Source organism: Pseudomonas sp. GW822-FHT07A10, from assembly GCF_058798795.1.
This window is the reverse complement of the sequence record NZ_JBXAKV010000004.1, coordinates 172025-228652: the sequence shown is the minus strand read 5'-3', so window position 1 is coordinate 228652 and position 56628 is coordinate 172025. Positions and strand designations below refer to the sequence as shown.

Below are 56628 nucleotides of genomic sequence, written 5' to 3'. Positions count from 1 at the left end.
GTGTTTGTTCAGGCGCTCAGTACTCGGCACGCCTCAGCCGGCAAGGTCACCGACACCGGATTGCCAATGCTTAACCCAACGTCCTGACACGGCGTGCTCAACGCGGTAAACGACACCCCGGAACACTCGACAGTGGTTTCGATGGTCGCGCCGATATCTCGCACAAACGTCACCTTACCCAGCAAGCGATTCCCCGCCGTGGCCTGCGGTTGCGACAGTTGCAGGTCTTCGGGGCGAATCAGCATTTTCACCTTCTCCCCCACCACAATGCTGCTGCAGATCGGCACTTGCAGCGCATCGCCGCCGGGCAAGCTGACCTTGCCGTTACCCAGCGCCGTGGCCGGGAAAATATTCCCCGAACCGATGAAGTCCGCGACGAATTCATTGGCCGGGTGCCGATAAATCTCAATCGGCGTGCCCACCTGCTGCACCCGATGTTCACCCAGCACCACCACGATATCGGCCATGGTCATGGCTTCGCGCTGGTCGTGGGTGACCATGATGGTGGTGATGTTCAAACGCTGTTGCAGCTGACGGATTTCCACCTGCATCGACTCGCGCAGCTTGGCGTCCAGCGCCGACAGCGGTTCGTCGAGCAGGAGGATTTTCGGGTGGTTGGCAATTGCCCGGGCAATCGCCACCCGCTGACGCTGACCACCGGAGAGTTTTGCCACCGGGCGATCAATCATTTCCTGCAGTTGAATCAGCTCAAGTAACTCCACCACCCGCGCCTGCTGATCAGCCTTGCTGACCCCACGCAGTTTCAGCGGATAGGCAATGTTCTCCCCCACCGTCATGTGCGGAAACAGTGCCAGCGATTGAAACACCATGCCGAAATTGCGCTGATGCGCAGGGGTATGGCCGATGTCTTCACCGTCCAGGCGAATCTCGCCGCCGGTCAGGGTTTCGAGCCCGGCGATCATCCGCAGCAGAGTGGTTTTACCGCAGCCCGACGGGCCGAGGAAACACACCAGTTTGCCCTCGGGCAAATGCAGGTTTACATCCTTTACCGCGCAGGCCGAGCCGTAATGTTTCTCGACGTTTTCCAGAATCAGACCAGTCATTTGAATCACCTCAAGAAATCAGAACGAAACGCCGCCTTCGCCAACCAACTTTTCCAGCGCCCAAATGAGCACGAAGTCGATCAGCACGATCAGCACGGCAAACGAAAAAACGGTAGGGTCGAGCGAAGACACGGTGCGGCTGTACATCCAGATCGGCACGGTCATGACGTCGATGGTGTAGAGGAAATAGGTCACGGTGAACTCGTTGAACGAGACGATGAACGCCAGCAGCATGCCCGCCAGAATCCCCGACTTCATCAACGGCACCACCACATCGACAATCGCCCGCAGCGGTGAAGCGCCGAGCATTTGCGCGGCCTCTTCGACTTCGCTGCCGATGGAGAGCATCGCTGCCGTGCAGTTTTTCACCACGAACGGCAGCGCCAGAATCACATGGGCAATCACCAGCCGCGAGGTGGTGATCTGGAATGGCAGGCTGTCGAACACCAGCAGCAAGGCCAGGCCCAACACCACCATCGGGAACACCAGTGGCAGCGACATCAATTGCAGCGCCACGGCCTTGCCACGGAACTCGCAACGGGTCAGCGCGTAAGCGGCCGGCACCGCGATGATCGTGGCGAAGATCATGGTCAGGCAGGCCACCAGCAAACTGGTGCTCATGGCTTTGCCCAGGCTCAGCACATCACTGGCGTCCGGCGAGACGAAGGTGTGCCAGGCGGCCTTGTACCATTGCAGGCTGTAGCTGCTGGGCGGAAAGTCGAGGTTCGACGCGCCGCTGAACGACATGACGATCATGGTCAGGATCGGCAATACCGCCAGCAGCAGAATGAAGCCCGAGAGGATGCCGGCGAACTTGCCGGTATCGCCCGGCAACAGCGACTGACGCTTCTTGATCAAGGTGCTCATTGGGAAGCCTCCAGCATGCGCCGACGACGGCCAGTGATGTATTCGGACAAGGTCATGATTGCCAGGGTGGTAACGATCAGTACCACGCCGGCAGCGGACGCGGCAGGCCAGTTCATCAGCGGGGCGATCTGGTCATGGACCATTACCGCCAGCATCGGCACGCGCCGACCGCCGAGCAACAAAGGCACCACGAAACTGCTGGCGTTGTAGGCGAACACCAGCGTCGCGCCGGTGATGATCCCCGGAAAACTCATCGGCAACACCACTTGGCGAAACACCTGCAGGCGACTGGCGCCCAGGGTGGCAGCGGCTTCTTCGTAAGTGCGGGCGACACCGCGCATGGCGCTGGCAATCGGCAGCACGGCCAACGGAAACGCGGTTTGCACCAGGCCCATCAATACGCCGTTCTGGTTGTACAGCAGCATGATCGGCCGCTTGATCAGGCCCAGGCCCATCAGCGCCTGATTGAGCATCCCGCCCGGGCCGAGAATCACCAGCCAGCCGTAGCTTTGCAGCAACAGGTTGACCAGCAATGGCAACAGCACCGCCGCGAGGAAAATCCGCCGCACGAACGGTGAGGTCAGCCGCGACATGGTGTAGGCCACCGGGATCGCCAGCAGCACCGCGATCACCGCGCTGATCAGCGCCAGGCGCAGAGTCAGCAGCAAGGATTTGAGGTAGTACGGTTCCAGCAATTGCGCGTAACTGGCCAGGCTGAAGCCGGACCACTCCGCACCTTTGGTGCCCACGCTCATGCGCAGCACCAGGAGGCTGGCGGCAATCAGCACGCCGAGAAACAGCATCGACGGCGAGAGGAAAAACCACGCGCGCACTGTCGGTGAGACACCCCGATTAGCGCGCGTGGGTGCGACGCTTACCGGATGGGTCAGAGGTTGGTGTTCCATAGCAAGGGTCTCGTCAATGGAAAGCAGCTGGCAAACACAGCCCTCAAAACCGCCGTGAATCCTGTGGGAGCGGGCTTTTGTGGCGAGGGGGCTTGCCGACGTTCGACTGCGAAGCAGTCGTAAACCATCTCATGCGGTACACCTGATGCACCGCGATGACAGGATTCAGGGCCGCTTCGCGCCCCAACGGGGGCAAGCCCCCTCGCCACAAAAGCCCGCTCCCACATTTGATTTGCGGTGCTCTCAGGGCTTGTGTTCGCCACTCGATCAGGAAGAAAAGATTTCCGTGTAACGACGAATCCATTGGTCATGCACGGTGGCCAGGAAGGCGTTGTCGTGCATGATCGCCTTCTCGGCAATCTGCTCCGGCGTAAGGATGTACGGGCTCTTGCGGGCTTCGGCGGAGATGATCGCCTTGGCGTTGACCGGACCGTTGTAGATGTCTTCGGCCATCTTGCCCTGCACCAGCGGGTCCAGAGAGTGGTTGATGAAGGCGTAGGCCAGGTCGGTATCGCCCGGACGGTTTTTCGGCATCACCGAGAGCATCAGGTCGGTGTAGAAACCTTCCTTCATGCCGAACGTGGCGCCCAGACCGTAGGCCGGGTCGCGGATCTGTTTCGGGAAAAACGCCGGCGCGTACAAGCCGCCCATGTCCAGGGACCCGGTGCGGAACAGCTCGGCGATCTGGTTCGGGTTTTCACCCAGGGTCACCACGCGGCTCTTGAGTTCGGCGAGTTTCTTGAAGCCTGGCTCGATGTTGTGTTCGTCACCACCGGCCAGTTTGGCGGCGATGATGATCAGGTCCATAGCCTCGGTCCAGTTCGGCGGCGGCAGGAAAATGTTCGGCGCCAGGTCTGCGTCCCACATTGCGGCGTAGCTGTCGGGGGCTTCTTTCTGGGTACGGGTGCTGTAGACCAGGCTGTTGCACCACAACAGGTAACCGATACCGTGGCCATTGGCGCCGGTGCGATATTTCTCCGGCACGTCCACCAGGTTGGGGATGCGGTTGAGGTCGGGTTTTTCCAGCAGGTTGGCGGCGGCCAGGCCTTCGGCGCCGACGCCGGCCAGGGTGATGATGTCGTACTGTGGACGATCACCGCCGGCCTTGAGTTTGGCGACCATTTCCGAAGTACTGCCGGTACGGTCAGCGATGACCTTGCAGCCGTACTTGTCTTCGAAGGTCGCCGCAATATTGCGCAGTGCTGCCAGGCCAGTGTCATCGGACCAGGTCAGCAGGCGCAGGGTCTTGCCCGTAAAGCGCGTGTCGCTGGCATTGGCCCGGATGAACGGCATGCTCATGGCTGCCGCGGCTACCGACGCCACACCCACGGTTTTGATGAATTGACGTCTGTTCAGATCATGCTTGCCCATGAAGGACTCCCTTTGTTTTTTTAAGTATGAGGTTGGTCGCAACCGTTGCATCCGCGCGGCCAGATCGGCTTGAAGTCCCCGGTTTCAAAGGACTTGAGCTTGACCTGCGGGTTCATCCTGAGGTCGTGCAAAACACCTGACTATCGATAAATACTCATTGAAGCCATGACGTAAGTGCATGCCTCCTTTCGAGGCATGCGCTCACCGTTTTCGTGCTGTCAGACGGCCCGAATCACGTGTTTGATTTCCTGGAAAGCCTGCAAACCCCACGGCCCCAATTCGCGGCCGATGCTGCTCTGTTTGTAGCCACCCCAGGCGGTCTGCGGGAAGATCACTTGCGGCGCGTTGATCCACACAAGCCCCGCCTGCAAAGCGTTGGCGACCCGATCGGCGGCCTCGCTGTCGCGCGTGACCACACTGGCTACCAGACCGAACGGGCTGTCGTTGGCCAAGGCAATCGCCTCGGCTTCAGAGCTGAAACTGCGCACGCAAATCACTGGGCCGAAAATCTCTTCGCACCACAACGCACTCTCGAGGGGCGCGTCGACGAAAACGGTTGGCTGCAAAAAATAACCGCGCGACAGGTCTGCCGGACGATTGCCGCCGCAGATCAGCTTCGCGCCAGCGCTCAAACCGCGATCGATGTGGCCCAGCACCCGCTGGTATTGCGCCTGGTTGACCAGTGCGCCCATCTCCACGTTCGGGTCGAACGGGTCGGCCACGCGGATGGCTTCGGCACGGGCCTTCAATCGCGCAACAAATTCATCCGCCAACTCATCGGCGACGAGCACGCGACTGGTCGCGGAACACATCTGCCCGGCGTTGAAGAAACCGCCGCCACAGGCCACTTCCACAGCCAGTTCGATATCGGCATCGGCGAGCACCAGCAGCGAGGATTTACCGCCCAGTTCCAGGCTCACGCCTTTCACGGTTTCCGCCGCCCGCTGCATCACCTGCACGCCCACCGCGTTGCTGCCGGTGAAGGAAATCTTGGCGATGCGCGGGTCAGCCGACAGCGGTGCGCCGACCGCAAGGCCGGTGCCGCAGACCAGGTTGAACACACCGTTTGGCACACCGGCTTCGGCAATGATCGTCGCCAGTTCCAGCTCCGGCAGCGGCGTCACTTCAGACGGTTTGAGCACCACGCAGCAACCGGCGGCCAGGGCCGGGGCGAGTTTCCAGGCGGTGGTGACCATCGGGAAATTCCACGGCACGATCAGCCCCACCACACCGCACGGTTCGCGGCGCAAACGGGCGCTGAAATCGTCGCTCGGCAATGCCACGGCGCTGTCTTGTTTCGCGTCCAGGCCTTCAGCCAGACCGGCGTAATACTCGAAGGTGGCGATCACGTCGTCGACGTCGATGGCCGCTTCGAACAGCGGTTTGCCGTTGTTGCTCGACTGCAACTTCATCAACTGTTCCCGCCCGGCCTGCACGCCCGCGGCGATTCTGCGCAGGATCGCCCCGCGCTCGGCACCGGTGGTTTTCGACCATTGCTTGAAAGCGTTGGCCGCAGCGGTGACGGCCTGATCGACAGCGCGTGCATCGCCGCCGTTAACGGTGGTTAGCAGGGCTTCGGTCGCCGGGTTGATCACACGCAGATGTTCGTTGCCAGCGGACCATTGGCCGTCGATGAACAGGCCATCAAGAGTGGTAGGAAAACTCATTGCGACACCGCCTTCATCCACTGGGTCTGGTCGACTTCAATCAGGGTCGGGCCCTGACGATCGGTGGCCAGGCGCAACGCATCACGCAATCCGTCAACACTGCTGACCGCTTCGGCCGCACAGCCCAGCGCTTTGGCCACACCGATGAAATCGGGGGTGTAGATGTCCACGCCCACCGGCTCGATGGCGCGGTTGACCATGTATTTCTTGATCTCTTCGTAGCCCTGGTTATTCCACAGCAACACGATCACCGGCGTACGCGCTTCCACCGCACTGGCCAGTTCCGGCAGGGTGAATTGCAGGCCGCCGTCGCCGATCAGGCACACCACCGGCGGACGCGTGCCGCCTTCAACGCTGCCACCGAGCCAGGCGCCAATCGCCGCCGGCAAGGCGTAACCGAGGGTGCCGTAACCGGTGGACGAGTTGAACCAGCGACGCGGACGCTCCGGGTTGAAGGTCAGGTTGCCGGTGTACACCGGTTGAGTCGAATCGCCGACGAACACAGCGTTCGGCAATTCGTACAGCACGGTCTCCAGGAAGCGGGTCTGGGCCAGAGTCGGGGCGTCCCAGGTCGCGGCGAGCTCTTCTCGCAAGCGAGCGGCGCGCACCTGGCCCCAGTCGTTGCGTCGCTCGGCCAGCGACTTGTGGGACAGCGCGCTCAGCAGGGCCTGGGCGGCATTGCGCGAGTCGGCCACCAACGCCACCTTCGGCGGGTAATTACGCACGGTCTGGTCTGGGTCAATGTCCACGCGCAGCAGCACGCCCGGGATTTCGAAGCCGCCGGCAAAGGTGACGTCGTAATCGGTTTCGGCCAGTTCGGTGCCGATGGCCAGCACCACGTCGGCCTCGGCCACCAGCGCGCGGGTGGCCACCAGGCTTTGGGTCGAACCGATCAGCAGCGGATGGCTGGATTCGAGCATGCCTTTGGCATTGATGGTCAAGGCCACTGGCGCATCCAGCAGCTCGGCCAGTTCAGTCAGCTCGGCCGCCGCATCGATGGCGCCGCCACCCGCGAGAATCAATGGGCGTTTGGCACCGGCCAGCAGGTCGGTCATGCGGCTGATCGCGCTGGGCGAGGCACCGGCACGATCGATGTTCACCGGCACGCTGGCGAGCAGATCATCGGCCTCTTCGACCAGTACGTCCAACGGGATTTCGATGTGCACCGGACGCGGGCGACCGGCCTGGAACAGCGCGAAGGCCCGCGCCAACACGCCCGGCAATTCCGCCGCCGACATCAAGGTATGGGAGAACGCCGCCACGCCGCCGACCAGTGCGCTCTGGTTCGGCAGCTCATGCAGCTTGCCGCGCCCACCGCCCAATTGGCTGCGTGTTTGCACGCTAGAGATCACCAGCATCGGGATCGAGTCGGCGTAAGCCTGGCCCATGGCGGTGGTGATGTTGGTCATGCCGGGGCCGGTGATGATGAAGCACACGCCCGGTTTGCCGCTGGTGCGGGCATAACCGTCGGCCATGAAACCGGCGCCCTGTTCGTGACGTGGAGTGACGTGGTTGATGCTCGAACGGGCCAGCCCGCGATACAGCTCCACGGTATGCACCCCGGGAATGCCGAACACCTGCTCGACCCCGTAATCTTCGAGTAACTTGACCAATACTTCGCCGCACGTCGCCATGTGTTTGCCCTTTTTGTTCGTTTGAGACGCCGGGCCTGCGCAGTGTTTATGATGGATTGGCAGGCCCGGGAATGGCCTCATTGGAACGGGCGACACGTAGCCGCAACAATGGATAAAAAGTCATACTAGCCATGTCCTCACGTCATACCTTGGATCCCAATGAAACGACTGCCTCCCCTGCCGGCGCTGCACACTTTTCTGATCACCGCGCAGTGCTGCAACTTCACCCGGGCCGCCGAACAGCTGCACATCACCCAAGGCGCGGTGAGCCGGCAGATCGCCGGGCTGGAAGATCATCTGGGTTATGAGCTGTTCATTCGCCAGGCGCGGGGCTTGAGCCTGACCGCCGAAGGACGTGAGTGGTTGCCACGGGTGCAGCAGATTTTCGGCCTGATCGACGAGGCCGTGGAGCAGATCGGCGAGAAGCGCGAAACCTTGCAACTCAAGGCGCCGACCTGCGTGATGCGCTGGCTGTTGCCGCGCCTGTTGCAGTGGCAAAAGGAACGTCCGGATGTGCCGGTGGAGTTGACCACCACGGTGAAACACGGCGTGGACTTTCATCGCGAGCAGTTCGATGCGGCGGTGATGTACGGCGCGCCGCCGGACAGCTCGCTGACCTCCCATCATTTGTTCGATGAGCAACTGACGCCGGTTTGCTCCCGTCCTCTGCTGGAAGGTCCCGTGCCACTTTTAACCCCCGATGATCTGGAGCACCATCTGTTGCTGCATCCGACTCGCGATGAAAGGGACTGGAAAGCCTGGCTCAAAACTGCCGACGTTCACTTAAGCAATGTCGGCAAGGGGCAGCATTTCGAAACCCTGGATCTGGCCATGTCGATGGCTTCTCAGGGCACAGGTGTAGCGATCGGAGATTGGTCGTTGATTGGCGATGACTTGCGCGCCGGGCGGTTGGTGATGCCGTTTGCACTGAAAGTACGTACAGGATTGGCCTACTACCTTGTCCACCCTCAACGACCGGCCCCGAGCGCTCCGCTGGCTGAGCTGCTCGATTGGCTGCAAGCTCAGGCGCGTGCTACGTCATAGGCGAGCAGCCACTCAACGCCAGGCAATTGCACCCAGGTAATTCAGCATGGCCGTATAGCGCCCGGCCATTGCCTGAATCGACAGCACATCACGAATCAATTGCGGCTCGTTCGTTTGTAAAAAGTGCTCGTACGCCGTCAATAGTTTTTGTGCTTCTTGCACCCAGTTTCGAGTGACCTGATCGAGCGATGCAATGGCTTCAAGTTTCTGCAGGCGACTGCCCGCATCCTGGATCTGGGCCTCGGTATCTGTCAGCGCCTTTTGCACCTCATCCAGTCGGGTTCGAACACCGTCTCGAGCCTGTGTCAGGTTGGAGTAGCGGCGTCCATTCTCAATCCCTTCCAGATTGCCTTTGAGGCGTGCGAGCACCAGTTCAAGGAATTCACGATCCGGCTTTTTGGTGGTCACCAGTTTGATTGCCGACTCGATTTCCCGTGCACTAGGGATCAGGCTATCAAAAATATCCAGCCAACCCGGGGCCTGGAAATGCTCAATCTGAGCATCAATGGTGCGCTTTTCCTCCTGAAGCTTTGCCTGATCTTCCCTGTACCCGGCACCTGCCTGCTCCATGCGTATGCGTCGATCCGTTTCGATCCGGACCAGATCGATACCATCTTCGGCAAAACGGATGGCCTCCAGATTGCCCAATCCCTGATGTAAATACTGGGTGGCAGTCTGTATCGGCCCCCGCGTACTCTCAACACGACGCGCGCAGTATTTCACCAGCTCAATGAGCTTCTCTTCACGCAGGCTGGCCGTTGCGGAGGGATGACTCTGAATCTCTTCAAGGCGCGCCAGCACACTGGCGAACCCTACGTTGCCCAGCGATGCAACGGCCCTTTTTATATGGTCGCCTATGTGCTGATCATCGGTATTGAGCTGAGCACGCAGGCGCAAAGTCTTGTCCATTACCGCCGGCAAAAAGGCAAACGTATTATCGGCCACCAAGGCATTGAAGTGGCTTTGGCTCGCCTTCATCACCTGCCGGTCGGGTGTCGCGTAATCAGGAGCGCCGTTAACAGCATTGTTCATCATGAACATTTCATCCTTGAAAATATTAAAAATAGAATTTAACCAACCACTTCATTGAAAACCTTTGACAGGGCTCTGGCATGCCCTTGAATAACATCCCAAGGCTCGACCACCGTCTGCAAGTCCAAAACCAATATATTTAAATCAAATGCATTATCGACTTGAGCCAAACGGATAGCAGACTCCTGAACATTGACCCACAGGATCGCCCATACATCCTCCAGATTCTTCGCGCCTTTCTCTGCATCCACCATCAGCGACTTTATATTACTCAATTGCCCAGCCAGACCGCTCAACAACGTCGAAAGAGTTGCCCCTTCCATTCCTTTCAGCAATTCGGCCCGACGCTCGTTCAAGGTATTTTTCAGACCTCTGACAGTTTCCGCCTTCGATCCGAATATACCGCCGGTAACAGCAACACCGATAGGGCCGAACACCAACCCCGTAAAGGCATACCCGACCAGGCTATCGTACTCCGCGACTTTCTCTGCAATCTGTTGATCCAAGTCTTTAATCTGATCTCTTAGATTTTTAAGCCGCTTGGGCTCTTCGATACCAGCCTTTTCAATATTGCCCAGTTTGGCATCGACTATTGGTATGAGATCTGCTGAAATCTTGCGGGAAAATTCGACGGCCAACGCTTTGACGGCCGTTATGCGGGTATAAAAAACTTCAATATCACTTTTCATTCTCCCGAGATACCTGACCAGACTTTGTACCTTCTCTGTGTCGGAGTTCCCCATCGGGATAGCCATCAATACCGCACGTTCCGCGTCCGATAAGGTATCGATCGTGCCGCTTAAATCCTTGTACCCGCTGAATTTCTCCAGATGACCGATCACCAGCCGTCCGGTGTTGATGAACCCCTTGGCAAAAAGATCCAGCCGTGTCCCCAGGTCTTTGGTATCGCGCTCCAGCGTTGCCCAGGAAAGCGCATGCTGATGAATTTTCTGATGCAAATTCTGAATATCACGAGGCTCCAGTCCATCCACATTGATCTGGGTATAACCGAGCAGTTTTTCTACGGCGCTCAGGTCAACCGGTTGGAGAAGGCTCTGGCTGACATACTTTCTGATGGCAACGATATTTTCCTTTTTAACAATAAAGGTTCCATCCTGGTAATGAGGTGCATCGTAACCCGCCATAACACCAAAATATTGAACAGGTACATATTTTGCCGCTTCCGTGACCGTATCCACGCCTTGTAGTTCTGCAACCGCTTCTAGCGCAACGCGCGTTAATTTAGTTTCAGTATCTTCTGCCGCATCCGCGCCTTGTAGTTCTACAAACGACTTCAGCGCAGCACGCCTTATCTCACTTCCCTGATCGTGCCCCATAGTGCCATCCCTAACAGCTTCAGCTGACTGAGTTATATATCAATAAATTACAGGATTTACATTTCCCACCACGCATCGTGGCAGAACCCACGGTAACCTTCTAAATTCTCCTCATCAACTCTCCACATAAGGGCGCAGACTGTAGGAAATCAAACCCACGACACTGCCGATTTTTAACCTTACGAAAAAACCACAATACGCAAACACCCCACTAACTAACCCAAACTAGAAAAGTTACCGAAAGACACATTTTCAACACGCATAAAAAAGCACAAGTCACCGAAATAACTTGTGCTTCTTGTTTCGCGATATATCAGTAGCCGACGGTGAATCGCTGTCGCGCGTGGGACATACTTTCAACTTCATCCATCATCGCAATTGCATAATCGGCAAAGCTAATCCAGCTTCGCCCTTGTGCACTGACCAGTAAGTCGTTTTTGCCTAGCCGAAACTTGCCCGTACGCTCACCTTCGACAAACTCCGCCGACGGCGACAGGAAGGTCCAGTCCAGTTCCTTTTCCTGATGCAAGGTATTGAGGAACTCGGCACCGGCGCTGGCCTCAGCCTTGTACTCCGGCGGAAAGCCTTCACTGTCGATCACTCGAGTACCGTCCGGCAGCAACAGCGAACCGGCACCGCCCACCACCAGCAGACGTTTGACACCGGCCTTCTTCACCGGCTCGATAACCGCGCTGGCGGGGATGGTAGAGAAATGCGCCGCGCTGATCACCACGTCATGGCCGGCTACTGCCGCTTGCAAAGCCACGGCATCGAGCACGTCGACGTTTTTGCTGACGACACCGGCACGCTGGCCGATTTTCGAGGTGTCGCGGGCGATGGCGGTGACGCTGTGACCGCGACGCAGGGCTTCTTCCAACAGTTGGCTACCGGCACGACCGGTGGCACCGATGATTGCGATTTTGCTCATGACGTTCTCCAGTTGGCTTGGGTGAATCTGTATTGATGTGTATGGCACGGGGCGACGAAAATCCTGTGGTGCGAGGCTTGCCCGCGAAGAAGGCGCCGCGGTTTTTTCAGGGATTACGCGTCATCGTTCTTCGCGGGCAAGCCTCGCTCCTACAGGTTCTGCGTCGCCCCCCTCGCCACTGTTCAGCGGATTACCACTTCATCTCGCCCTTGGCGACTTTGGCACTCAGCTCCAACGAGCTTTCTTCGCCCAGGGTCGGGTAGCGTTTTTTCATCGCGCCGATCAGTTCGGCTGAATCTTTCGCCTTGGCGGTTTCTTCGTCGAAAGCCTTGATGTAATCAGCGGTGAACTGCACAGCCGCCAGAGAGCGAGCGCTCTCACCGAGGTAGTGACCCGGCACGATGGTGTTCGGCTTCAAGGCTTCGATCGTGTGCAACGTCGTCAGCCAATCGGCATGAGACTGCGGGGTCTGGGTATCAGCCATCCACACATGAATGTTCTCGGCGACAACCACGCCACCGACCACTGCCTTGATCGACGGTATCCACACAAAGCTGCGATCCGGTTGCTTGCCATCCAGGCCGAGCACCTGCAGTTTCTGCCCTTCCAGCATCAGGCTATCGCCCTTGAGCACGTGCGGCACGATGGTTTTGTTCGGCACGTCGGCGCCCATTTTCGGACCCCAGAACGCCAGTTTGCCGTCGACGGTTTTCTTGATGTGATCAACGGTCGGTTGCGAGGCCAGCACTTTGGCTTTCGGGAACGCCTGGGTGATGGTGTCGAGGCCGAAGTAGTAATCCGGGTCACCGTGGCTGATGTAGATGGTGGTCAGTTGCTTGCCGCTGGCGCGGATTTTTTCCACCACTTGTTCGGCCTGGGATTTGCCGAATTGTGCGTCCACCAGAATCGCTTCCTTCTCGCCACTGACCAGTACCGAGGTCACCGGGAAGATTGCGTTGGTGCCCGGGTTGTAGACGTCCAAGGTCAGGGTCGACGCCGCAGCGGCATGGGCCGCGAAGCCCAGTGCCGCGGTTGTCAGAAGAATGCGTTTGATTGAAGTGAAGCCGATCATCTGTTGCTCCGTTGTCCGAATGCCGTGCTTGGCGATGGGACAGAGCTTAGTTGCCTGGTTCGATACAAAAAATGCGATGCTTGAACATAGTTTGTTTCTGAAAGCGGGCAAATCATGGATCGTCTACAAGCAATGCGGGTGTTCGTTACGGTGGTGGACCTGGGCAGCCAATCGGCCGCCGCCGATCACCTGGACCTGTCGCGGCCGGTGGTTTCACGGTATCTGGCGGAGCTGGAAGATTGGGTCGGCGCACGCCTGATGCACCGCACCACGCGCAAATTGAGCCTGACCGCCACCGGCAGCGAAATCCTGCCCCGGTGCCGGCAGATGCTCGATTTATCCAGCGACATGCAAGCCGCCGTCAGCGAGCCGGACGACGCACCGCGCGGCCTGCTGCGGATCAGCGTCAGCACCTCGTTCGGCCAGGCGCAACTGGCGGATGCCATGGCCGCCTACGTCAAACGTTACCCCGGCGTAAGCATCGATCTGCAAATGCTCGACCGCACGGTGAACCTGGTGGATGAGCGCATCGACCTGGCCATCCGCACCAGCAACGACCTGGACCCGAATCTGATCGCCCGGCGCCTGACGGTGTGCCGCTCGGTGATCTGCGCCTCCCCCGCTTACCTGCGCGAGCACCCGGCGCCGCAGCGGGTCGAAGACCTGAGCCTGCACAATTGCCTGACCCACTCCTACTTCGGCAAAAGCCTCTGGCATTTCGAGCAGGATGGCGAACCGGTCTCGGTGCCGGTGCAGGGCAACATCAGCGCCAACGAAGCCAGCACGCTGTTGCGCGCGGCGATGGCCGGGGCCGGCGTGGCGATGCTGCCCAGTTACCTGGCCGGCATGCATATCCACAGCGGCGAACTGATCCGCCTGCTGCCCCAGGCCGAGCCCCGTCAGATGAACATCTATGCGGTGTATGCCTCACGCAAGCACATGCCGGTGGCGTTGCGCAGCATGCTGGATTTTCTGGTGCTCAGATTTCCCGAAGAGCCGGCGTGGGATGTGGGCCTTTAACCGGAGCGAATGTGGGGTGGTTTTGATGGCAACTCACCGGCGCTGACCTATGCTCAAAGCAGTACCCAAGGGTATTCGTTCAGAGGTCAACGCCATGAACATCAAAACAAGAAGATACCTCGCCATTTTCATCACCTGCGCGGCGACGCTGGCGCTGTATGGCACAGCCGCCTGGCGTGTCGAACAGTTGCGCAAAGTGCCCCATGACTTCGCGAGCTGCAACTTCGAGCGCTGCATCCCCCACAGCGCAAGCCTCAACGCCCTCCGGTAACGAACACCTTGTGGTGAGGGGGCTTGTCGGAACGCCGCACCGCCCCGTTCGGCTGCGCAGCAGTCGTAATTCGGTGAATGCGGTGTTCTCATTGAAATGCCGGGGCCGCTTCGCGCCCCAACGGGGGCAAGCCCCCTCGCCACAGGGGTCAGGCCTCGCTCTTCTGATCGGCAGCGTCCTGATCGGCCTTCAAGCGGTCGCGAAAAGCCTTGGGCGAGATCCCCACCCGACGTCGGAACAAGCGTGTGAAGTTGGTCGGATCGGAAAACCCCAGCACATCGGACATTTCATAAATGGTCATGCTGGTGTAAGTCAGCAAGCGCTTGGCCTCCAGCAACTGACGCTCGTGCATGATCTGCAACGCCGGTTGCCCCGCCAGTTCACGGCACGTGCCGTTGAGGTGGGACACGGAAATCCCCAGCCGATGGGCCAGGTCCTCGACCTTGACGTGCTGGCGATAGGTCTCCTCCACCAGCTGGATAAAACCGTTGAGGTATTCCCGGGCACGCTGCGGACGCTGATTGGCAGCGCGGCGCTGGATCACCTGACGGCTGACCCACACCATGATCACGCTGACCAGCGAATGCATGAGCATTTCCCGCGCTGGTTGATGGCCGGTGTATTCGCTTTGCAGCGCTGAAAACAGGCTGTTGAGGTACTCGCTGTCCTTGCCCGCCGGGTAGCTTTCGGCTTGGGCCAGGGCATTTACCGAATTGCCCAACTGCGCCTGAAGATGGGCGACCAGCGGCGCGGCCAGGGTGACGACGAACCCTTCGACGTCCTCGGAAAACCGATAACCATGCACCGATAACGGCGGCAGAATGATGATTGCCGGCTCAGCCAATTGTGAGCGTTTCCCTTCGATTTCAAGCTCTGCCTGACCTTTGAAGACGAAGAGCAACTGACACAAATCAGCGTGGCGATGGGGTTTTATTTCCCATTGATGTTCGCGGCTGCGTTTTGAAATGGTTTCACAGTGAAGCAAATCGGGGGTCGGCCAATCCAGGCTTTCACCGTAGAGTTTGAACACCGGAATCGATGGCAGGGCGGGCTTGTTCATCACTTCAATCCAGGCCTCGAAGGTAACGGGGCGATAATCGCACCGATTGGCAGAATGTACAGGTATCGGCTCAGTTTTCACCTTCAATTGACAGACCCGCAAGTGAAAAATGCAAGCACTCGATCCATAAAAATCATCCACCGGCGTTGGTCGCGTGGAGCTTGCGAGTCATAAAAACAATGAAAACACTAAGAACACAAATCGCCATCATCGGCGCCGGCCCCTCTGGTTTGCTACTCGGCCAATTGCTGCATAACGCCGGCATCGACACCCTGATTCTCGAACGCCAGACCCCGGACTATGTGCTGGGGCGCATCCGTGCCGGTGTCCTCGAACAAGGCATGGTAGAGCTGTTGCGTCAGGCCGGAGTGGGCCAGCGCATGGACGCCGAAGGGCTGGTCCACACCGGCTTCGAACTGGCCCTGGACGGGCGCCGGGTACACATCGATCTGCAGACATTGACCGGTGGCAAAACCGTGATGGTGTATGGCCAGACCGAGGTCACCCGCGACCTGATGGCCGCTCGTCGGGACGCTGGCGCGCAGACAATTTATGCAGCTGGCAACGTCGTCCCCCACGGCATGAAAAGCGCTGAACCCTATGTGACCTTCGACAAGGACGGCGAAACGTATCGACTCGATTGTGACTACATCGCCGGTTGCGACGGTTTCCATGGCGTGGCGCGGCAGTCGATTCCTGCCGACTGCCTGAAGGTGTTCGAGCGGGTGTATCCGTTCGGCTGGCTGGGGATTCTCGCTGACACTCCGCCAGTTCACGAGGAGTTGGTCTACGCGCGGCATGAACGGGGCTTTGCGTTGTGCAGCATGCGTTCGCCGACACGCACCCGTTATTACCTTCAGGTACCGGCCCAGGATCAGGTCGATGACTGGTCCGACCAACGCTTCTGGGACGAACTCAAATCCCGTCTGCCGGCCGCCCTCGCCGATGTGCTGGTGACCGGCCCGTCGATCGAGAAAAGCATCGCGCCGCTGCGCAGTTTCGTGGTCGAGCCGATGCAGTACGGGCGGATGTTCCTGGTCGGCGACGCCGCGCACATCGTCCCGCCCACCGGTGCCAAAGGCCTGAACCTGGCGGCCAGCGACGTCAGCACGTTGTTCAATATTCTGCTGAAGGTTTACCGCGAAGGCCGTGTTGATTTGCTGGAGAAGTATTCAGAAATCTGCCTGCGGCGGGTGTGGAAAGCCGAACGGTTTTCCTGGTGGATGACCTCGATGTTGCATCGTTTCGACGAGCACGACGCGTTCAGTCAGCGCATCAGCGAATCGGAACTGGCCTATTTCGTTGACTCCGAGGCGGGCCGAAAAACCATCGCGGAAAACTACGTCGGCCTTCCATACGAGGCTATCGAATAGGCTCCTATCGACTTACACTGGCGAGCACTCCCGTTCGCCTTGCCTCTTGCGGGTCCATCACTGCCCGCAGGTTTTACCGTGACCAATCTCAACCGGCCTGAAACGCCCAAACCGGCCATTCGCAGCGTGCTGATCGCCCTGATGCTGGCGATCTTTCTGGGTGCGCTGGACCAGACCATCGTCGCGGTGTCGATGCCGGCGATTTCCGCGCAGTTCAAGGACGTCAGCCTGTTGGCCTGGGTCATTTCCGGCTACATGGTGGCGATGACCGTGGCGGTGCCGATCTACGGCAAGCTCGGCGATCTGTATGGCCGCCGCCGGTTGATGCTGTTCGGCATGGGCTTGTTCACCCTGGCTTCATTGTTTTGCGGGATGGCGCAAAGCATGGAGCAACTGGTGCTGGCGCGGATCTTTCAAGGCATCGGCGCCGGCGGGATGATTTCGGTGAGCCAGGCGATCATCGGTGACATCGTTCCACCGCGCGAACGCGGTCGCTATCAGGGCTACTTCAGCAGCATGTACGCGGTGGCCAGCGTGGCCGGCCCGGTACTCGGTGGCTACATGACCGAATACCTGTCCTGGCGCTGGGTATTCCTGATCAACCTGCCGTTGGGCCTGGGTGCCTGGTGGGTGGCTTATCGCACGCTGGTAGGGCTGCCGGTACCGCAGCGCAAGCCAATCATCGATTACCTTGGTACGTTGCTGATGATCATTGGCCTGACGGCGTTGTTGCTGGGCATCACTCAGGTTGGCCAGGGGCATTCGTGGCGCAGTCCTGAAGTGGCGGGTTTGCTCGGTTGTGCGGTGGTGGTGCTGGCCGTGTTCGTCTGGCATGAACGGCGGGCGCGGGAACCGTTGCTGCCGATGCACTTGTTCGCCAACCGCAATGCAATCCTTTGCTGGTGCACGATTTTCTTCACCAGTTTCCAGGCGATTTCCCTGATCGTGCTGATGCCGCTGCGCTTCCAGAGCGTCACCGGCGCCGGGGCCGACAGCGCGGCACTGCACCTGTTGCCGCTGGCCATGGGCTTGCCGATAGGCGCCTATTTCGCCGGGCGCCGGACCTCGGTGACCGGTCGTTACAAACCGATGATCCTGACCGGCGCGTTGCTCATGCCGTTGGCGATTCTCGGCATGGCGTTCAGTGCGCCGCAGGCGTTTGTGCTGAGCAGCCTGTTCATGTTGCTTTGCGGAATCGCTGGCGGCATGCAGTTCCCGACGTCGTTGGTGGGCACGCAAAACTCGGTGGATCAACGGGACATTGGCGTTGCCACCAGCACCACCAATCTGTTCCGCGCTCTGGGCGGTGCAGTGGGCGTGGCGTTGATGTCGGCACTGTTGCTGGCGTTGTTGCAGGATTCCAGTTTCGCGCACCTGGCCGGCTCGTCGCTGATTGCCGAGGGTCGTTCGGGGAATGTCTTGCTCGATGGTTTGAACGCCGCGCCGGGTGATGCGCAAAACGCCTTGCGTGCCGAGTTGCTACTGACCTTCCGGCATTTGCTGATGGTCAGCGCGGCCGTGTCGCTGCTGGGGCTGGCGGCGGCGATTGCCATGCCGAACAGGCTGTTGCGCGGGCGGGAAGACAAGGTTCGGTAGAAAGACCGAGTCGCCTGCATTCGCGAGCAAGCCCTGTGGCCAGTGTAGTGAGAGGGATTATCTGTGGTGGGCGGATTATCTGTGGCGAGGGGGCTTGCCCCCGTTCGGCTGCGCAGCAGTCGCAAATCAGGCACCACGGACTATCTGAAAGCCGTGGTGAATGGAGATGGGGCGGCTACGCCACCCAACGGGGGCAAGCCCCCTCGCCACAAGCAAGCTCCCTCGCCACAAAAGTCCCACTCCACAGGCCCACTCCACACAACATCACTGCATCGGGCTATTGAGTCCGGGCGTGCAGCTGTTGTTGCAGGTTCTGGATCTGCGCCTGCAGGGTGTTGATGTTGCGGGTGACCTGGCCACGGAAGGCGTCGAACTCGGCGGTATTGTTGCCACCTTGCGCCGCGGCCGGGCGGTTGTCCTGTTGGCTTTTGAGCACGATCATGTCTTGCTCCAGACGCTCGACGGCGGCGCTCGGGTTACCTTGCCGCTTCAGCGCAGCGATATCGGCGCCAAGGCTTTTGAGTTGGGCGTCGACTTTGCTGGTATCGGCCGATGCGCTCTTCAACGCGGCCAGTTCGCCGCTCAAGGCTTTGACCTGGGCCTGCAACTGAGCATTGGCGGCTTGTTGTTCGCTGGCCTGCGTGGTCATTTGCGCCAGGCGCTTTTCCAGATCGGAGGTCTGGCCGAGCACGCCTTGCTGCTGTTTGCTCTGATCCTGGAGTTTGCTTTCCAGCTGTTTGCTCTGGTCCTGGAGCTTGCCTTCCAGTTGTTTGATCTGCAGCTTCAACGCTTCACTGCCGGTGTTGACCGTGGACTGGCTGGCCACGACCTTGCCGGAAATGTCCTGCAAGCGCCCCGCCGCTTCCTCACTGATACGGGCGAAACTTTCCTGGGTCGCCACCAGTTGTTGTTCCATCAGCGATATCTGCTGGAAACTCCACCAGGCAAGGCCAGCGAAGGCAAAGAACAACGCACCGACCAACGCCCACAGCGGGCCCGTGCTCGGGCCTTTGACCTTGACTACCGGTGTGGTGCGCGAATGCACGGAAGTACGCGCGGTGGTCGGAAAATCATCGTCGTCGAGGCTGTCGGCACGCAGGCTCGGTACATCGTCGAAGTCGTCGTTGGCATCGTTACGCATGGACATTGAGTCAACCTTTGTAAAACGCGGTGATGGCTTGATGGGGCGAAGTATAACCCTCGCTGCCGCACCGGTTGACCCTGAACCCTGAACTCGGTTCAGTGAGGGCCGGCCCTTGTGTGTCAGCGAATGTCCTGAGCCTTCCACCAGGCGCAAAATTCATCGAGGGCGGTCCAGAGACTGACTTTCGGATCGTAATCCAGATAATGCCGGGCGCGACTGATGTCCAGGGTGAAATTTTTGTTCATTACCTGCATGCCCAGCCGCGACAGGGTCGGCTCGGGACGACCCGGCCACAGCTTGCAAACACCCTCGTTGAGCGCGGCAAGGCTGTAGGCCAAGCCGTAGGAACGGTAACGGGTCACCTGTGGCACATCCATTTTGCGCATCACGTAATTGACCACATCCCACAACGGCACCGGCGCTCCGTTGCTGATGTTGTAGGCCTTGCCCAAGGCCGAACCGCTGGCCAGCAAGCTGCTGAACAACGCTTCATTGAGGTTTTGCACGCTGGTGAAGTCAACCTTGTTCAGGCCATTGCCGATAATCGCCAACCGCCCTTTGCGCTGCATCTTCAGCAACCTGGGGAAAATGCTCATGTCGCCTGCGCCCGTCACGAAACGCGGGCGCAGGGCCAGGGTTTCGAGGCCGAACTCCTGCGCACCGAAAACTTTTTGCTCGGCCAGGTATTTGGTTGCGGCGTAAGGATGCTTGAAGCGCTTGGGCACCTGGTCTTCGGTCAACCCCAGATGATCGCGGCCATCGAAGTAAATCGATGGCGACGACAAGTGCACCAGGCGCCGCACCCGTTGTTTCAGGCAGGCCTCGACCACGTTCTCGGTGACCTCGACGTTGCCTTGATGGAAGTCCTGATAGCGCCCCCACAAACCGACAGCGCCGGCGCAATGGACCACGGCTTCGACGTCGGAACACAGGTCGCGCGCCAGTTGCGGGTCGCTCAAGTCGCCCTGGATGAACTCGGCACCACGGCGCACCAAATGCTCGACGCTCTCGGCCCGGCGACCGTTGACCCGCACATCCAGGCCCTGCTCCAGGGCAAAACGCGCAAAGCGTCCGCCAATGAAGCCGCTTGCGCCGGTGACCAGAATCTTCATGTATTGCTCCGAATATTTCGTTTTGCATATTGCGTAGGACGTGAGGTCTTGACGCCAGCCGTCAGTCCAACGGCACCAGCCATTGCTTCGACGAGCGCACCAATTGATCGGTGAGTAACCCCAACAGCTGACCGCCATTGCGCCAATGATGCCAGTACAGCGGCACATCGATCGGCTTATCTGGCAAAAGCTCCACCAATTGGCCGCGCGCCAGTTGCTCGCGCACCTGCAATTCAGGCACCAGGCCCCAGCCAAGCCCTGCTTCCGTGAGACGAAGAAAACCTTCGGAAGACGGGCATAAATGATGTTCGAAACCACCATTCACGCCGACTGACGCGAGGTAACGATGCTGCAGGAAATCGTCCGGGCCAAATACCAGCGCCGGGGTTCTGGCCAACTGATCGGCGCGCACACCTTGGGGAAAATGCCGGGCAATAAATGCAGGGCTGGCCAACGCACGGTAGCGCATCGCCCCCAACAGCACGCTGCGCGCACCGGCCACCGGCCGCTCGCTGGCGCACAGACACCCCGCCACTTCGCCTGCGCGCATGCGTTTGAGGCCGACGGTCTGGTCTTCCACCACCAGGTCGAGCAACAGATGCTCCTGCGCGCAAAATTCCCCCACCGCCGCAGCCCACCAGGTGGCCAGGCTGTCAGCGTTCAGCGCAATGCGCAGGCGTTCCGGCAGGCCTTCTTCGTCCAGCGCCGGCACCAGGCTTTGCAGATCGCGCTCCAGCAATCGCACCTGCTGCACATGGTTGAGCAATCGCCGGCCAATCTCCGTCGGAGCCGGAGGCGTGACACGCACCAGCACCGGTTGGCCGACCCGCGCCTCGAGCAGTTTGATGCGCTGGGAAATGGCCGATTGGGACAAGCCCAAGACCTGCGCGGCGCGTTCGAATCCGGCCTGCTCGATCACGGCAGCGAGCGCGGACAGTAATTTGTAGTCGAACATCAGTTTTCCTAATGAGCGATCAGCACTATTGGTTTTTCTTATACAACTTCCCACCGGAGAATGGCCAGCAAGAACTCTTGAACAAGGATCACCGACATGGCTGGCGAAACCTCTTTGGCAACCCTGCTGCGCAGCATGAGCCCGCAACTCAACGACGGCGAATACGTGTTCTGCACGTTGCCTGACGGCAAGCTGCCCGCAGGCCTTGAGATTGTCGGCAGCTTCCGCGAACAGGAAGGGCTGACGGTGATTCTGCAACGTTCCCACGCAGAGAAGGCCGGTTTCAGCTTCGACTACATCGCTGCCTGGATCACCTTGAACGTGCACTCAGCCCTTGAAGCCGTCGGCCTGACCGCCGCGTTCGCCACGGCACTGGGCCAGGCCGGCATCAGTTGCAACGTGATTGCCGGCTACTACCACGACCATTTGTTCGTCGGCCAGGCCGATGCCGAACGCGCCCTGCAGGTACTGCGGGATCTGGCGGCCAACGCGGAGTAAAAATCTTATGTGGCAAAGCTATGTGAACGGCCTGTTGGTGGCCGCCGGGCTGATCATGGCGATCGGCACTCAGAATGCGTTTGTGTTGGCGCAGAGCCTTCGACGTGAACATCACCTGCCGGTGGCGGCGCTCTGCGTAACCTGCGATGCGTTGCTGGTAGCCGCAGGGGTGTTCGGCCTGGCGACGTTGCTGGCGCAGAACCCGACTCTGTTGGCCATCGCTCGTTGGGGTGGCGCGGCGTTTCTGCTGTGGTATGGCAGCCTTGCGCTGCGTCGGGCCTGCTCGAAACAGAGCCTGCAACACGGCGAGAACCAGACCGTGCGCTCGTTACGGGCGGTGCTGCTCAGCGCTTTGGCGGTGACCTTGCTCAACCCGCACGTCTACCTGGACACCGTGTTGCTGATCGGCTCCCTTGGCGCACAACAGACCGAGCCCGGTGCTTATGTCGTGGGCGCGGCCAGTGCATCGTTGCTGTGGTTTTTTACCCTGGCCCTTGGCGCAGCGTGGTTGGCACCGTGGTTGGCACGGCCAAGCACTTGGCGAATCCTCGACCTTTTGGTGGCCGTAATGATGTTCACCGTAGCGTTCCAGTTGATCATCGCTTCATGATTTATTCCAAAAGGCTCTGGAACCTCTATTCCACACAGTTGTTGCGTGGTTATGCCGCACCCCCGGTGCTATGATCCGATCCCTGCGCCGCAAAGAGTACAAACTCCCCGGCGCATGTCTGGCCGCCCGTGATCGGCCTTGCGCTCACCGCAACTGACCTGATTAGGAGAATTATCATGGCTTTCGAATTGCCGCCGCTGCCTTACGCGCACAATGCCCTGCAGCCGCACATTTCAGAGGAAACTCTGCAATACCACCACGACAAGCACCACAACACCTATGTCGTGAACCTGAACAACCTGGTGCCAGGCACCGAGTTCGAAGGCAAGACCCTGGAAGAAATCGTCAAGACTTCCTCGGGCGGCATCTTCAACAACGCCGCTCAGGTCTGGAACCACACTTTCTACTGGAACTGCCTGGCGCCAAACGCCGGCGGTCAACCAACCGGCGCTCTGGCTGATGCCATCAACGCTGCTTTCGGTTCGTTCGACAAGTTCAAGGAAGAGTTCAGCAAAACCTCCATCGGCACCTTCGGTTCCGGTTGGGGCTGGCTGGTGAAAAAGGCTGACGGTTCCCTGGCCCTGGCCAGCACCATCGGCGCCGGCAACCCGCTGACCAGCGGCGATACCCCGCTGCTGACCTGCGACGTCTGGGAACACGCTTACTACATCGACTACCGTAACCTTCGTCCGAAGTACGTCGAAGCGTTCTGGAACCTGGTCAACTGGAAATTCGTGGCTGAGCAGTTCGAAGGCAAAACCTTCACCGCTTAAGCTTCGCGCCAGTCAAGAAACCCGGCTTTTATGCCGGGTTTTTTATGCCATCGAAAATCCGTACGTTGGCGTGCTTTCCCACAACGCAAGCCGCATTCGCCCTCTTGCCCCCGCAGCACAGCGGTCTAACATCAACACAAGGAAAAATTGCCTCAACCTCCTCAAGTTGAAGGCCCCGGCAACCGACACAGTGTTAATAGGGCAAATACTCCAAACAGCAGCATATCGGCCAAGCTACCGGCAATATCCCCTGGGTTGGATTGTCCCTTTGACTGCCATCACGGGATTGCCAATACTCATGGCAACTTGACGCTACCCGCACGGAACAAGGAATAACCCTTTGAAGCTGGAACTCAAGAACAGCTTGTCGGTGAAGTTACTCCGGGTCGTGCTCCTGTCAGCATTGATCGTCGGCGTGGTCTTGAGCTGCGCACAGATTGTTTTCGATGCCTATAAAACACGTCAGGCGGTTGCCAACGATGCCCAGCGCATCCTCGACATGTTCCGCGATCCCTCCACTCAGGCGGTCTACAGCCTGGATCGGGAAATGGGCATGCAGGTAATCGAAGGCCTGTTCCAGGATGACGCCGTGCGCATGGCCTCCATCGGCCATCCCCACGAAGCCATGCTCGCGCAAAAATCCCGCGAGCTGCAGCAGTCCCACAGCCGCTGGCTGACTGACCTGATCCTCGGCCAGGAACGCACGTTCACCACCCAACTGGTGGGTCGCGGTCCCTACAGCGAGTACTACGGCGACCTGAGCATTACCCTCGACACCGCCACCTACGGCCAGAGCTTCATCGTCAGTTCGGTGATCATCTTCATCTCTGGCGTCTTGCGCGCCCTGGCCATGAGCCTGGTGTTGTATCTGGTTTACCACTGGCTGCTGACCAAACCATTGTCGCGGATCATCGAACATCTGACTGAGATCAACCCGGACCGGCCCAGCGCCCACAAGATTCCGCAGCTCAAGGGCCATGAAAGAAACGAGCTGGGGGTCTGGATCAACACTGCCAACCAGTTGCTCGAATCCATTGAGCGCAACACTCACCTGCGCCACGAGGCGGAAAACAGCCTGCTGCGCATGGCCCAGTATGATTTTCTCACCGGTCTGCCGAACCGCCAGCAATTGCAGCAACAGCTGGACAAGATCCTTGTCGACGCCGGCAAATTGCAGCGTCGGGTCGCGGTGTTGTGTGTCGGGCTCGATGACTTCAAAGGCGTCAACGAACAGTTCAGCTACCAGACCGGCGACCAGTTGCTGCTGGCTCTGGCCGATCGCCTGCGCGCTCACAGCGGCCGCCTCGGCGCCCTCGCCCGCTTGGGCGGCGACCAGTTCGCGCTGGTCCAGGCCGACATCGAACAACCCTACGAAGCCGCCGAACTGGCCCAAAGCATTCTCGATGATCTGGAAGCGGCGTTCGCCCTCGATCATCAGGAAATCCGCCTGCGCGCCACCATCGGCATCACCCTGTTCCCCGAGGACGGTGACAGCACCGAGAAGCTGCTGCAAAAAGCCGAGCAGACCATGACCCTGGCCAAGACGCGCTCGCGCAACCGCTATCAGTTCTATATCGCCAGCGTCGACACGGAAATGCGTCGGCGTCGCGAGCTGGAAAAAGACCTGCGCGACGCCTTGATCCGCGACCAGTTCTACCTCGTCTACCAGCCGCAGATCAGCTACCGCGATCATCGCGTGGTCGGTGTCGAGGCGTTGATTCGCTGGCAGCATCCCGAGCATGGGCTGGTGCCGCCGGACCTGTTCATCCCGCTGGCCGAGCAGAACGGCACCATCATTGCCATTGGCGAATGGGTGCTGGACCAGGCCTGCAAACAACTGCGCGAGTGGCACGATCAGGGCTTCGTCGACCTGCGCATGGCGGTGAACCTGTCCACCGTGCAATTGCACCACGCCGAGTTGCCGCGGGTGGTCAATAACCTGCTGCAGATCTACCGACTGCCACCGCGCAGCCTGGAGCTGGAAGTCACCGAAACCGGCCTGATGGAAGACATCAGCACCGCCGCCCAGCACTTGCTGAGTCTGCGTCGCTCCGGCGCGCTGATCGCCATCGACGACTTCGGCACCGGTTATTCGTCATTGAGTTATCTGAAAAGCCTGCCGCTGGACAAGATCAAGATCGACAAGAGCTTCGTTCAAGACCTGCTCGATGACGACGACGATGCGACCATCGTCCGGGCCATCATCCAGCTGGGCAAAAGCCTGGGCATGCAGGTGATTGCCGAAGGCGTGGAAACCGCCGAGCAAGAGGCCTACATCATCTCCGAAGGCTGCCACGAAGGTCAGGGCTATCACTACAGCAAACCGCTGCCGGCGCGGGAATTGAGCGTCTACCTCAAGCAGGCCCAGCGCAGTAACGCGGCCATCCTCTGAAACAACGCAGCCTTTGTAGCAGCTCCCTCGCCACAGGTGAATAAGAAATATTTACAGGTACAACCCTTTACAGATAATGCGAAAGATTTGCATTATGTGGCACTTTTGCGCGCCGCCCGTGCGCGCCCAATCCATTACCGAAGCAGGATGTTCGCCATGATTCGTATGCCTCTGGCCACCGCCAGTCTGCTGGCCATCGCTATTTCCCTCGCCGGTTGCGGCGAAGGCAAAGACAAGGCTGCCGCTCAACAAGCGCCGACCCCGGCCGCCAGCACAGCTGCGCCTGCTACCACCGCTAAAGTCGATGAAGCCGCCGCCAAGGCTGTGGTTGCGCATTACGCCGACATGGTCTTTGCCGTTTACAGCGATGCCGAATCCACCGCGAAAACCCTGCAAACCGCCGTCGACGCGTTCCTCGCCAAGCCGGACGCCGACACCCTCAAAGCCGCCAAGGCTGCCTGGGTCGCGGCCCGCGTGCCTTACCTGCAGAGCGAAGTGTTCCGCTTCGGCAACACCATCATCGACGACTGGGAAGGTCAGGTGAACTCTTGGCCACTGGACGAAGGCTTGATCGACTACGTCGACAAATCCTACGAACACGCACTGGGTAACCCGGGCGCCACTGCCAACATCATCGCCAACACCCAGATTCAGATTGGCGAAGACAAGGTCGACGTGAAAGACATCACCCCGGAAAAACTCGCCAGCCTGAACGAGCTGGGCGGTTCCGAGGCCAACGTCGCCACCGGCTACCACGCCATCGAATTCCTGCTCTGGGGCCAGGACCTGAACGGCACCGGCCCTGGTGCCGGCAACCGTCCAGCCTCCGACTACCTGGAAGGCAAAGGCGCTACCGGCGGTCACAATGATCGTCGTCGCGCTTACCTGAAATCCGTGACCCAACTGCTGGTCAACGACCTGGAAGAAATGGTCGGTAACTGGAAGCCGAACGTGGCCGACAACTACCGCGCCACCCTGGAAGCGGAACCGGCTGAATCCGGTCTGCGCAAAATGCTGTTCGGCATGGGCAGCCTGTCCTTGGGCGAACTGGCGGGCGAGCGCATGAAGGTTTCTCTGGAAGCCAACTCCCCGGAAGACGAACAGGATTGCTTCAGCGACAACACCCACAACTCGCACTTCTACGATGCCAAAGGCATTCGTAACGTGTACCTGGGCGAATACACCCGTGTCGACGGCACCAAAATGACCGGCGCCAGCCTGTCGTCCCTGGTGGCCAAGGCCGACCCTGCTGCCGACACCACGCTGAAAGCCGACCTGGCTGCGACCGAAGCCAAGATCCAGATCATGGTCGATCACGCCAACAAGGGTGAGCACTACGACCAACTGATCGCTGCCGGTAACACCGCTGGCAATCAGATCGTGCGCGACGCCATTGCTTCCCTGGTCAAGCAGACCGGTTCGATCGAAGCCGCTGCCGGCAAACTGGGCATCAGCGACCTGAACCCGGACAACGCTGATCACGAGTTCTGATCAACGCTGGCTGAGTGAATAGAAAGGCGACCTTCGGGTCGCCTTTTTCATGCCTGTCTTTTGGGTGATGCTGATGGCCTCATCGCGGGCAAGCCACGCTCCCACGGGGTCAGCGCAAAACCCTGTGGGAGCGTGGCTTGCCCGCGATGGCCGCGACGCGGTCTGACATCAAACCCTGCCTCACATCAACCAAACGATAATTCCTCTTATTCAAACTCCCCTGCCCTGTTAGACTTTGCGCCCTTGTTTTGCTCGTCTTGCAGGATGTCCGATGCCCACGCTGCCTCTTCGCTTGTCTGCACTGTTGCTGGCCCTGGGCCTGAGTGCCTGCGATGACGCCCCGCGTTTTACCCAGGCCGAACCCGGTGAAGCCCGGTCCGGTGGCAGCGCGACAGTGCGCAAGACCGACAAGAACGCATTCTCCTTGCCCTCCGCCAATCTGCCGCCGTCACGGCGCGTCGACTTCAGCGTCGGCAATAGCTTCTTTCGCAGCCCCTGGGTGATCGCGCCGTCGACCACCACCGCCCGCGATGGCCTCGGCCCGTTGTTCAATACCAACGCCTGCCAGAACTGCCACATCAAGGACGGGCGCGGTCATCCGCCAACGCCCGATGCGCCGAATGCGGTGTCGATGCTGGTACGCCTGTCGATCCCCAATGCCCCCGCCTACGCCAAGGTCATCGAACAACTGGGCGTGGTGCCGGAGCCGGTCTACGGCGGCCAGTTCCAGGACATGGCGGTGCCCGGCGTCGCCCCGGAAGGCAAGGTGCGCGTCGATTACACGCCGGTCCCGGTGCGCTTCAAGGACGGCAGCGAAATCGAGTTGCGTAAACCAATCTTGCAGATGACCCAACTCGGCTACGGCCCAATGCACCCGGATACACGTTTCTCGGCGCGCATCGCACCGCCGATGATTGGCCTGGGCTTGCTTGAAGCGATTCCCGACGAGGCCATCCTGGCCAACGCCGAGGCTCAGGCCCGAGAGAAAAACGGCATCGCCGGACGACCGAACCGGGTCTGGGACGACGCGCAGCAGAAGACTGTTCTCGGGCGATTTGGCTGGAAAGCCGGGCAACCGAACCTCAATCAGCAAAATGTTCATGCGTTCTCTGGTGATATGGGCCTCACGACCAGCCTGAAACCCATTGATGACTGCACCGACGCCCAAACCGCTTGCAAACAGGCGCCCAACGGCAATGGCCCGGATGGCGAGCCGGAAGTCAGCGACAACATTTTGCGTCTGGTGCTGTTCTACAGCCGTAACCTCGCCGTGCCGGCCCGTCGCGATGTTGGCGCACCTGAGGTGCTGGCCGGCAAGAATCTGTTTTTCCAGGCCGGATGCCAGTCCTGTCACACCCCTCAATACACCACCGCCGCCAACGCCGCGGAACCTGAATTGGCCAATCAAGTGATTCGCCCTTACAGCGATCTGCTGCTGCACGACATGGGCGACGGTCTGGCCGACAACCGCACCGAGTTCCAGGCCAGTGGCCGCGACTGGCGTACGCCGCCGTTGTGGGGCATCGGCCTGACGCAGACGGTCAGCGGACACACCCAGTTTTTGCACGACGGCCGCGCCCGCAACCTGCTCGAAGCCGTGCTCTGGCATGGCGGCGAGGCAAAAGCGGCGCAGCAACAGGTTTTGTCTTTCAACGCCGAGCAGCGCGCGGCGTTGCTGGCGTTTTTGAATTCCCTTTAATACGTATTCCTTCAGCGGGAGCCCGACATGTTCCGTCCCAAATTGTTGTTCACCAGCCTTGCCGCCCTCGCCCTGGGCGCCTGTTCGCCCCAGGATCCGCAAGCGGTCACCTCGGCGGCCATCGCCAAGCAAGTGATCCTGCCGAGCTACAGTCGTTGGGTGGAAGCCGACCGGCAATTGGCGGTCAGCGCCCTGGCGTTCTGCCAAGGCAAGGAAACCCTGGACACCGCTCGCGCCGACTTCCTGCACGCGCAAAAAGCCTGGGCCGAGTTGCAACCGCTGCTGATCGGGCCGCTGGCCGAAGGCAACCGTTCGTGGCAGGTGCAGTTCTGGCCGGACAAGAAAAACCTCGTCGGCCGTCAAGTCGAGCAACTGGTCACTGCGCAGCCGCAGATCGATGCTGCCGCCCTGGCCAAGTCCAGCGTCGTGGTGCAAGGCCTCTCGGCTTATGAATACATCCTGTTCGACAGCAAGATCGACATGGCCGACAGCGCTCAGAAAGCCAAATACTGCCCGCTGCTGACCGCCATTGGCGAGCGTCAGAAGCAACTGGCCGAAGAGATCCTGTCGCGCTGGAACACCAACGACGGCATGCTCGCGCAGATGAGCAAATTCCCCAACCAGCGCTACGCCGACTCACACGAAGCGATCGCCGATCTGCTGCGTGTGCAAGTGACTGCACTGGACACCCTGAAGAAAAAACTCGGCACGCCGATGGGCCGTCAGAGCAAGGGTACGCCACAGCCATTCCAGGCCGATGCCTGGCGCAGCCAATCGTCGCTCAAAGGCATGGAAGCAAGCCTGAGCGCTGCGCAAACCGTCTGGGTGGGTGTCGACAACAAAGGCCTGCGCGGTCTGTTGCCGAGCGAGCAAAAACCGTTGGCCGACAAGATCGACGCGGCCTACGCAGCGTCCCTGAAACTGCTTGCCGGCAACCAGCGCTCGCTGACCGACATGCTCACCGACGATGCCGGTCGCCAGCAGCTGAACGACATCTATGACAGCCTCAACGTTGTCCACCGCTTGCACGAAGGCGAACTGGCCAAGGCGCTGGGCATCCAACTGGGCTTCAACGCCAACGACGGCGACTGATGAGGGCAAGTGCCATGCTGCGACGCCAGGCTCTGACGTTAGGGAGTTTGCTGCTGGGTGCGGTGACACTGGGCGGCTGGACGCTGTTCAAGCAAAAGGACAAAAGCCCGCTGCTGCTCTCGGCGCGGGACGACGGTGACGGCAAGCACTATGCCGTCGGTTATCGACTGGACGGCACCCGGGTGTTTGCCACCCAGGTCGGTCAGCGCTGCCATGACATCATCAACCACCCGACATTGCCGATTGCGCTATTCGTCGCTCGGCGTCCGGGCACCGAGAGCTACCTGATCGACCTGCGCGACGGCACGCTACTGCAAACCGTGGTGTCGCAGCCGAACCGGCACTTCTACGGTCACGCGGTGATTCACCAGAGCGGTGACTGGTTGTACGCCACCGAGAACGACACCTCCGATCCGGGCCGTGGCCTGCTTGGTGTGTATAAGTTCGAAGGTGAGCGACTGGTGCACAGCGGCGAAATTTCCACCCACGGCGTCGGCCCGCATCAGGTGTCGTGGATGCCCGATGGCGAGACGCTGGTGGTGGCCAACGGCGGCATTCGCACCGAGGCCGAAAGCCGGGTCGAGATGAACCTCAATGCCATGGAGCCGAGCCTGGTACTGATGCAGCGCGACGGCACACTGTTGAGCAAGGAAACACTGGCCCAGCAGATGAACAGCGTGCGGCACTTGGGTATCGCCAGTGACGGCACCATCGTCGCCGGTCAGCAGTTCATGGGCGATGCACACGAGTCTTCGGAGCTGCTGGCAATCAAGCGTCCCGGTCAACCGTTCGTGGCCTTCCCGGTGCCTGAGCATCAGTTGCAGGCCATGGGGCATTACACCGCCAGCGTTGCCGTACACAGCGAACTGCGCCTGGTCGCCCTGACCGCGCCGCGGGGCAACCGCTTTTTTATCTGGGACCTGGACAGCGGTGAAGTACGCCTGGATGCACCGCTTCCCGATTGCGCCGGGGTCGGGGCAGTGGCCGACGGGTTTGTCGTGACCTCGGGTCAAGGCCGTTGCCGGTTCTACGATTGCCGCCAGACAAACCTTGTTGCAAAACCTCTGGAATTGCCTGCGGGGCTCTGGGACAACCACCTTCACCTGATCTGAACACGCAACCTGTAGCTGCTGGCGCAGCCTGCGTCCGGCTGCGCAGCAGTCGTGAAATCAGACACCGAGTTATATCAGACAAACCGCGGTGTCTGGATTACGACTGCTTCGCAGCCGAACGCAGGCTGCGCCAGCTGCTACAGTTGGAATCCCCTTCGCAGTGGGAGTAATGTTTCCGCCTGTCTCACCTGATTTTCTCCAAGGAAATGGAAATATGCTGCGTCGCCGCATGCTGATCATGTTGGGTGTTGTCCTGCTAATCGTGCTGGTCCTGGCCGGTTACAAAGCCTTCTCCATCTATACGATGATGAAGGGCTTCTCTGTGCCGAAACCACCGATCAGTGTCGCCGTGGCCACCGCCACCGAACGTCCGTGGCAAAGCCGTTTGCCAACGGTCGGCACCCTTACGGCGCTGCAAGGGGTCGATCTGAGCCTGGAGGTCGACGGCACCGTCAAGGAAGTTCAGTTCGAGTCAGGACAGAAGGTCAAGGTCGGTCAGCCGCTGCTGCAACTCGACAGCGCCGTGGAAACCGCCCTGCTGGCAACCGCCCAGGCCGACCTGGGACTGGCGCAACTGGATTACGGTCGCGGCAGCCAACTGGTAGGCAGCCAGGCTATTTCCAAAGGTGAGTTCGACCGACTCTCGGCGGTACTGCAAAAGAGCCGGGCCACGGTCAATCAGCTCAAGGCGGCGCTGGAAAGAAAACGTATCCTCGCACCGTTCAGCGGGACCATCGGTATTCGACGGGTAGACGTCGGCGACTACGTGGCCAGCGGCACGATGATCGCCACCCTGCAAGACCTCAGCAGCCTCTACGTCGACTTCTTTGTACCCGAGCAGGACGTGCCGAAGATCATCCTCGGCCAATCGGTACAGGTCATTGTCTCGGCCTACCCGACGGAGACTTTCCCCGGCACCGTCAGCGCCATCAACCCGAAGGTAGAAAGCAGCACCCGCAACGTGCTGGTGCGCGCGACCCTGGCCAACCCCGATGGCAAACTCCTGCCGGGGATGTTTGCCAGCCTGCAGGTGTTATTGCCTGACCCGCAGCTGCACATCGTGGTGCCGGAAAGCGCGATCAGCTACACCCTTTATGGCAACTCGCTGTATGTCGTCGCGCAGAAAAAGGCCGAAGATGGCAGCCTCGAAAAAGACGACAAGGGCGAACCGGTTCTGATCGCCGAACGACGCTTCGTCGAAACCGGCGAGCGCCGCGACGGGATGGTCATGATCACCAAAGGCGTGCAGAACGGCGAAAAAGTGGTCACGGCTGGTCAGCTCAAACTGGACCACGGCGTGCACGTTGCCATCAGCGACGACAAGACCCTGGCTGAGAAGAACAGTCAGCCGCGCGCTGACTGATCAAGGAATCCCCATGGCTTTTACCGATCCGTTCATCCGCCGCCCGGTGCTCGCCACCGTGGTCAGCCTGTTGATAGTGCTGCTGGGCTTCCAGGCCTGGAGCAAGTTACCGCTGCGCCAATACCCACAAATGGAAAACGCCCTGATCACGGTGACCACCGCTTATCCCGGAGCCAACGCCGAGACCATCCAGGGCTATATCACCCAACCGATGCAGCATAGCTTGGCCAGCGCCGAGGGCATCGACTACATGACCTCGGTCAGTCGCCAGAACTTCTCGGTGATCTCGATCTACGCGCGCATCGGTTCCAACACCGACCGCCTGTTCACCGAACTGCTGGCCAAGGCCAACGAGGTCAAGAACCAGCTGCCCCAGGACGCCGAAGACCCGGTGCTGAGCAAGGAAGCCACCGGCGCCTCGGCGCTGATGTACATCAGTTTCTTCAGCAACGAGCTGAGTAACCCGCAGATCACCGACTACCTGTCCCGGGTTATCCAGCCGAAACTGGCCACCCTGCCGGGCATGGCCGAAGCCGAGATTCTCGGCAACCAGGTGTTCGCCATGCGCCTGTGGCTGGACCCGGTGAAGCTCGCCGGTTTCGGCCTGAGCGCCAGCGATGTGACCAACGCCGTGCGCCAGTACAACTTCCTCTCCGCCGCCGGCGAAGTGAAAGGCGAGTACGTGGTCACCAGCATCAACGCCAACACCGAACTCAAGTCCGCCGAGGCCTTTGGCGCAATTCCGCTCAAGGTCGACGGTGACAGTCGTGTGCTGTTGCGAGACGTGGCGCGGGTCGAGATGGGCGCGGAGAACTACAACACCATCAGCTCCTTCGGCGGCACACCCTCGGTGTACATCGGCATCAAGGCCACACCCGGCGCCAACCCGCTGGACGTGATCAAGGAAGTGCGCAAGATCATGCCGGACCTGGAAGCCCAGCTGCCGCCAAACCTCAAGGGCGAAATCGCCTACGACGCCACGCTGTTCATCCAGGCCTCCATCGACGAAGTGTTGAAAACCCTGTTCGAAGCGGTGCTGATCGTGATCGTGGTGGTGTTCCTGTTCCTCGGCGCCCTGCGTTCGGTGGTGATCCCGGTGGTGACCATTCCGCTGTCGATGATCGGCGTGATGTTCTTCATGCAGATGATGGGCTACTCGATCAACCTGCTGACCTTGCTGGCGATGGTCTTGGCCATTGGGCTGGTGGTGGACGACGCCATCGTGGTGGTGGAAAACATCCACCGGCACATCGAAGAAGGCAAGACACCGTTGGATGCCGCGATTGAGGGCGCACGGGAGATCGCCATGCCGGTGGTGTCGATGACCATCACCCTGGCGGCGGTCTATGCGCCGATCGGCTTCCTGACCGGCCTGACGGGGGCGTTGTTCAAGGAGTTCGCCCTGACCCTGGCCGGGGCGGTGGTGATTTCCGGTGTCGTCGCCCTGACGCTGTCGCCGATGATGTGCGCCATGCTGCTGCGCCACGATGAAAACCCCAGCGGCCTGGCCCATCGCCTGGACGTGATCTTCGAAGGTCTCAAGCGCCGCTACCAGCGCGTGCTTCACGGCACTCTCAACACCCGGCCGGTAGTGCTGGTGTTCGCGGTGATCGTGCTGTGCCTGATCCCGGTACTGCTCAAGTTCACCAAGTCGGAACTGGCGCCGGACGAAGACCAGGGCGTGATATTCATGATGGCCAACGCCCCGCAACCAGCCAACCTCGACTACATGAACGCCTACACCGACGAGTTCGTCGCCATTTTCAAGGAGTTTCCCGAGTACTACTCCTCGTTCCAGATCAACGGCTTCAACGGCGTGCAATCGGGAATCGGCGGCTTCCTGCTCAAACCCTGGAATGAACGCCACCGGACCCAGATGCAGATCCTGCCGCTGGTCCAGAGCAAACTGGAAAGCATTCCCGGGCTGCAAATATTCGGCTTCAACCTGCCGTCCCTGCCAGGCACCGGCGAGGGCTTGCCGTTTCAATTCGTGATCAACTCGGCTAACAGCTACGAGGCGCTGTTGCAGGTGATGGACCGGGTGAAAAAAAGAGCGATGGAATCCGGCAAGTTTGCTTTTGTCGACGTCGACCTGGCCTTCGACAAGCCCGAAGTCGTGGTGGATATCGATCGCGCCAAGGCTGCGCAGATGGGTGTGTCCATGCAGGACCTGGGCGGGACGCTGGCGACGATGCTGGGCGAGGCGGAGATCAACCGGTTCACCATCGAAGGTCGCAGCTACAAGGTCATCGCTCAGGTGGAACGGCCCTACCGCGATAACCCTGACTGGCTGAACCATTATTACGTCAGGAACACCAAGGGCGAACTGCTGCCCCTGTCGACCCTGATCACCGTGACTGACCGCGCGCGGCCGCGTCAGTTGAACCAGTTCCAGCAACTCAACTCGGCGATTCTTTCCGGGGTCCCGCTGGTCAGCATGGGTGAAGCCATCGACACCGTGCGCCAGATCGCCCGGGAAGAGGCACCGACGGGTTACGCCGTTGACTATGCCGGTGTCTCACGGCAATACGTTCAGGAAGGCAGCGCGCTGTGGGTCACCTTCGCCCTGGCCTTGGCGATCATCTTCCTGGTGCTTGCGGCCCAGTTCGAAAGCTTCCGCGATCCGCTGGTGATTCTGGTGACTGTGCCGCTGTCGATCTGTGGCGCATTGATCCCGTTGTTCCTCGGCTGGTCGAGCATGAACATCTATACCCAGGTGGGGCTGGTGACGTTGATCGGACTGATCAGCAAGCACGGGATCCTGATCGTCGAGTTCGCCAACCAGTTACGCAAGGAGAAAGGCCTGACACCTCGCGAAGCGGTGGAGGAAGCGGCGGCCATTCGCCTGCGCCCGGTATTGATGACCACGGCGGCAATGGTGTTCGGCATGGTGCCGTTGATCATCGCCACAGGCGCGGGAGCCGTCAGCCGGTTCGACATCGGCACGGTGATCGCAACGGGGATGTCGATCGGGACGCTGTTCACCTTGTTTGTGCTGCCGTGTATTTACACATTGCTGGCCAAACCCGATAAACCTTAACGTCAAAAAGCAAAAGGCCTCGCAACTGCGAGGCCTTTTATTTGGGCTTCAATCTGTTCAACTCTGTGGCCTCAGTCCCTGAGAGAGTCCGAACATGAACAGTAACAAGTCATGATCGGGTTGAGTGGCCACGGGTGCTTTGGCTACCCGGGGCAACGGACAATGTGCGTCGCCGTGCACGGAACTGAGGACCTGCGTGCGGGGCTGCTCCCAGGCAGCCACCGCCAAAGAAGCAACTGCCAAGGCTCCGGCTAAAAACAAACCTCGTGCAATTTCGAGTTTCATTGCGATAAGCCTTTGATAGCGCTGCCAAACGCCTTGTTATAAAAGTAGACGAGTTTTTTCCAGTCTGTATCGCTGAACGACGAGTGGCGACGCCCTTGCTTCAGGTCATGGGGCGCAGCTGCAAAGTGCCCTGTCATTCTGTTACCTCTTGCGTAATACATAGACCCGCCACATGGCATAGAGCGGTAAAAAATCCATTTGCCCCTGAATATGGAAACCCGCCTGCTCGAACTCCTTTTCAATCGTAGCAGCCGGTAACACAAATCGAGTCTGGTAACCTTCCTGCCCACGCTGCCTCTCGGCGCGCTTGCGTTTCCAAGCCTTGAAATTGCCGTCGACCCATAACGAAACGATCACGCTGTCGCGGGTGACACGCTCGAATTCGCGCAGGATGGTCAGTCGTTGCTCGGCTTCACCGATGTGATGGAGCAGACGCATACAGAAAATGCTGTCGACCGCGTTATCGGGCAAGGCAATGTCGAATGCAGACGTGTGCAAGGGTTGTACCCTTTTGACCACGTCGGCGGGTTGCGTGCGCATGGCAGTCTTGAGCATGGACACCGAGTTGTCGGCCCCGATGATTACACGGTTGTGCTTTTCCGCGAGCAACGGCCAGAAACGCCCGGCACCGCAGGGCAAATCGAGGACCAGGCCAGGTTCACCGGCCAACGCCAGGGCCTTTCGCGCCAGGTGTTCATCACGCCATTGGGACAGCCGGCGACCGAGCCCCACCTGGTGCTTGCGCACATTTTGCTGTGCGGGTTGATCGTCGTATTTTTCGGAGAAGCCGAGCTTTATCGGGCCAGCCATGACTGCAATCTCCTGAGCTTCTGATAACAACCACCTTAAGTTGCGGGGTGTCAGCGTCAGGTCATGCCTTGGTGAAAATTTCGTCAGGTAAAACCCGAAATCATTTCAGGGTTTTACCTGACGACCCAATCAGACTCGGGACGGCCCCAACTCCACCTGAAAACGGCAGCCATTGGGTTCCATATTCGTCAGGCTGACACTCCAGCCCTGGTTCTCGCAGATCCGCTGCACCAGCGACAGTCCCAGCCCCAAGCCCTCGCCACGCTTTTCGCTGCCGCGCACGAAAGGCTCGAACATCGCCTCGCGTTTTTCTTCGGGAATGCCTACACCACTGTCCTCGACCACGAACCCTGTATCCGTCAGGGTCAAGCGGATAAACCCATGCTCGGTGTAATGCAGCGCATTGCGCAACAGGTTGCCCATCACCGCGTGCAGAAGCGTCGCGTTATAGCGAGTGTCCGGCGGGTTACCCAACTCGACGTTCAACGTCAGGCCCTTGGCTTCGATCGGTTCGCGCCATTGGGAAAGCAGCCCGTCGGCCACCTGACTGAGGCTCTGCTGGGGGCCCATGCTGGCGTCTTCATGCTGAGCGCGGGCCAGCATGAGGAAGGTCTGCACCAACTCGCGCATCTCTGCGCAAGCGCGGGCGATCCGCTCAACCTGGGCACGCCCGCGCTGATCGATGCAGGGGTTTTCCAGCAACAATTCACAGGAACTGGCCAACACCATCAATGGCGTGCGCAGTTCGTGGCTGACGTCACTGGTGAACAATCGCTCACGGGTCAACGCCTGACGCAAGCGCCCGAGGGTGGCGTCGAAAGCCACGGCCAATTCGCCCACTTCATCGGCGGCATAATCCGGTGCCAGTGGCGGCGCCAGGCCCAACAACTGATCGCGGTGGCGCACCTGACGGGCCAGTCGCACCACCGGCGCCATCACCTTGCGCGCCAGCACCCAGCCCAGAAATACCGCCAGCGCCAGGCTCAGCACGAAACCTACCAGCACTACGGCAAACAGCACCCGTTCACGCTCTTCGAAATCGCTCTGGTCCTGCAGCAGCACATAACGCCGTCCGTCGACGATTTCGACCATTGCGTGATACGACAGATGGTCGCGAAATACTTCATGAAAACCTGAGTCCAGATGCCGCAAATCCTTGGGCAACTCAAAATCGCCCGGCCCGCCGCTGAAATAGAACAGTTGGTCCGGCTCGGGGCGGTGGCTCCAGTCCGTCACGCTGTCCATCAGCAACAGGCGTTGCAAATCGCCACCCAGACCTGACGAAATCAGTTTCTCTTCCACCAGGTGCACGGTCGCGATGATGCCTATCGCGAAGGCTCCCGCGACCAATGCGCTCATCAACGCAAAGGCAATGATGATCCGTTGCGAAAGGCTCTGCTTAAACTCCATCACGGCCCTCGGCCAAGCGATAACCGACGCCGTGCACCGTGTGCAGCAAGGGTTTGGCGAACGGCTTGTCGATCACCTGGCGCAATTGATGGACGTGGCTGCGCAGGCTGTCGCTGTCCGGGCAGTCGTCGCCCCACAGGGCCTCTTCGAGAATTTCCCGGCGCAGCACGTGCGGGCTTTTCTGCATCAACACCGCCAGCAACTTCAGGCCCACCGGGTTGAGTTTCAGCAGGCGGCCTTCGCGCGTCACCTCCAGGGTATCGAGGTCGTAGCTCAGATCGCCAACCTGCAAGGCACGGCGACCGCCACCTTGGGCACGGCGCATGACCGCCTCGATGCGCGCCGCCAGTTCGGACAGGGCAAAGGGTTTGATCAGGTAATCATCAGCGCCGGACTTGAAGCCTTGCAGGCGGTCATCCAATTGATCGCGCGCGGTGAGCATGATCACCGGCGTATCACGGCGGGCGTCTTCGCGCAGGCGTTTGCACAGGGTGTAGCCATCGATGCCGGGCAGCATGATATCGAGTACGATCAGGTCATAATGCTCGGTGGCCGCCAGGTGCAGGCCCGATAAACCGTCCTGCGCGCAATCCACGGTGTAACCTTTAAGCCCCAGATAATCGGCCAGGTTGGCCAGGATATCGCGGTTGTCTTCAACCAATAGAATTCGCATCGGCACCTTCTCCGTATACAGTAACGGCCGTCTTGGCGCGCAGCTTAAGGCCAAGTGTGGCTCAGGGCTAGGGCGGCCGGTCTAAGAATCGATTCGCTCAACCAAATAATGGTGATAACAAGTTTTTCACTATCGATTCACAACCTGACTACAGCGCTCAATAGAAGCTATCGCGCCATTTATATAGGGAATGTAGATAATGGATTGTTTGAAGACGGCGCCAATGCGCTTTTTGCTACTGATAACCGGCTCCTGGCTGGTCATTTTTCTCCTGACCCGAAGCGTCCTGCTCCTCACTCACCTGGATGAGGCCGGCAGCGGATTCCTGTCAGTGTTTGGCATTGGCCTGCTTTATGACCTGGGGTTCATTGCCTACGCGGCGCTGCCCATGGGCCTCTATCTGCTGCTATGTCCGCCGGCCTTGTGGCGCCGCCGTGGCCATCGCTGGTTTCTTCAGGGACTGCTGACCGTCAGCCTGTTTGCCATGCTGTTCACGTCCGTGGCCGAATGGCTGTTCTGGGATGAGTTCGGTGTGCGTTTTAACTTCATCGCCGTCGATTACCTGGTGTACTCCGACGAAGTGCTGAATAACCTGCTGGAGTCATACCCGATCGGCAAGCTGCTGGGCCTGCTCGCGGTGCTGGCCGTGGTCCTGAGCTTTGCGCTGCGTAAATCCTTCAACGCTGCGCTGGACGCACCATTGCCTGCCATGCGCGGACGTCTGCTCAATGCACTCGGCCTGCTGATCGTCGCGGGCCTGAGCGCGCAACTGCTCAGCCAGGATGCGCCGCGCGCTCAGGGCGGCAATGCCTATCAGAACGAACTGGCGAGCAATGGCCCGTACCAGTTCTTCGCCGCCTTTCGCAATAACGAACTGGATTACCCGCAGTTCTACAGCACCCTGCCGACCTCCGTCGTCGCGCAACAGATTCGCGCTGAACTGACCGAGCCCAATGCTCGCTTCATCGGCGAGGATCCACAGGACATCCGCCGGATGATCGATAATCCCGGCACCGAACGAAAACCCAACATCGTGCTGGTCACCATCGAAAGCTTCAGCGCCAAGTACATGGGCAGCAATGGCGACGACCGCAACCTGACACCAAACCTCGATGCCTTGCGCAAACAAAGCCTGTACTTCAATAATTTCTACGCCACCGGCACCCGCACTGATCGCGGTCTGGAGGCAATCACCCTGGCCATTCCACCGACGCCGGGGCGCTCGATCGTCAAGCGCGTGGGTCGTGAAAGCGGTTTCGCCAGCCTCGGCCAGCAACTCAGCGCCGTGGGTTACGACAGCGTATTCGTGTATGGCGGGCGCGGTTACTTCGACAACATGAACGCGTTCTTCAGCGGCAACGGCTATCGCGTTGTCGACCAGAGCAGCGTCGATGAATCAGAGATTCACTTCAAGAACGCCTGGGGAATGGCTGACGAAGACCTTTACAACCAGACCCTGAAACTGGCCGACGCCGACTACGCCAGGCAACAGCCGTTTCTACTGCAACTGATGACCACCTCCAACCATCGCCCCTACACCTACCCGGATAACCGGATCGATATCAAATCCGGTAACGGACGCGACGGTGCAGTGAAGTACACCGACTTCGCCATTGGTCAGTTCCTCGATCAGGCGCGCAAAAAACCCTGGTTCGATAATACAATCTTCGTCTTCGTTGCCGATCACACGGCTGGCAGCGCTGGCAAAGAAGATTTGCCGATCAGCAACTATCAGATTCCGCTGTTCATCTATGCACCGAAGCTGATCGACGCTCGGGAAACCGCACAGCTGGCCAGTCAGATCGACCTTGCGCCAACGTTGCTCGGGCTGCTGAACCTGGATTACCAGTCGACGTTCTTCGGTCGCAACCTGTTGCAGGACAATCCACTGCCACCGCGAGTGGTGGTTGGCAACTATCAACATCTGGGCTTGTTCGACGGTAAGGATTTAGCGATCCTGAGCCCGCGTGAGGGTCTGCGTCGCCACGACGATGCACTGACCGACAGTCGCGAATCACGGGCCACCACCGTTGATCCGTTGATCACCCGCGCAATTACTTATTACCAAACTGCCAGTCATGGCTTCAAGCAACAGCTGCTCGGCTGGAAAGCGCCCACGGAGGGCACCCGCCAAGTCAGCGAACGTTAATCGAATGGCCCCGGGCTGATGCCCCGGGGTTTTTCCATTCATCAGGATCCACCATGTCATCAACTGCTGTCCGTCCCACCTCCCGCCCGCTCAACTTCTGGCTGTGCCTGGGAGTGCCCGCCATTGCGGCGATCACCCTGATGCTGCTCGAGTTGACGTCCCTGGACATGGACCTTGCCAAGCTGTTCTATGATCCGGTCGCCGGTGCATTCATCGGGCGCCACAGTTATTTCCTGGAAGACATCCTGCATGACCGGGCCAAGCAAGTGGTCATTGCCTTTTCGGTGTTCTCAATCCTGGGCTTTGTCGGCTCCTTTTTCATTGAAAGGCTCAAACCGTTCAAACGTGAAATGGGTTGCCTGGTGTTATCTCTGGCGTTGGCAACCTCCTTTGTCACTCCGCTCAAAGCGGCAACGGCGGTGCAATGCCCATGGAGCCTGGAACAATTTGGCGGGCACGAAACCTACAGCGAACTGCTGAGCCCTCGCCCGCATACCGACAAGCCAGGCCGTTGCTGGCCCGGTGGTCATGCGGCAACCGGTTTCACCCTGTTTGCGTTGTTCTTTGTGTTGCGTGACCGACGCCCACGACTGGCACGCTATGCGTTTATCTTCGCTTTCACGTTGGGCTCGGTGTTTTCCATCGGCCGGATGATGCAGGGCGCGCACTTCTTCTCGCACAACGTGTGGACGGCGATTTTCTGCTGGCTGTTTTGCCTGGGGGCGTACTACTACATCCTGTACCGGCCGGCCTCCAAGACTGAACAGGCGAACGAGGCAAAACCGGTCAGCGCCTGAACCGACGCCATCGCGGGCAAGCCCCGCTCCCACAGGTTTACGCAATCCACTGTGGGATCGTGGCTTGCCCGCGATGGATGACCGCGACGCGATCTGCGGACCTACCAAAATGAAGGCAATAAAAAGCCCCGCCTGCTCAACGCAGGCGGGGCTTTTTTATAGGGGTAAGGCTGGCTTACATCATGCCGCCCATGCCACCCATACCGCCCATGTCTGGCATACCGCCGCCAGCTGCGCCTTCTTTCTTCGGTGCTTCGGCAACAGCGGCCTCGGTGGTCAGGATCAGACCGCCAATCGAGGATGCAGCTTGCAGAGCCGAACGGGTCACCTTGGTTGGGTCCAGGATGCCCATTTCGATCATGTCGCCGTATTCGCTGGTGGCAGCGTTGTAACCGAAGTTACCCGCACCTTGCTTGACCTTGTCGACAACCACGCTTGGCTCGTCGCCGGAGTTGGCAACGATCTGACGCAGTGGCGCTTCGACCGCACGACGCAGAACAGCGATACCAACGTCCTGATCGGCGTTGTCGCCTTTCAGTTCGCTGATGGCTTGCAGGGCACGGATCAGTGCCACGCCGCCGCCAGGTACCACGCCTTCTTCAACGGCTGCACGGGTAGCGTGCAGGGCGTCTTCAACGCGGGCTTTCTTCTCTTTCATTTCAACTTCGGAACCAGCACCAACCTTGATCACTGCAACGCCGCCGGACAGTTTGGCCAGGCGCTCTTGCAGTTTTTCACGGTCGTAGTCGGACGAAGTGTCGGCCACTTGCTGACGGATCTGGGTCACGCGAGCCTGGATATCAGCCTCAACGCCGGCGCCGTCGATCACGGTGGTGTTTTCTTTGGACAGGATCACGCGCTTGGCATTACCCAGGTGTTCCAGGGTAGTGCTTTCCAGGCTCAGACCGATCTCTTCGGAGATCACGGTACCGCCGGTCAGAACAGCGATGTCCTGCAGCATGGCCTTGCGACGGTCGCCGAAGCCTGGAGCCTTGACGGCTGCGACTTTAACGATGCCACGCATGTTGTTCACAACCAGAGTCGCCAAGGCTTCGCCTTCAACGTCTTCGGCCACGATCAGCAGTGGACGGCCGGCTTTGGCAACGGCTTCCAGTACTGGCAGCATTTCGCGGATGTTCGAGATCTTTTTGTCGACCAGCAGGATCAGCGGACCGTCCAGCTCGGCAGTCATGGTCTCTGGCTTGTTGACGAAGTACGGGGACAGGTAGCCACGGTCGAACTGCATGCCTTCAACAACCGACAGTTCGTTTTCCAGGCCCGAGCCTTCTTCAACGGTGATCACGCCTTCTTTACCGACTTTTTCCATGGCTTCGGCAATGATGTCGCCGATGGAGTTGTCGGAGTTGGCCGAGATGGTACCTACCTGAGCGATTGCCTTGGTGTCAGCGCAAGGCTTGGACAGGTTCTTCAGCTCTTTGACGATCGCGATGGTCGCTTTGTCGATACCGCGCTTCAGGTCCATCGGGTTCATGCCGGCAGCGACGGCTTTCAGGCCTTCGTTGACGATCGACTGAGCCAGAACGGTAGCGGTGGTGGTGCCGTCGCCTGCGTCATCGTTGGCACGGGAGGCAACGTCTTTGACCAGCTGCGCGCCCATGTTTTCGAAGCGGTCTTCGAGTTCGATTTCTTTGGCTACGGAAACGCCGTCCTTGGTGATGGTCGGAGCGCCGAAGCTCTTCTCGATGATCACGTTACGGCCTTTCGGGCCCAGGGTCGCTTTTACTGCGTCAGCCAGAACGTTGACACCGGTGAGCATTTTCTTGCGGGCGGAGTCGCCGAATTTAACTTCTTTAGCAGCCATGATCGATATTCCTTAAATACTTTGTAGTAGCGGGAAAATGAGCGGGGAATCAGCCTTCGACAACAGCGAGAATCTCGTTCTCAGCCATGATCACCAGGTCTTCGCCATCGACTTTCACAGTGTTGCTGCCGGAGTACGGGCCGAACACCACCTTGTCACCCACTTTCACGGACAGTGCACGCACTTCGCCGTTGTCCAGCACTTTGCCTGGGCCTACAGCTAGGACTTCACCCTGGTTTGGCTTCTCAGCAGCCGAACCTGGCAGGACGATACCGCCAGCGGTTTTCTTTTCTTCTTCGCTGCGACGGATAACGACGCGGTCATGCAGAGGACGAAGCTTCATTGTCGATCTCTCCTAATTGTGGTTTTCATCGGCCGGTGTAGTCCCGGCGGGTTTAACAAATCCGGCGGCGCCGGGTGCGGTTCGTCGAGCGAACCGCGGAAGTCTGTCTGGCGCAATTGCCAGAAACCTTGCGGTGACCGTTACATAAGGGCGCGCGAGCCTATTTCAAGGGCCGAGAGCGAAATTTTTACGTCGATACCCTGAAAATGAACACGGCACCCAAAGGTGCCGTGTCGATGGACATGTTACTTGGAGTCGCGGTGTTCGAACTCGCCTTCGATCACGTTGGGCTCACGGCCCAACGGCTGACGTGGAGCAGGACCGCCCCGCGGCTGAAGGTCATCGGCAAACGCACGCTGGCGCATCGCTTGTTCCTCGGCGCGCTGGCGCATTTTATTGGCCAGCAGTCGACGAGAGATCGGCAGCAACATAATCAGACCCAGTACGTCGGTGACGAAGCCCGGCAGAATCAACAGACCACCCGCCAGGGCCAGCATCAGGCCTTCGAGCATGGTCTGGGCCGGCAACTCGCCGCGGCTCAGGCTTTCACGAGCGCGCAGCGCAGTAGCCAGACCGGCGATACGCAGCACGAACACGCCGAGCATCGAGCCGAGAATGATCAGCAGCAGGGCCGGGAAAAACCCGATCGCTGCGCTGACCTTGACGAATACGAACAGCTCCAACACCGGAAACAGTACAAAGAGCAACAAAAAAGGGCGCATCAAATGGTTCCTCAACGCAAGTAAGCCTTGCCAGTGTTCCTTAGATGACGTCGCCGTTTCGTGAATTCAAGCATCGGCCACTTGATTTTTCGGCCAATGTTCGGCGTGAGCCAGGAAAACCAAGGCTTCCCGGACTTGTGTCGGCGTATTACAAGGCGCTTGAAACGGCAGCCAGTAGAGCCCCTGGCCGATGCGCAAGTGCATGCCTTCGCTGTCGATGCCGACCAATTGCGCTGGCACGGTTTTCGGCAGGCCCGCCAGGTCGACATAGTGGGCGATGGCTTTGGCGTGATCGGCATTCATGTGCTCGACCATGCTCACTTCGGCCTTGCCGGCGAACGGGTTGGCAAGGGTCAGTTGGTCGACCCAGTGAATCGCGCCAAAGCCGCCGATGTAACGGTGGCGTACCGGTTTGAGCACCCAGAAATCGAAATCGTGGGCCTTGTGATAGTTCTGCGAATCCGGGAAATAGCGATAGTAACGCTCGGCTGCCGCTTCGATGGCTGCGGTGTCCTCGAGTTTTTCCCCTTCAGCCAGGTAGGTCAGCCGACCAACGGCTTGCACGTCTTCGGCCTCGCGTTCACCCACCAGCAGCGAGCATTTCGGATCCTTCAGCAAGTTGTGAGTGTGCTGAGCGATGCGGCTGATAAGGATCAGCGGCCGGCCCTGTTCGTCCAGACAGTACGGAACCACGGAGCCAAACGGGAAACCGGGCATCGATTTGGAGTGCGTCGAGAGCACTCCACGGTATTCCTTGAGAAGCAATTCTCGGGCATGCTTAGCCACTACAACGCTCAATTTATGACTCCTTATATAGATTCCGTCGAAAAAACGGACAGGCGTCTGGGTGAAAGTTCCAGTACGCCACAGGGGCAGTTCTCATGTGCAGCCAGGCCACATCAGGCTCAGATCGAGAGGCCCTCTAGAAGGAGAAACACTCCGATCGGCTATGGGGCTATGCGAATGCAACTCACTGACAAAGTAATCATTATCACCGGCGGTTGCCAGGGTTTAGGCCGCTCCATGGCCGAGTATCTTGCAGGTCGTGGCGCTAAGCTGGCCCTGGTGGACCTGAATCAGGAAAAACTCGACGCCGCCGTCGCCGCTTGCAAGGCCAAGGGTGTCGAGGCCCGTGCCTACTTGTGCAACGTCGCCGATGAAGAGCAAGTGACCCACATGGTCAGCCAGGTGGCCGACGATTTCGGCGCAATCCATGGCCTGATCAACAACGCCGGCATTTTGCGTGACGGCCTGTTGCTGAAGGTCAAGGATGGCGAAATGACCAAGATGAGCCTGGCCCAATGGCAAGCGGTGATCGACGTCAATCTGACCGGCGTGTTCCTGTGCACCCGTGAAGTCGCGGCAAAAATGGTCGAGCTGAACAACAGCGGCGCGATCATCAATATCTCGTCGATCTCACGCGCCGGCAATATCGGCCAGACCAACTATTCCGCCGCCAAGGCCGGTGTCGCTGCGGCGACCGTGACCTGGGCCAAGGAACTGGCGCGCTACGGGATTCGCGTAGCGGGCATTGCGCCGGGCTTCATCGAAACTGAAATGACCCTGAGCATGAAACCTGAAGCGCTGGAAAAGATGACTTCCGGGATTCCGCTCAAGCGCATGGGCAAACCCGAAGAGATCGCCCAGTCGGCGGCCTACATTTTCGAGAATGACTACTACACCGGTCGGATTCTGGAGCTGGATGGCGGGTTGCGTATCTAAAGCAATATCAAAAGATCGCAGCCTCGCTTCGCTCGACAGCTCCTACATGGATTGGCTTACACCTGTAGGAACTGTCGAGCGAAGCGAGGCTGCGATCTCTTTTCAGTGATTTAATCGTCGCTGACGGTAATGTTCGGCATCGCCGGCGTCGCGGCTTCCTGCAACACGATCCGCGCGCCGACATGACGGGCCAGTTCCTGGTAAACCATCGCAATCTGGCTGTCAGGCTCGGCGATCACCGTTGGCTTGCCGCCATCGGCCTGTTCGCGGATCAGCATCGACAGCGGCAACGAAGCCAACAGTTCGACACCGTACTGGTTGGCCAGCTTCACACCGCCGCCCTCACCGAACAAATGCTCGGCATGCCCGCAGTTGGAGCAGATGTGCACGGCCATGTTTTCGACCACACCCAGCACCGGGATGTTGACCTTGCGGAACATTTCCACGCCCTTGCGCGCATCCAGCAATGCCAGATCCTGCGGGGTGGTCACGATCACCGCACCGGCCACCGGGACTTTTTGCGCCAGGGTCAACTGGATGTCGCCGGTGCCTGGCGGCATGTCGATGACCAGGTAATCCAGGTCGCCCCAGGCCGTTTGCGTGACCAGTTGCAACAAGGCGCCGGACACCATCGGCCCACGCCAGACCATCGGCGTGTTGTCGTCGGTCAGGAAGGCCATGGACATCACTTCGACGCCATGAGACTCGATCGGAATGAACCATTTCTGATCCTTGACCTGAGGACGGGTGCCTTCAGGGATGCCGAACATGATGCCCTGGCTCGGACCGTAGATGTCCGCGTCGAGAATCCCCACTTTGGCACCTTCACGAGCCAACGCGAGCGCCAGGTTGGCGGCCGTGGTGGATTTGCCCACGCCCCCCTTGCCAGACGCCACGGCCACCACGTTTTTGACGTTGGCCAACCCCGGAATCTGTGCCTGGGCCTTGTGCGCGGCAATCACGCTGGTGATCTCGACGCGGGCAGTGACCACGCCGTCCAGGCCCTCGATGGCCAGCTGCAACAACTGCGCCCAGCCACTCTTGAACAGACCGGCGGCGTAACCCAGCTCCAGCTGGACGCTGACGCGATCGCCCTGGATATCGATGCTGCGCACGCACCCGGCGCTGACCGGGTCCTGGTTCAGATAAGGGTCGGTGTATTGGCGAAGGACGGCTTCCACCGCTGCGCGATTGACGGCGCTCATGGGCAACTCCGATAGCAAGACTGGAAAATCAGGCGGGTATCCTAACCGTTCTATCGCCTGGACGGGATGCTTTCAGAGTATGACAAATATCTTATGGCCGGCGGGTACAAAGGTCCGTGGAGGCTGGCCGTGGGGGTGAAAAATATGCGCCGGCGCTTTATAGTGGCCGACCTCCGTTTCATCAAGTAGCCGAGCCCCATGTCCGAGCCACGCAAGATCCTCGTCACCAGCGCCCTGCCCTATGCCAATGGTTCGATCCACCTCGGCCATATGCTGGAATACATCCAGACCGATATGTGGGTGCGCTTCCAGAAGCATCGCGGTAACCAATGCATTTATGTCTGCGCCGACGACGCCCACGGTTCGGCCATCATGCTGCGCGCAGAAAAGGAAGGCATCACCCCGGAACAACTGATCGCCAACGTCCAGGCTGAACACAGCGCCGACTTTGCCGAGTTCCTGGTGGACTTCGACAACTTCCACTCCACTCACGCCGAAGAAAACCGTGAGCTGTCGAGCCAGATCTACCTGAAGCTGCGCGACGCCGGGCACATCGCCACGCGGTCGATCACGCAGTACTTCGACCCGGAAAAGAAAATGTTCCTGGCCGACCGCTTCATCAAGGGCACCTGCCCGAAATGCGGCACCGAAGACCAGTACGGCGACAACTGCGAAAAATGCGGTGCAACCTACGCGCCGACCGACCTCAAAGATCCGAAGTCGGCAATCTCCGGCGCCACGCCGGTGCTCAAGGATTCCCAGCACTTCTTCTTCAAGCTGCCGGACTTCCAGGAAATGCTGCAAGCCTGGACCCGCAGCGGCACCTTGCAAGATGCCGTGGCCAACAAGATCGCCGAATGGCTGGACGCGGGCCTGCAGCAGTGGGACATCTCCCGCGATGCGCCGTACTTCGGCTTCGAAATTCCTGATGAGCCGGGCAAGTACTTCTACGTGTGGCTGGACGCGCCGATCGGCTACATGGCCAGCTTCAAGAACCTGTGCAACCGTACGCCTGCACTTGATTTCGACGCGTTCTGGGGCAAGGACTCCACCGCCGAGCTGTACCACTTCATCGGCAAGGACATCGTCAACTTCCACGCCCTGTTCTGGCCAGCGATGCTCGAAGGCGCCGGTTTCCGTAAACCGACCGGCATCAATGTGCACGGCTACCTGACCGTCAACGGTCAGAAGATGTCCAAGTCCCGCGGCACCTTCATCAAGGCCCGGACCTATCTGGATCACCTGTCGCCGGAATACCTGCGCTACTACTACGCGGCCAAGCTGAGCCGTGGCGTCGATGACCTGGACCTGAACCTCGAAGACTTCGTGCAGAAGGTCAACTCGGACCTGGTCGGCAAAGTCGTCAACATCGCCAGCCGTTGCGCCGGTTTCATCAACAAAGGCAACGCTGGCGTGCTGGTGGCCGGCAACGCCGCGCCGGAGCTGACCGAAGCGTTCCTGGCCGCAGCACCGAGCATCGCAGAAGCCTACGAGGCGCGTGACTTCGCCCGGGCCATGCGTGAAATCATGGGTCTGGCCGACCGTGCCAACGCCTGGATCGCCGACAAGGCACCGTGGTCGCTGAACAAACAGGAAGGCAAGCAGGATGAAGTCCAGGCCATCTGCGCCCTGGGCATCAACCTGTTCCGCCAACTGGTGATTTTCCTCAAGCCGGTGCTGCCGCTGCTGGCCGCCGATGCCGAGGCGTTCCTCAACGTCGCACCGCTGACCTGGAACGACCACGCCACCTTGCTCAGCAACCATCAGCTGAACGAGTTCAAACCGTTGATGACCCGCATCGACCCGGTAAAAGTGCAAGCCATGACCGACGCCTCGAAAGAAGACCTGACCGCCAGCCAGACCGACACCGGCGAAGCTGCCGCGCCTCAAGGCAACGGCGAACTGGCCAAGGATCCGCTGTCGCCGGAGATCGAGTTCGATACCTTTGCCGCGGTCGACCTGCGCGTCGCCCTGATCCTCAAGGCCGAAGCCGTCGAAGGGGCCGACAAACTGCTGCGCCTGACCCTGGACATCGGTGACGAGCAACGCAACGTGCTCTCCGGAATCAAGAGTGCCTACCCGGACCCGGCCAAGCTTGAAGGTCGCCTGACCATGATGATTGCCAACCTCAAGCCGCGCAAAATGAAATTCGGGATCTCCGAAGGCATGGTGATGGCGGCCGGCCCTGGTGGCGAAGAAATCTACCTGCTGAGCCCCGACAGTGGCGCCAAGCCAGGTCAGCGCATCAAGTAAGGTCCTGCGCTAAACCGATCCCACAGTCGTGCCCGGCGCGACTGTGGGATTTTCATATCTGGCCCACCCTCCTTCCTTGCCGGATAATGCCTAATCTCTTTTTAGAGAGTTCTTTTTAGAGAGCCCTTTCTAGAGAGCCCCTTAAGAAAGCCCTGTTCTTACCGGCACGATCATGACCGAACTGCTTCTTACGCTTATCAGCGCTGCCCTGATCAACAACCTCGTGTTGCACTGGCCGCTGGGCGTCGATCCGGTGCTGGGCAGCGAGCGGCGACAGGTGCATGCATTGGGCATCGCGACGACGTGCCTGATGCTGATCGTCGGCACGCTCGGCCATGCGCTCTACCACTGGCTGCTGGTGCCGCTGGGGCTGACGTCGCTGCGACTGTTCGTATTCCTGCCGCTGAGCGTTCTGCTGATCGGCCCGCTGCTGAAACTGCTTCCACGGTTATTCGCCAAGCTTTCATTCGAGGGTCTCTGGCCCCTGCTGCTGGGCAATGCCGGCGTGCTTGGGCTGACCCTGCTCAACGCTCAGGACGACAAGGGACTTTTCCACGCCATAGCCTTGAGCCTAGGTGCCGGGCTGGGTTTCTGGCTGGTGCTGAGCCTGTTCAGCGACTTGCGCCAACGCACACTCGATAACGATGTCCCCCTGCCCTTTCGCGGCCTGCCGATCGAATTGATCGGCGCCGGATTGATCGCAGTGGTTTTTCTCGGATTCAGCGGGCTGATCAAAACATGAGTCTGATTCAACGCATCGATGCCCTCTTGCCGCAGACCCAATGCGGCAAGTGTGGCCACCCCGGATGCAAACCGTACGCCGAAGGCATCGCCAGCGGCGAGCCGATCAACAAGTGCCCACCGGGCGGCAGCGAAACCATCGCGGCCCTCGCCGAGCTGCTGAAAGTGCCGGTGCTGGAACTGGACGTCAGTCGCGGTTCGGCACCGGCGCAAATCGCGTACATCCGCGAAGCCGAATGCATCGGCTGCACCAAATGCATTCAGGCCTGCCCGGTCGACGCGATTGTCGGCGCGGCGAAATTCATGCACACGGTCATCGTCGACGAATGCACCGGTTGCGACCTCTGCGTGGCGCCCTGCCCGGTGGATTGCATCGAGATGCATCCGCTACCGCTGGCCACGCTGCCGATTGTCGGTGGGCTGGCGTTCAGCCTGGAGGAGCAACAGGCCCGGGCCGCCAAGCGCAACCGCGCGCGACGTCGCTTCGAACAGCGCAATGCCCGCTTACATCGCGAAGAGCAACAGAAACTCGCCGAACGTCAGGCCCGCGCCCAACGCGCCGTGCAGCACAGTGAAGTGACACTCGACCCGGTTCAGGCCGCGCTCGAGCGCGTGCGGGCGCAGAAGGCCGCCAATGCCGATGTGGCACTGAAAAAGGCCAAGGTCGATCTGGCCATGAGTCGAGCGCAGTTGAACAAGTCGCTCAAGGCCTTCGGGCATCCACCGACTTTCGAACAGCAATCGCAACTGATCGTGCTGCAACAGCAATTTGAAGCCGCCGAGCAGACGCTGGCGCAGCTGGAAAACAGTGCACCGGTGGTAGCTGCTCAGCCTGTTCCGACTAACGATGCCGAGCTGAAGCGGGCGAAGATCCAGTTGGCCATGCGCCGCGCCGAACTCAAGAAGGCTCAAACAAACGAAGCGTCGGCCGAACAGATCGCAGCATTGCAACATGCGCTCAGCGAAGCCGAGCGGCAGGTGGATGCCTATGCCGCCCCTTGAATCGGTGGACGAACGCCTTCAGCAGGCCATGAAGCTGGTGTTGCTGGCCACCCTGCCGGGAATGCTGATGTTGTTCTGGCTGTACGGTTGGGGCGTGTTGATCAACCTGATTCTGACGGCAGCTACCGCGCTGGCCGTTGAAGCAGCGGTGTTGCAGCTGCGCAAGCAACCTGTAAAACCGACAGTGAGCGATGGCAGTGCGCTGGTCAGCGCGACCCTGTTGGCCCTGGCCTTGCCGCCTTATTGCCCGTGGTGGCTGACGGTCAGCGCTGCGGCATTCGGACTTTTTTTCGGCAAGCACCTGTATGGCGGCGTCGGCAGGAATCCGTTCAACCCGGCGATGCTCGGTTTCGCCCTGGCTTTAGTGACATTTCCCCAGCAAATGACCCATTGGCCGTCGTCCCATGGCATGGACTTTCTCGCTGGCCTGCAACAAGTGTTCGGCTTCAACCTCGGCCAGACGCCAGACGCGTGGGCCCAGGCCACCGCGCTGGACAGCCTGCGAATCAACAAAAGCCTGACCATGGACGAACTGTTTACCGGCAACCCGGCATTCGGCCATTTCGGCGGCCGGGGCGTGGAATGGGTCAACCTGGCCTTCCTGGCTGGCGGCGCGTTTCTGCTGCAACGACGGGTGTTCAGCTGGCATGCGCCGGTCGGCATGCTCGCCAGCCTGTTCGTCATCAGCCTGTTGTGCTGGAACGGTTCGGGCTCCGATTCCCATGGCTCGCCACTCTTCCATCTGCTCACCGGCGCGAGCATGCTGGGTGCCTTCTTCATCGTGACGGAACCGGTATCCGGCGCAAAAACCCCCACGGCCCGGTTGCTGTTCGGCGCCGGAGTGGGGCTGCTGACTTACCTGATCCGCACGTGGGGCGGCTATCCCGACGGGGTGGCCTTTGCCGTCCTGCTGATGAACCTCTGTGTACCGGCGCTGGAGCGGTTTGCTGCCTCCAGACAAGCGCAGGTCAGCCCATGAACCGAGCAACCAGCGTTGTGACCCTGGTATTACTGGCAGGCCTGGGGACAGGCGCGACTTACCTCGCGCAGCACACCAGCGCCGCACGCATTGCCGCCGAACAACGCCTGATCGACAGCCGCAATTTGCTGGATCTGCTAGCGCCCGACAGCTACGACAATCAGCCACTGGAACACCCCCTCAGCGTCGAAAAAACTCGCCTGCCCAACAGCACGCTGCTAAATGGCTACCTGGCGTCCAAGGCCGGCCAACCGAGCGCCGTGTTGCTGCGCAGCCAGACACTGGGCTACGCCGGCGCCATCGATTTGCTGATCGCCATCGACCCCCATGGCACGTTGCTGGGGGTCAAAACCCTCAAGCAATCGGAAACCCCGGGGCTGGGCGGCAAGCTCGCCGACTGGCCCAATGCCTGGCTGCAAGTGTTTACCGGCAAGTCTCTAGGCGAACCAGGCGACACTGGCTGGGCCTTGAAAAAGGACCAAGGGCAATTCGATCAGATCGCGGGCGCGACCATCACCTCAAGAGCGGTGATCAATGCCACCCACGATGCATTGCGTTACTTCGATGAACACCGGCAACCGCTGATCGGGAGCAGTGCCCATGAATAAGTCATCGACCCTGCAGAACTCGCTGATGCTTGCGCCTCTGATCGGCGTCACTGATTCGTTGGTAACGGCCCTGGGCCTGTGGCTGATGTTCGCTCTGGTGCTCAGTGTCTATGACGTGAGCATGGGTATCTTGCGCTCACGACTGATTCCGGCAACCCATTTACTGGCCTGCCTCCTGCTGGCTGCCACACTGACCAGTTGTGCGGAACTCGCCACGCAAGCCTGGTCGCTTCAATGGCACCAGCATCTGGGGTTCTATACCGGATTGATCGCCTTGCAATGCGTGGTGCTGGAACATAACGGTTTTTTCCAGGGCACAAGGCGTGACCGCCTGCGCCTGTGCGGCCTGTTTGGCGCCTTGATGATTGGCCTGGGCCTGCTGCGCGAGCTCATCGGCAACGGGACACTGGGTAGCCATCTGCCCTGGCTGACCGGTGCTGTGCAACCGGACTGGCAAGGTTGGGTGCTCACCGCTGACGGAGGCCTGCGTTTGGCCACGCTGGCCCCCGGCGGGTTTATTCTGCTGGGGCTGCTGATCGCCGCACGTCAGGCCTGGACCCGCCCCACCCCCACATTGACCTCCTTCGAGGAAACGCATCGCCCATGAATGCCGCAAAACGTCTGGAAATTTTCCGCAGGTTTCACGAAGACAATCCTGAACCGAAGACCGAGCTGGCCTATTCCTCGCCGTTCGAACTGCTGATCGCCGTGATTCTCTCGGCGCAATCGACCGATGTCGGCGTCAACAAGGCCACCGCCAAACTGTTTCCGGTGGCCAATACGCCGGCGGCGATTTATGCCTTGGGCGTCGAAGGATTGTCGGAGTACATCAAGACCATCGGCCTGTATAACAGCAAAGCAAAAAACGTGATCGAAACCTGTCGCTTGCTGGTAGAGCGCCATGGCGGTGAAGTACCGCAGACCCGCGAAGCGCTGGAAGCGCTGCCCGGCGTCGGCCGCAAGACCGCCAATGTGGTGCTCAATACCGCCTTTCGTCAGCTGACCATGGCCGTGGACACCCACATTTTCCGGGTCAGCAACCGTACCGGCATTGCTCCGGGCAAGAATGTGGTCGAGGTGGAGCAGAAACTGATGAAATTCGTGCCGAAGGAGTATCTGCTCGACGCCCATCACTGGCTGATTCTCCACGGACGCTACGTTTGCCTGGCCCGCAAGCCGCGTTGTGGCAGCTGCCGGATCGAGGACTTATGCGAATACAAGCAAAAGACCTCGGACGATTGAGGCTCTATTAGTTTTATTGATTAGCCGATTGAAAAAATCTTTTTTACCCGCCGGGAAATTGTCGATATAAGGAGCGCCAAAGGCAGTCTTAGCCTGGAGTTAACCTTATGAGCACTGGCAAAGAGCAATTGGACGTAGAAGACGACTTCACCCCCGTTGAGGCCGATGACGCAGAACCGGTGGTGGAAGTAGCGAAGACCAACCTGAGCAAACGCCGCACCATCGACAATCTGCTGGAGGAGCGCCGACTGCAAAAGCAATTGGCCGATTACGATTTTGACCTATGACACCTAAAAGCCTCCCGAAACGGAGGCTTTTTACTAAGTGCCCATCCCCGACAAACGCCCGCTCATCGCCCCTCGTCAAACGCTGGCGTACTCATACCAGGCCATTACGTTGAGCCAATTCAATAAGATCGACCAGTGAGCGAGCATTGAGCTTTAGCAACAGGCGAGTCTTGTAAGTACTGACGGTTTTATTGCTGAGGAACATCCCATCGGCGATTTCCTTGTTTGTCTTACCTCGGGCCAACTGCTGCAGGACCATCATTTCCCGTCCGGACAAACGATCCACCATATCGGCCTCACTGGCATTCCCAAGACTGGAGCGCACAGTATGCAGCGCCTGATTAGGGAAGTAGCTATAACCTGACAGTACCGCCTTTATTGCACTGAGCAACTCAGTAAGGTCCTGTTGTTTACAGACATATCCGGCGGCACCCGATTGCATACAGCGCATGGAAAAATGCCCTGGAGCCTGGGACGTCAATATCAGCACTTTAAGAGGCATCGCCGCTGATGTCAGGCGCGCGATAACTTCCAACCCATCCAGCTTCGGTATTCCAATATCCAGGATAACGATATCCGGCATAAGTTCACGAGCAAGTTGCAATGCATCCACGCCATTGTCTGTTTCTGCAATGACTTCGTAGCCATGACGCTCCATTAGCATACGTACCGCAAGACGAATGACGGGGTGATCATCCACGATCAGCACTTTATTCATGGGCAAGTCCAATTTTCGCTGTTCGAATTTTTAGAGCCCGCACCATAGCCTAGTCGTTTCACCCATGGCATGCCGTCCCCCTCGACCACTCGCACCGAGAGACATCACCTACAAACAACACGGATTATTCCTACAAGAAATCATTGCACACGATGAGCCAGAGATTTTATTGGCCGAACACTGCTAATCGCCTCGACAGTTTCTTTGTAACAATTCACACCCAAAAAAACAGGGTTAAACGCCCTTGGTCCGACAGACCGCGACTATTAAGCTACCCTTAAAGGTAACGAGTATCTTGCAGAATCTTACATAACCCGGCCCGAACGGCTCGAAAAACCTTACACACAGCAACACTTCAGAAGCCAAACAAACCCACGCAACTTTAAAACAAATAAACAGACATACCCAGACCCAGAACAATGCAGCTACTATATCAATTTCAACCACACAACAAAAAAACTTAAAATAACAAAAACAAAAACAACACATCCATACATGCATCACCGCCAAAACACACCCTATAAACCAACAGAGAAAAAGATAATATCTAATGAGTAAAAAACATGATAAAACTCAAAAAAAGAATCACCAACCCCATGACAATCATTGCAATATTTGCAGCACTGTCCGAAACATCAGCTGCTGTATCGCTGCCCTTTCTTGACCACAAGGAGAGAGAACTCTACATCTGGTTTCTGATCAGTTTTCCCTTTTATTTGCTTTTTCTTTTCTTCGCCACACTTAACTTCAATTATCGATCGCTTTACGCGCCCTCCGATTTCGAGAAGGGAAAGCATTTTATAAAAGTCATGGACAACGCTGATCACTCTGGAAACAGCACTTCCAGTGTGTCGCCTGAACGCTCGGTCCAACACCATGTGCAGTTGCCCGCACCGCTAAAGGATCTGCACATCATTGATGCACGCTGGATAACCAAAAAAATGGGGTTCAGCGCCTTGATGGAGAGTATCCAGCACGCTCCGGATAATCCTGCACACGTGATCGTATTTCTCACGTGCGCCGATTCGGAGGTAGTGCTGAAGGACAGCGCGCTCAAACACTGGAAACAACTAAAGAAACGCAGCAACGCAACGTTCTGTGTTTCTTACAATTTGAGCTCACATGGCGTGACGATCATGGGCTAGGTTTTGACCCGTCGCACAGAGCAAGGCAGCCCTTGAAGTGAGATCAAAGGCAGGCAGCAGAGGGAACGGTTAGAAGAAACCAGCAGAAAGCGAAACGTAATATGCAGCAGCCCTTTTTCAGAACTGTGGCCTTGTCATCGACAAGGCCACAGTTCCATTACCGCATCAAAGGTCTCAGAACAGCTTGCGGCCT

The 56628-nt window shown here is 59.3% G+C and carries 52 protein-coding genes (1 of these 52 running past the window's edge); 27 read left to right on the top strand and 25 right to left on the bottom strand.

Annotated features, from left to right (window positions below; all coding sequences use genetic code 11):
* Positions 1-8: 8 nt before the first annotated feature.
* From AC1RL4_RS09330 to AC1RL4_RS09305, 6 genes are all read right to left on the bottom strand, one after another.
* Complete coding sequence (locus AC1RL4_RS09330; protein ID WP_019651396.1) at positions 9-1064, bottom strand: ABC transporter ATP-binding protein; 1056 nt, start codon at positions 1062-1064, stop codon at positions 9-11.
* Between the two features lie 18 nt (positions 1065-1082).
* The gene (locus tag AC1RL4_RS09325) at positions 1083-1931 is read right to left on the bottom strand and encodes an ABC transporter permease (protein WP_019581521.1); all 849 of its coding nucleotides are present in this window, start codon (positions 1929-1931) and stop codon (positions 1083-1085) included.
* Positions 1928-2836, bottom strand: a complete 909-nt coding sequence (locus AC1RL4_RS09320; protein WP_019581522.1) for an ABC transporter permease — start codon at positions 2834-2836, stop codon at positions 1928-1930. The genes AC1RL4_RS09325 and AC1RL4_RS09320 overlap by 4 nt, the downstream gene beginning before the upstream one ends.
* A 267-nt stretch (positions 2837-3103) precedes the next feature.
* Positions 3104-4207: an extracellular solute-binding protein gene (locus AC1RL4_RS09315; protein ID WP_018926559.1), complete on the bottom strand. Its 1104-nt coding sequence runs from the start codon at positions 4205-4207 to the stop codon at positions 3104-3106.
* 218 nt (positions 4208-4425) lie between these two features.
* Positions 4426-5874, bottom strand: a complete 1449-nt coding sequence (locus AC1RL4_RS09310) for an aldehyde dehydrogenase family protein (protein ID WP_028939435.1) — start codon at positions 5872-5874, stop codon at positions 4426-4428.
* Positions 5871-7508: a 5-guanidino-2-oxopentanoate decarboxylase gene (locus AC1RL4_RS09305; protein WP_019581524.1), complete on the bottom strand. Its 1638-nt coding sequence runs from the start codon at positions 7506-7508 to the stop codon at positions 5871-5873. Before AC1RL4_RS09305 ends, AC1RL4_RS09310 begins: the two co-directional genes overlap by 4 nt.
* Positions 7509-7667: 159 nt before the next feature.
* Between AC1RL4_RS09305 and AC1RL4_RS09300 the strand changes: the two genes are divergently transcribed.
* Positions 7668-8552: a LysR substrate-binding domain-containing protein gene (locus AC1RL4_RS09300; protein WP_028939437.1), complete on the top strand. Its 885-nt coding sequence runs from the start codon at positions 7668-7670 to the stop codon at positions 8550-8552.
* Positions 8553-8564: 12 nt separating this feature from the next.
* Here AC1RL4_RS09300 and AC1RL4_RS09295 read toward each other — a convergent pair whose 3' ends face one another.
* The 4 genes from AC1RL4_RS09295 to AC1RL4_RS09280 all read right to left on the bottom strand — a co-directional run bounded on the left by AC1RL4_RS09295 (position 8565) and on the right by AC1RL4_RS09280 (position 12921).
* The gene (locus AC1RL4_RS09295) at positions 8565-9587 is read right to left on the bottom strand and encodes an alpha-xenorhabdolysin family binary toxin subunit B (RefSeq protein ID WP_489078603.1); all 1023 of its coding nucleotides are present in this window, start codon (positions 9585-9587) and stop codon (positions 8565-8567) included.
* Positions 9588-9622: 35 nt separating this feature from the next.
* A complete protein-coding gene (locus AC1RL4_RS09290) occupies positions 9623-10921 on the bottom strand; it encodes an alpha-xenorhabdolysin family binary toxin subunit A (protein ID WP_489078602.1) in 1299 nt (432 codons plus the stop codon).
* Between the two features lie 313 nt (positions 10922-11234).
* Complete coding sequence (locus AC1RL4_RS09285) at positions 11235-11849, bottom strand: NAD(P)-dependent oxidoreductase (RefSeq protein ID WP_096480981.1); 615 nt, start codon at positions 11847-11849, stop codon at positions 11235-11237.
* Between the two features lie 190 nt (positions 11850-12039).
* Positions 12040-12921, bottom strand: a complete 882-nt coding sequence (locus AC1RL4_RS09280; protein ID WP_204124671.1) for an MBL fold metallo-hydrolase — start codon at positions 12919-12921, stop codon at positions 12040-12042.
* A 114-nt stretch (positions 12922-13035) separates the two neighbouring features.
* Here AC1RL4_RS09280 and AC1RL4_RS09275 point away from each other — a divergent pair, with 114 nt between their 5' ends.
* Positions 13036-13941 carry a LysR family transcriptional regulator gene (locus tag AC1RL4_RS09275; protein ID WP_493119530.1) on the top strand — a complete coding sequence of 302 codons (906 nt, stop codon included), beginning with the start codon at positions 13036-13038 and terminating at the stop codon, positions 13939-13941.
* A 94-nt stretch (positions 13942-14035) separates the two neighbouring features.
* On the top strand, positions 14036-14212 hold the full coding sequence (locus AC1RL4_RS09270; protein ID WP_167331182.1) for a hypothetical protein: 177 nt from the start codon (positions 14036-14038) through the stop codon (positions 14210-14212).
* A gap of 148 nt (positions 14213-14360) precedes the next feature.
* Here AC1RL4_RS09270 and AC1RL4_RS09265 read toward each other — a convergent pair whose 3' ends face one another.
* Positions 14361-15272, bottom strand: coding sequence for a helix-turn-helix domain-containing protein (locus tag AC1RL4_RS09265; RefSeq protein ID WP_019581529.1), 912 nt, complete (start codon positions 15270-15272; stop codon positions 14361-14363).
* A 179-nt stretch (positions 15273-15451) separates the two neighbouring features.
* Here AC1RL4_RS09265 and pobA point away from each other — a divergent pair, with 179 nt between their 5' ends.
* Positions 15452-16645, top strand: coding sequence for a 4-hydroxybenzoate 3-monooxygenase (pobA, locus tag AC1RL4_RS09260; protein WP_019581530.1), 1194 nt, complete (start codon positions 15452-15454; stop codon positions 16643-16645).
* A 78-nt stretch (positions 16646-16723) separates the two neighbouring features.
* A complete protein-coding gene (locus AC1RL4_RS09255) occupies positions 16724-18241 on the top strand; it encodes an MDR family MFS transporter (protein WP_230174923.1) in 1518 nt (505 codons plus the stop codon).
* A 277-nt stretch (positions 18242-18518) separates the two neighbouring features.
* Here AC1RL4_RS09255 and AC1RL4_RS09250 read toward each other — a convergent pair whose 3' ends face one another.
* From AC1RL4_RS09250 to AC1RL4_RS09240, 3 genes are all read right to left on the bottom strand, one after another.
* On the bottom strand, positions 18519-19388 hold the full coding sequence (locus tag AC1RL4_RS09250; protein WP_230174921.1) for an ATPase: 870 nt from the start codon (positions 19386-19388) through the stop codon (positions 18519-18521).
* Between the two features lie 116 nt (positions 19389-19504).
* Entirely contained in the window at positions 19505-20497 is a 993-nt protein-coding gene (locus tag AC1RL4_RS09245; RefSeq protein ID WP_230174919.1) for an NAD-dependent epimerase/dehydratase family protein, read from the bottom strand.
* Between the two features lie 61 nt (positions 20498-20558).
* Positions 20559-21452, bottom strand: a complete 894-nt coding sequence (locus AC1RL4_RS09240) for a LysR family transcriptional regulator ArgP (RefSeq protein ID WP_230174917.1) — start codon at positions 21450-21452, stop codon at positions 20559-20561.
* Between the two features lie 96 nt (positions 21453-21548).
* Here AC1RL4_RS09240 and AC1RL4_RS09235 point away from each other — a divergent pair, with 96 nt between their 5' ends.
* From AC1RL4_RS09235 to AC1RL4_RS09190, 10 genes are all read left to right on the top strand, one after another.
* Positions 21549-21950, top strand: coding sequence for an ACT domain-containing protein (locus AC1RL4_RS09235; protein WP_018926573.1), 402 nt, complete (start codon positions 21549-21551; stop codon positions 21948-21950).
* 7 nt (positions 21951-21957) lie between these two features.
* Positions 21958-22560: a LysE/ArgO family amino acid transporter gene (locus AC1RL4_RS09230; protein ID WP_019581534.1), complete on the top strand. Its 603-nt coding sequence runs from the start codon at positions 21958-21960 to the stop codon at positions 22558-22560.
* A gap of 176 nt (positions 22561-22736) precedes the next feature.
* Complete coding sequence (locus tag AC1RL4_RS09225; RefSeq protein ID WP_007938876.1) at positions 22737-23333, top strand: superoxide dismutase; 597 nt, start codon at positions 22737-22739, stop codon at positions 23331-23333.
* A gap of 340 nt (positions 23334-23673) precedes the next feature.
* Positions 23674-25725: a putative bifunctional diguanylate cyclase/phosphodiesterase gene (locus tag AC1RL4_RS09220; RefSeq protein WP_018926575.1), complete on the top strand. Its 2052-nt coding sequence runs from the start codon at positions 23674-23676 to the stop codon at positions 25723-25725.
* Positions 25726-25881: 156 nt separating this feature from the next.
* Positions 25882-27216 carry an imelysin family protein gene (locus AC1RL4_RS09215; protein ID WP_493119525.1) on the top strand — a complete coding sequence of 445 codons (1335 nt, stop codon included), beginning with the start codon at positions 25882-25884 and terminating at the stop codon, positions 27214-27216.
* Between the two features lie 271 nt (positions 27217-27487).
* A complete protein-coding gene (locus AC1RL4_RS09210) occupies positions 27488-28915 on the top strand; it encodes a di-heme oxidoreductase family protein (RefSeq protein WP_111454719.1) in 1428 nt (475 codons plus the stop codon).
* Between the two features lie 27 nt (positions 28916-28942).
* Positions 28943-30007: an imelysin family protein gene (locus tag AC1RL4_RS09205; RefSeq protein WP_018926578.1), complete on the top strand. Its 1065-nt coding sequence runs from the start codon at positions 28943-28945 to the stop codon at positions 30005-30007.
* Positions 30008-30021: 14 nt separating this feature from the next.
* Positions 30022-31119, top strand: coding sequence for a DUF1513 domain-containing protein (locus AC1RL4_RS09200; protein ID WP_018926579.1), 1098 nt, complete (start codon positions 30022-30024; stop codon positions 31117-31119).
* A gap of 214 nt (positions 31120-31333) precedes the next feature.
* Positions 31334-32482 carry an efflux RND transporter periplasmic adaptor subunit gene (locus AC1RL4_RS09195; RefSeq protein ID WP_204124676.1) on the top strand — a complete coding sequence of 383 codons (1149 nt, stop codon included), beginning with the start codon at positions 31334-31336 and terminating at the stop codon, positions 32480-32482.
* A 13-nt stretch (positions 32483-32495) separates the two neighbouring features.
* A complete protein-coding gene (locus tag AC1RL4_RS09190) occupies positions 32496-35522 on the top strand; it encodes a multidrug efflux RND transporter permease subunit (protein ID WP_018926581.1) in 3027 nt (1008 codons plus the stop codon).
* A gap of 57 nt (positions 35523-35579) precedes the next feature.
* Here the strand turns inward: AC1RL4_RS09190 and AC1RL4_RS09185 are convergent, their stop codons facing one another.
* From AC1RL4_RS09185 to colR, 4 genes are all read right to left on the bottom strand, one after another.
* Positions 35580-35807: a hypothetical protein gene (locus AC1RL4_RS09185; protein ID WP_026331876.1), complete on the bottom strand. Its 228-nt coding sequence runs from the start codon at positions 35805-35807 to the stop codon at positions 35580-35582.
* A gap of 141 nt (positions 35808-35948) precedes the next feature.
* Complete coding sequence (locus AC1RL4_RS09180; RefSeq protein ID WP_019581540.1) at positions 35949-36617, bottom strand: class I SAM-dependent methyltransferase; 669 nt, start codon at positions 36615-36617, stop codon at positions 35949-35951.
* 129 nt (positions 36618-36746) lie between these two features.
* On the bottom strand, positions 36747-38027 hold the full coding sequence (locus AC1RL4_RS09175; RefSeq protein ID WP_489078598.1) for a sensor histidine kinase: 1281 nt from the start codon (positions 38025-38027) through the stop codon (positions 36747-36749).
* Positions 38017-38700, bottom strand: coding sequence for a two-component system response regulator ColR (colR, locus tag AC1RL4_RS09170; RefSeq protein ID WP_007938890.1), 684 nt, complete (start codon positions 38698-38700; stop codon positions 38017-38019). Before colR ends, AC1RL4_RS09175 begins: the two co-directional genes overlap by 11 nt.
* A 199-nt stretch (positions 38701-38899) precedes the next feature.
* Between colR and AC1RL4_RS09165 the strand changes: the two genes are divergently transcribed.
* Positions 38900-40849: an LTA synthase family protein gene (locus tag AC1RL4_RS09165; protein WP_489078597.1), complete on the top strand. Its 1950-nt coding sequence runs from the start codon at positions 38900-38902 to the stop codon at positions 40847-40849.
* A 53-nt stretch (positions 40850-40902) separates the two neighbouring features.
* Positions 40903-41646, top strand: a complete 744-nt coding sequence (locus AC1RL4_RS09160; RefSeq protein WP_019581543.1) for a phosphatase PAP2 family protein — start codon at positions 40903-40905, stop codon at positions 41644-41646.
* A 175-nt stretch (positions 41647-41821) separates the two neighbouring features.
* Here the strand turns inward: AC1RL4_RS09160 and groL are convergent, their stop codons facing one another.
* The 4 genes from groL to AC1RL4_RS09140 all read right to left on the bottom strand — a co-directional run bounded on the left by groL (position 41822) and on the right by AC1RL4_RS09140 (position 45331).
* Positions 41822-43468, bottom strand: a complete 1647-nt coding sequence (gene groL, locus AC1RL4_RS09155; RefSeq protein ID WP_019581544.1) for a chaperonin GroEL — start codon at positions 43466-43468, stop codon at positions 41822-41824.
* Between the two features lie 49 nt (positions 43469-43517).
* Positions 43518-43811: a co-chaperone GroES gene (locus tag AC1RL4_RS09150; protein ID WP_018926588.1), complete on the bottom strand. Its 294-nt coding sequence runs from the start codon at positions 43809-43811 to the stop codon at positions 43518-43520.
* Positions 43812-44056: 245 nt separating this feature from the next.
* The gene (locus AC1RL4_RS09145) at positions 44057-44533 is read right to left on the bottom strand and encodes an FxsA family protein (RefSeq protein WP_018926589.1); all 477 of its coding nucleotides are present in this window, start codon (positions 44531-44533) and stop codon (positions 44057-44059) included.
* A 66-nt stretch (positions 44534-44599) separates the two neighbouring features.
* Positions 44600-45331, bottom strand: coding sequence for a HugZ family pyridoxamine 5'-phosphate oxidase (locus AC1RL4_RS09140; protein WP_019581545.1), 732 nt, complete (start codon positions 45329-45331; stop codon positions 44600-44602).
* A 165-nt stretch (positions 45332-45496) separates the two neighbouring features.
* Here AC1RL4_RS09140 and AC1RL4_RS09135 point away from each other — a divergent pair, with 165 nt between their 5' ends.
* Positions 45497-46255: an SDR family oxidoreductase gene (locus AC1RL4_RS09135; protein ID WP_018926591.1), complete on the top strand. Its 759-nt coding sequence runs from the start codon at positions 45497-45499 to the stop codon at positions 46253-46255.
* Positions 46256-46365: 110 nt separating this feature from the next.
* Here the strand turns inward: AC1RL4_RS09135 and apbC are convergent, their stop codons facing one another.
* Complete coding sequence (gene apbC / locus AC1RL4_RS09130; RefSeq protein ID WP_019581546.1) at positions 46366-47460, bottom strand: iron-sulfur cluster carrier protein ApbC; 1095 nt, start codon at positions 47458-47460, stop codon at positions 46366-46368.
* 198 nt (positions 47461-47658) lie between these two features.
* On the opposite strand from apbC, the gene metG reads away from it, so the two are divergent.
* From metG to AC1RL4_RS09090, 8 genes are all read left to right on the top strand, one after another.
* On the top strand, positions 47659-49713 hold the full coding sequence (gene metG / locus AC1RL4_RS09125) for a methionine--tRNA ligase (RefSeq protein ID WP_028939451.1): 2055 nt from the start codon (positions 47659-47661) through the stop codon (positions 49711-49713).
* A gap of 172 nt (positions 49714-49885) precedes the next feature.
* The gene (locus AC1RL4_RS09120) at positions 49886-50455 is read left to right on the top strand and encodes an electron transport complex protein RnfA (protein WP_064616316.1); all 570 of its coding nucleotides are present in this window, start codon (positions 49886-49888) and stop codon (positions 50453-50455) included.
* Positions 50452-51456: an electron transport complex subunit RsxB gene (gene rsxB / locus AC1RL4_RS09115; RefSeq protein WP_489078596.1), complete on the top strand. Its 1005-nt coding sequence runs from the start codon at positions 50452-50454 to the stop codon at positions 51454-51456. The genes AC1RL4_RS09120 and rsxB overlap by 4 nt, the downstream gene beginning before the upstream one ends.
* Positions 51443-52435 (top strand): RnfABCDGE type electron transport complex subunit D, encoded by a 993-nt coding sequence (locus AC1RL4_RS09110; RefSeq protein ID WP_019581551.1) that lies wholly within the window; start codon positions 51443-51445, stop codon positions 52433-52435. The genes rsxB and AC1RL4_RS09110 overlap by 14 nt, the downstream gene beginning before the upstream one ends.
* The gene (locus AC1RL4_RS09105; RefSeq protein WP_019581552.1) at positions 52432-53043 is read left to right on the top strand and encodes an RnfABCDGE type electron transport complex subunit G; all 612 of its coding nucleotides are present in this window, start codon (positions 52432-52434) and stop codon (positions 53041-53043) included. The genes AC1RL4_RS09110 and AC1RL4_RS09105 overlap by 4 nt, the downstream gene beginning before the upstream one ends.
* On the top strand, positions 53036-53650 hold the full coding sequence (locus AC1RL4_RS09100; protein WP_019581553.1) for an Rnf-Nqr domain containing protein: 615 nt from the start codon (positions 53036-53038) through the stop codon (positions 53648-53650). The genes AC1RL4_RS09105 and AC1RL4_RS09100 overlap by 8 nt, the downstream gene beginning before the upstream one ends.
* The gene (gene nth / locus AC1RL4_RS09095; RefSeq protein WP_018926600.1) at positions 53647-54285 is read left to right on the top strand and encodes an endonuclease III; all 639 of its coding nucleotides are present in this window, start codon (positions 53647-53649) and stop codon (positions 54283-54285) included. Before AC1RL4_RS09100 ends, nth begins: the two co-directional genes overlap by 4 nt.
* Positions 54286-54392: 107 nt before the next feature.
* On the top strand, positions 54393-54572 hold the full coding sequence (locus tag AC1RL4_RS09090) for a PA3496 family putative envelope integrity protein (RefSeq protein ID WP_007898493.1): 180 nt from the start codon (positions 54393-54395) through the stop codon (positions 54570-54572).
* Positions 54573-54663: 91 nt separating this feature from the next.
* On the opposite strand, the gene AC1RL4_RS09085 is transcribed toward AC1RL4_RS09090, so the two are convergent.
* Positions 54664-55290: a response regulator transcription factor gene (locus tag AC1RL4_RS09085; protein WP_018926602.1), complete on the bottom strand. Its 627-nt coding sequence runs from the start codon at positions 55288-55290 to the stop codon at positions 54664-54666.
* Between the two features lie 563 nt (positions 55291-55853).
* Here AC1RL4_RS09085 and AC1RL4_RS09080 point away from each other — a divergent pair.
* The gene (locus tag AC1RL4_RS09080) at positions 55854-56435 is read left to right on the top strand and encodes a hypothetical protein (RefSeq protein WP_018926603.1); all 582 of its coding nucleotides are present in this window, start codon (positions 55854-55856) and stop codon (positions 56433-56435) included.
* Positions 56436-56609: 174 nt separating this feature from the next.
* On the opposite strand, the gene AC1RL4_RS09075 is transcribed toward AC1RL4_RS09080, so the two are convergent.
* Positions 56610-56628 carry the final stretch of an argininosuccinate synthase gene (locus tag AC1RL4_RS09075; RefSeq protein ID WP_007938916.1) on the bottom strand. The gene runs 1199 nt beyond the window's last position, so the window shows 19 of its 1218 coding nt (coding positions 1200-1218); its start codon lies beyond the right edge, outside the window; it ends in the stop codon at positions 56610-56612.

Excerpts from the sequence above, each read along its gene's own strand:
- AC1RL4_RS09240 (WP_230174917.1), bottom strand. The coding sequence starts at position 21,452 with ATGTTCGACTACAAATTACTGTCCGCGCTCGCTGCCGTGATCGAGCAG.
- AC1RL4_RS09100 (WP_019581553.1), top strand. The coding sequence starts at position 53,036 with ATGAATAAGTCATCGACCCTGCAGAACTCGCTGATGCTTGCGCCTCTG.
- AC1RL4_RS09300 (WP_028939437.1), top strand. The coding sequence starts at position 7,668 with ATGAAACGACTGCCTCCCCTGCCGGCGCTGCACACTTTTCTGATCACC.
- AC1RL4_RS09330 (WP_019651396.1), bottom strand. The coding sequence starts at position 1,064 with ATGACTGGTCTGATTCTGGAAAACGTCGAGAAACATTACGGCTCGGCC.
- AC1RL4_RS09165 (WP_489078597.1), top strand. The coding sequence starts at position 38,900 with ATGGATTGTTTGAAGACGGCGCCAATGCGCTTTTTGCTACTGATAACC.
- AC1RL4_RS09265 (WP_019581529.1), bottom strand. The coding sequence starts at position 15,272 with ATGAACAAGCCCGCCCTGCCATCGATTCCGGTGTTCAAACTCTACGGT.
- AC1RL4_RS09185 (WP_026331876.1), bottom strand. The coding sequence starts at position 35,807 with ATGAAACTCGAAATTGCACGAGGTTTGTTTTTAGCCGGAGCCTTGGCA.
- AC1RL4_RS09200 (WP_018926579.1), top strand. The coding sequence starts at position 30,022 with ATGCTGCGACGCCAGGCTCTGACGTTAGGGAGTTTGCTGCTGGGTGCG.
- AC1RL4_RS09175 (WP_489078598.1), bottom strand. The coding sequence starts at position 38,027 with ATGGAGTTTAAGCAGAGCCTTTCGCAACGGATCATCATTGCCTTTGCG.
- metG (WP_028939451.1), top strand. The coding sequence starts at position 47,659 with ATGTCCGAGCCACGCAAGATCCTCGTCACCAGCGCCCTGCCCTATGCC.
- AC1RL4_RS09105 (WP_019581552.1), top strand. The coding sequence starts at position 52,432 with ATGAACCGAGCAACCAGCGTTGTGACCCTGGTATTACTGGCAGGCCTG.
- AC1RL4_RS09280 (WP_204124671.1), bottom strand. The coding sequence starts at position 12,921 with ATGATCGGCTTCACTTCAATCAAACGCATTCTTCTGACAACCGCGGCA.
- AC1RL4_RS09180 (WP_019581540.1), bottom strand. The coding sequence starts at position 36,617 with ATGGCTGGCCCGATAAAGCTCGGCTTCTCCGAAAAATACGACGATCAA.
- AC1RL4_RS09085 (WP_018926602.1), bottom strand. The coding sequence starts at position 55,290 with ATGAATAAAGTGCTGATCGTGGATGATCACCCCGTCATTCGTCTTGCG.
- AC1RL4_RS09320 (WP_019581522.1), bottom strand. The coding sequence starts at position 2,836 with ATGGAACACCAACCTCTGACCCATCCGGTAAGCGTCGCACCCACGCGC.
- AC1RL4_RS09305 (WP_019581524.1), bottom strand. The coding sequence starts at position 7,508 with ATGGCGACGTGCGGCGAAGTATTGGTCAAGTTACTCGAAGATTACGGG.
- apbC (WP_019581546.1), bottom strand. The coding sequence starts at position 47,460 with ATGAGCGCCGTCAATCGCGCAGCGGTGGAAGCCGTCCTTCGCCAATAC.
- AC1RL4_RS09310 (WP_028939435.1), bottom strand. The coding sequence starts at position 5,874 with ATGAGTTTTCCTACCACTCTTGATGGCCTGTTCATCGACGGCCAATGG.
- AC1RL4_RS09270 (WP_167331182.1), top strand. The coding sequence starts at position 14,036 with ATGAACATCAAAACAAGAAGATACCTCGCCATTTTCATCACCTGCGCG.
- AC1RL4_RS09285 (WP_096480981.1), bottom strand. The coding sequence starts at position 11,849 with ATGAGCAAAATCGCAATCATCGGTGCCACCGGTCGTGCCGGTAGCCAA.
- AC1RL4_RS09325 (WP_019581521.1), bottom strand. The coding sequence starts at position 1,931 with ATGAGCACCTTGATCAAGAAGCGTCAGTCGCTGTTGCCGGGCGATACC.
- AC1RL4_RS09205 (WP_018926578.1), top strand. The coding sequence starts at position 28,943 with ATGTTCCGTCCCAAATTGTTGTTCACCAGCCTTGCCGCCCTCGCCCTG.
- AC1RL4_RS09120 (WP_064616316.1), top strand. The coding sequence starts at position 49,886 with ATGACCGAACTGCTTCTTACGCTTATCAGCGCTGCCCTGATCAACAAC.
- AC1RL4_RS09110 (WP_019581551.1), top strand. The coding sequence starts at position 51,443 with ATGCCGCCCCTTGAATCGGTGGACGAACGCCTTCAGCAGGCCATGAAG.
- AC1RL4_RS09225 (WP_007938876.1), top strand. The coding sequence starts at position 22,737 with ATGGCTTTCGAATTGCCGCCGCTGCCTTACGCGCACAATGCCCTGCAG.
- AC1RL4_RS09080 (WP_018926603.1), top strand. The coding sequence starts at position 55,854 with ATGATAAAACTCAAAAAAAGAATCACCAACCCCATGACAATCATTGCA.
- AC1RL4_RS09090 (WP_007898493.1), top strand. The coding sequence starts at position 54,393 with ATGAGCACTGGCAAAGAGCAATTGGACGTAGAAGACGACTTCACCCCC.
- AC1RL4_RS09135 (WP_018926591.1), top strand. The coding sequence starts at position 45,497 with ATGCAACTCACTGACAAAGTAATCATTATCACCGGCGGTTGCCAGGGT.
- AC1RL4_RS09315 (WP_018926559.1), bottom strand. The coding sequence starts at position 4,207 with ATGGGCAAGCATGATCTGAACAGACGTCAATTCATCAAAACCGTGGGT.
- AC1RL4_RS09190 (WP_018926581.1), top strand. The coding sequence starts at position 32,496 with ATGGCTTTTACCGATCCGTTCATCCGCCGCCCGGTGCTCGCCACCGTG.
- groL (WP_019581544.1), bottom strand. The coding sequence starts at position 43,468 with ATGGCTGCTAAAGAAGTTAAATTCGGCGACTCCGCCCGCAAGAAAATG.
- AC1RL4_RS09250 (WP_230174921.1), bottom strand. The coding sequence starts at position 19,388 with ATGTCCATGCGTAACGATGCCAACGACGACTTCGACGATGTACCGAGC.
- AC1RL4_RS09235 (WP_018926573.1), top strand. The coding sequence starts at position 21,549 with ATGGCTGGCGAAACCTCTTTGGCAACCCTGCTGCGCAGCATGAGCCCG.
- nth (WP_018926600.1), top strand. The coding sequence starts at position 53,647 with ATGAATGCCGCAAAACGTCTGGAAATTTTCCGCAGGTTTCACGAAGAC.
- AC1RL4_RS09245 (WP_230174919.1), bottom strand. The coding sequence starts at position 20,497 with ATGAAGATTCTGGTCACCGGCGCAAGCGGCTTCATTGGCGGACGCTTT.
- AC1RL4_RS09290 (WP_489078602.1), bottom strand. The coding sequence starts at position 10,921 with ATGGGGCACGATCAGGGAAGTGAGATAAGGCGTGCTGCGCTGAAGTCG.
- AC1RL4_RS09150 (WP_018926588.1), bottom strand. The coding sequence starts at position 43,811 with ATGAAGCTTCGTCCTCTGCATGACCGCGTCGTTATCCGTCGCAGCGAA.
- AC1RL4_RS09230 (WP_019581534.1), top strand. The coding sequence starts at position 21,958 with ATGTGGCAAAGCTATGTGAACGGCCTGTTGGTGGCCGCCGGGCTGATC.
- AC1RL4_RS09215 (WP_493119525.1), top strand. The coding sequence starts at position 25,882 with ATGATTCGTATGCCTCTGGCCACCGCCAGTCTGCTGGCCATCGCTATT.
- rsxB (WP_489078596.1), top strand. The coding sequence starts at position 50,452 with ATGAGTCTGATTCAACGCATCGATGCCCTCTTGCCGCAGACCCAATGC.
- AC1RL4_RS09295 (WP_489078603.1), bottom strand. The coding sequence starts at position 9,587 with ATGATGAACAATGCTGTTAACGGCGCTCCTGATTACGCGACACCCGAC.
- AC1RL4_RS09195 (WP_204124676.1), top strand. The coding sequence starts at position 31,334 with ATGCTGCGTCGCCGCATGCTGATCATGTTGGGTGTTGTCCTGCTAATC.
- AC1RL4_RS09210 (WP_111454719.1), top strand. The coding sequence starts at position 27,488 with ATGCCCACGCTGCCTCTTCGCTTGTCTGCACTGTTGCTGGCCCTGGGC.
- AC1RL4_RS09160 (WP_019581543.1), top strand. The coding sequence starts at position 40,903 with ATGTCATCAACTGCTGTCCGTCCCACCTCCCGCCCGCTCAACTTCTGG.
- AC1RL4_RS09145 (WP_018926589.1), bottom strand. The coding sequence starts at position 44,533 with ATGCGCCCTTTTTTGTTGCTCTTTGTACTGTTTCCGGTGTTGGAGCTG.
- AC1RL4_RS09275 (WP_493119530.1), top strand. The coding sequence starts at position 13,036 with ATGGATCGTCTACAAGCAATGCGGGTGTTCGTTACGGTGGTGGACCTG.
- colR (WP_007938890.1), bottom strand. The coding sequence starts at position 38,700 with ATGCGAATTCTATTGGTTGAAGACAACCGCGATATCCTGGCCAACCTG.
- pobA (WP_019581530.1), top strand. The coding sequence starts at position 15,452 with ATGAAAACACTAAGAACACAAATCGCCATCATCGGCGCCGGCCCCTCT.